Raw genomic sequence first — 57671 nt, forward strand, 5'->3', positions numbered from 1 at the left:
GCGGAAGAGCTGCGGCGCCTCGGTGCCGCGGCCGCCTTCGCCAAGATCAGCGGGGAACTGCCGGAGGACGCGCGCAGCCACACGCTCTTCGCCCTCGAAGGTGCCATCCGCGGCACCCGGTGGACCTCCATCCCGCAGGACGAACGCGCCACGCTCGCGTCACGGGTCTTCGACCGCGGGGAGATCTGAGGGTCACTCGCGGGGACGGCGGGTTGGCCCGGGCGGTGTGACCGCGTCGGGTCCGGCTCGCGGACGCCGCCCCGCGGCCTCTGCCGTTACCGTCGGTAGTGGCAATCCGCCCCACCCGCGCCGACCACTCGGCCCATACGGACCACCCCGGTGCGGCGGACCGCGTGACCTGGCGGGATCATGACCCCATGGCAGTACTGGTCGCGGTCGGCGCGTTCCTCATGACGGTGGTGGGCGGCGTGGTCGCCCACCGGATCGGCGACCGGCGCCACCTGGTCCTCGGCCTCGCCGCGGGGCTGATGCTCGGCGTGGTCGGCTTCGACCTGCTGCCGGAGTCGCTGGACGCGCAGCCGCGCGAGGTCTTCGGCGTGCCCGCCGCGCTGCTGATGTTCGTCGTGGGATTCCTCGGCATCCACGTGGTCGAGCGCTCGGTCGCCATCCACCGCGCCCACGAGGGCGAGTACGCGGCGCATTCCCACGGCCACGCGCAGGCCCACGGCCACCAGCACGGCGGCGGGTCCCAGGGCCTGGGCCTGGCCGCCGCGTCCGCGCTGGTCGGGCACAGCGTGATGGACGGCTTCGCCATCGGCGCCGCCTTCCAGGCCGGATCGACGGTCGGCACGGTGGTGGCCATCGCCGTGATCGCGCACGACTTCGCCGACGGCTTCAACACGTACACGATCACCCGGCTGTACGGGAACGCCCGCCGCCGGGCCTTCGCTCTGCTGGCCTGCGACGCGGTGGCGCCGGTCGCGGGCGCGGCGATCACGCTGGCGTTCACCATCCCGCAGGGCGTGCTCGGCCTCTACCTGGGCTTCTTCGCGGGATTCCTGTTCTACCTGGCGACCTCCGACATCCTGCCCGAGGCGCACAGCCCGCACCCGTCGCTGTCGACCCTGCTGTGCACGGTGGCCGGGACCGGCTTCATGTGGCTGGTCATCGGCCTGGCGGCCTGAGCCCGCCGGTACCCGGCCGCCGTGCCGCGCGCCTGCGGTCGTACGAGACATTCGTCGCATTTTCCGGTCGGGGCTGTCCGGGACGCGGGTCGTTTTGCTACCACGGAAGGAGCAATCACTCCCGCGCCCACCCGGAAGCACCGCCATGACCGAGCAGCTGCACGCCTTCGACATCGACCTGACCCGCGAGGAAGCGCGCCGCCAGGCCGAGGTCGTCGCCGCACTCGGCGACACCTGGGACCCGGCCGCCGTCCTCGACGGCGAGCGCGAGGCGTACCGGATGCTCTACTCCTCGCTGGACGAGGAGCAGCTCGCCGTCTACCGGCAGCTGGAGGCGGCCGGTGTACTGCCCCCGCTGGAGGAGTACGGGCATGCTGCCGATTGACCCCAGCGCCGACCTGGGCCGCCGCGCCTGGGTGCCCTGCCCGGGCTGCGCCGACCACCAGGACTGCGGGACCTGCGACGCGGGCCGCACCTGCGCCGAGCACTGGCGCTACCTGCTGTCCAACAAGGGCCGCACCCTGCACCTCCAGTGCCCGAACTGCGCCCACCTGTGGAGCCACGACTCAGGCTTCGGCGCGACCGCGTAGACCCGCGCCCCTGGGTGAGCACGCAGGGGCGCGGGGAACTGCGCGACCAGCCGGCCACCGGCCCGCGGCCGACGAGACCACCGACGAAGGCCGTCGCCCGACCTCGGGCCCGCTGTGGCTGGTCGCGAAGTTCCCCGCGGTTCTGGTCTAACGGTCCACCCCGAGTGAGTCCTTCCACTCACTAGTGTTCTGAGTCGTTAATTCGTGTGCAGTATGCGGCTAGGGTGTCGAGGACTTCGTCGGCGGTCTTCGTCCAGACGAACGGCTTGGGGTTCCTGTTCCACTCGTTGATCCAGTCGCGGATGTCCCGTTCCAGTTCGATGACGCTGCGGTGGGCCGAGCGGCGGAGTTTGCGGCAGGTCAGCTCCGCGAACCAGCGCTCGACGAGGTTGAGCCAGGACGTCGAGGTGGGAGTGAAGTGCAGATGGAAGCGGGAGTGCCGAAGCAGCCACTTGGTTTTGTGGGTGGCGTAGTTGTCCAGGACCAGGTGGAGTTCGAGGTGCTTCGGAACGGCTGCGTCGATGACCTTCAGGAAGCGGAGGAACTCCTGGTGGCGGTGGCGGCGGTAGTGCTGGGCTATGACCGAGCCAGAGGTGATGTCCAGAGCGGCGAACAGGCTGGTCGTGCCGTGCCGGACGTAGTCGTGCGTCATCTTCGCCGGCGTGGTCGGCGCCATCGGCAGCACCGGCTGGGTACGGTCCAGGGCCTGTATCTGCGACTTCTCGTCCACCGCCAGGACCAGGGCGTTCTCCGGCGGGGACAGGTAAATACCCACCACGTCGCGGACCTTGGTCACGAACTGCGGGTCAGTCGACAGCTTCCAGGTCTCCACGATGTGCGGCTTGAGGCCGAACGCCCGTCAGATCCGCGAGACCGCCGACTGCGACATGGCCGCCGCCTCGGCCATCGAACGCGTCGACCAGTGCGAATCGCCCGTCGGCGGCGCCTGGCCGAGCGTCCTGGCGACCAGTGCTTCGACCTGCTCGTCCGTGATCTTCCGCGGTGCCCCCGAACGCGGCCGGTCCACCAGGCCCTCCAGCCGGTCCGCGGCGAACCGGGACCAGTTAGAGACTTTGCGCGGAATGGGAGATCGATCCGCTACCCCCTGAAGCTGCGCCGCGAACCGTCGTCGTCCAACGCTAGCTGTGCAGCATCCATGAATGAAGATAGACATGCGCGGATTTCTGTGCGGGCATCGAATACCCATGTCCTAGGAGTTTCAAATTCCGCCTCTGCCCTCTCTCGCACTGCTATTCGAAAGTCCACGCATGCGCTCATTAGGCGGTCGGCTGGTAATTTCACGGGCAATGGGCCAGCGAAAACCACTTCAGTCCAGGAAGACCTAATGTCTATGAGCAGCAAATGCAGTTCGTCGTCCTGACCGGCTTCGTCGTCAAGGTATTCCCAGTCAAGTAGAGCGCCCACAGAAGAGACGTACTTCTTATACTTGGCTTCTCGCGGCTCACGCCGAGACCTTCGATGTTCCGCACGTGCAGCAATTTTGGCACCGGTCCTTTGTGCGCGCCCAGATGCTAATGCAGCACCAATTGTTCCCAGAGAGCCCGCCAGTGCGCCGCACACGGCTGCTAATCCTGCGTCCATGGTGCGTGATTATACAGCCCCGTACCCGCCACCTTCCCGGTGGCCGGTGCGGGGCTTTCTGCGTTTGAGCCCACGGCATCAATGGCTGCTGTGATGAGCGAGCGGGCTCCCGCTCCGTAGGCGGCAACTTCCTTCAAGTTCCCAAACGCCTTGAGGTACAGCGCAACGTCACTGGGCTGAGTTTCCTTAATGGCCGCTGACAGGGTTTCCACGTGGACTCGCTGACGGTCAAAGATGGTGAATGTTTCCAGCGGCCACGCGTCCCGGGGTGCCGTGAACGGAATGATGCCCAGCGAGATTGACGGAAGCGCCATGACCGACAGCAGATGACCTAGCTGAGCGGCCATGACTTCGGCGCTGCCAATCTGGTACCGCAACACCGATTCTTCAACCAGCACCGCGAATCGGTGGTCACCTTCGCGGATGACGTGCGATCGGGCCATGCGTGCTGCCACAGCGTCCGACACATCGTCTGGCGTACCGCGAAACTGTGCAATGGAAGTCAGCAATGCGGTTGCATAGCCAGGAGTCTGGAAGAAGCCGGGCACCACGTTGGAACAGTAGACGTGAAATTGCCGGGTCTGTTCGTAGAGAGGGGCGCCGGATTCCTGTAGCCGCCTCAGCCCTGTCCGCTGTAGCCGCTTCCACTGGACGTACATGGAATCTGCCTGCCGGTTGGCGGCAATCAAGTCATCAGCTTGTTCCGACGCGCCGCACGCTGTGCACCAAGCCCTTATGTCTGCGTCGCTCGGTGGAGTTTTGGCGTGCTCAATGCGCGATGACTTGGACTCGCTCCACCCGCACCGGACAGCCAACTCACGCCCCGTGATTCCTGCGTCAAGCCTCATTTCCCGCAACCGACCGGCTACGGCTTCCCTGGCTTCTTGGGCTTTGGACGAAGGAGATGACATAAGTTGGCTGTCCGGTTGCGCTCAGATGGTGTATTTGCTGTGTGGGGTGGCTCGCTGCCAGATGGTCTCAAATGCCGAAGCGCAGAGTTTTAGCGTCTCGGCATCAGTGTTGAGTTCGTCTATGACATGACTTCCATCCCCCGCGAAGTGATGCACGCGGAGTAGGTTGCCATCGAAGAGCCAGAAGTCACTTGCGGGCACCAGGAATCCCGTTGCCTGACTCCGTGGAAGCCATCGGACTTCTTCCCCGGCGGCAACGTTGCCTTGTGTCGCGTCGTACTCCCAGCGGATGTATTCGCTGACAGGCTCCGACACCACACGCGCCCGCCGAATGACCACGCCCCGGGCAACAGCGTCCGCAATGGTTTGGTGGAACGGGTGCCACCACGATTCGCGGTCATTCCAGTCAACGCGCTCACCGCGCTGCCATGCTTCTAGCCGGGGATTGGTGCCGTAGTCATCCCGCATCTCCAAATGAACGGCAGATTCGCGGGTGTTGGCCAGTAGCTCACTGAACGGCGGAACGCTCGACTGCATCGCACGCTTTCCGGATCATCGGCACCATGCGCGCCGGAATCCTGATGACTTCTTCGCTGTCCGGGATCGATCCGTTGGCCGGAGTATTCGCCTCACAGGCCGTGCGGAGTTCAGGACTGGCCTTCCAGCCCTGCAATACCAGTTCTCCCACCTCTTCGTCGGCCCAGACGGTGGGGCAGTGGTCGTGATCGGTGTTCGGGTCAATCCCGACGAACCGTAGCGCCATGTCAGCCTCATTCCGTGCGTGGTTTGCCTGAACTTGCACAGCCATCCTCCCGCTACAGCGTGGACAGTCAAGACCGCCTGCCATGGATCGGCGTGCAAGTTCGTGCAAACCTGTGGAGCGTGGCCCGTTCCCGGTCGTTGACTGCTCATCCGACGACGGATGACAGGGAAGCGATGTAGGGGGTTGGACGTGAGCGGGACGAAGACCTACCCGGGCGATCCGGTTGAACTGCCGTTGCGGCAGGACCAGTTGGAGCCGACGCCCGTTGAGGGCTGCCTCGGGTGTACGGAACTTGCCAACGTGCGTGACCGTGCCCGCGCTGGTGGTGACATGACCACCGTGACCGACTGCAACGTCTACATGCGGCGGCACCCGGAAGGCCACCAGTGAGCACGCGCGCTGTCTATCGGTTCGTGAACCACACCATCGGACACGAACCAGCGGGCGGGGTTACCGCTGAGCTGTTCTGCATGACTGCCGACTGTGGAGCGTCTTCCGGTCTCCAGGGTGAGCCTGTAGCAGCGCAGACGTGGGCGCTGAACCACACCGGCCGGACCGGGCATGACCTCTTCCGCCGAGAGTTCACCGACCATGCGCGGGTGACCCGGGACGGGTAGGCCGTCCCGGAAGCGTCCACCGACTAGTTTTTCGTCCCCGGCGGATGAGCTTGAACCACTGGGATTCCCGCCGGGGACGGGAAGGCAAGTAACCACCACAGAGTTGGGAGTCTGAGGGTGAATGCTGCCCAAAACGCTTTGAAATTCGCGTGGTTAGAGGTCACGGGACTGTGTAACGAGTTCTGCGATCACTGCTACGCGGACTCGTCACCGAAGGGAACGCACGGCACCATGACCGTGCAGGACTGGGCGCGGGTGATCGACCAGCTTTCGGGCATGGGCGCGCTTGATGTCCAGTTCATCGGCGGAGAGCCGACGCTGTACCTGCACCTTCCGGAGCTGATCCGGTACGCGCACGGTTCCGGGTTGTCCGTAGAGGTCTTCTCGAACATGACCCACATTCGCCCGGAGCTGTGGGAGACGTTCACTGAATGCGGAGTCAAACTCGCCACGTCGTACTACTCGGACACGGCCGAGGAACACGACAGCGTGACCAGGCTCCGGGGTTCGCACAAGAAGACTCGGGCGAACGTTGAGAAGGCGCTCAGCCTCAATATCCCGCTTCGCGGCGGGGTGGTGGCCGTGCAGGAAGGTCAGCGGGTACAAGAGGCTGCACGGGACCTTTCCGCGCTGGGAGTCGGCACCGTTGGCGGAGACCGGACCCGGGCATTCGGCCGTGCGAGCAAGGGCGCTGCCCCGACCATCGGTGACCTGTGCGGGCACTGCGCACACGAGAAATGCGCCATCGGGCCGACCGGTGACGTGTGGCCGTGCGTGCTGGGCCGGTTCCTCACCATCGGTAACGTGGTGGACGCGCCCCTTTCCGAAATCTGGGGAGGAGCGGCCATGGCCGAAGTGCTGGCCGACATCACGGCCGTGCACGGGGAAGGGGCGCAGTCCTGCACGCCCCCGCAATTCCTTCCCATGTGCGGACCGTGCGGGCCCTGCGTCCCGTCCGTGGGGCACTGCGACCCGAGAGAGGCGGACGCCGGGACGGGTCCGGCTACGATCGGTGCACCCGCTTAACCGCTGAGATCACCAGGAGTTCACCAATGGAAGATCACGGGGACGACTTCGGCCGGTGGGACGCAGACGGGAACGCCAACGCCATACAGCGGACCGAAGAGGACTGGGCCAGGACCGCGGGCTATATCCGGCACGCCGCGAACAAGGTCGGGCCGACGCTGCCCCTGTGCCTTCCTGGTGAACCTGACGAGTGCGGCCGGAGTGCGCAACAGCACGTCTTGGCGTGGTCGGCTCACCTCAAGGCCGTGGCCCATCACCTGATCGAACAGTCAGCGCCCAGTGAGGCACGGGCGGCACACGTGGCCGGACCGCTCTACCAGCGCCGCCTAACTGAGCTTCGGTCCCAAAGCGCTCCCGTGCACGCTCAGCGCTGACCAGCACACCACCAGCGGCCCCGTCCGTGCGTCGTACCCCCGTGGCGCATGGGCGGGGCCTCTCGCTGCCTGACCAGGGGTTTCCTCAGGGGTCAGACGGAACCGGTGGCGGTCAGCTAGTCTGTGGACCCTTAAGCCGCACACTCGCCCGCGGCCGACGAGACCACCGACGAAGCGGCGAAGCCCGCCCTCAGCCCGCCGCGTACACGTCCTCGACGTAACGGCCTTGCGCGACAAGGGAGTCGAGCCACGCGGCGGGGTCCCCGCCGTCCGTCGCGCACTCCGCGTGCACCTGGGTGAACGCCTTCCGCACGCCGGGCGCCAGCCGGGTCGCGTCGCCGCAGACGTAGACCACCGCGCCCGCCTCCAGCAACTCCCACACCTCGCGCGCCTCCGCGGCGACGCGGTGCTGGACGTAGCGCCGCCCGTCGCGCGGCGCGTGCGAGAACGCCGGGCGCAGGCCGACCGCGCCGGTCTCCTCGGCCGCCCGCAGCTCGTCGCCGTGCAGCAGGTCGACGTCCGGGTGGTCGCAGCCGAAGTACAGCAGCGCGGGCGGCAGTTGGCTTCCGGCGGCGCGCAGCGCGACCCGGTCGGCGACGGCACCGCGGAACGGCGCGAGACCGGTCCCCGCCGCCACCATGATCGCCGGGACGTCGGTCCTGACGCGGAACGCCTCGCGGCACGGCGCCACCCTCGCGAACACCGTGTCGCCCGCGCGCACCCGGTTCAGCCACGCGGACCCGGCGCCCTCGTACGTCCCTTCGCCCGACCGGTGCGGTGCCCGCAGCAGCGACACCATGAGGTCGACGTGGCGGGGCGAGCCGGCGGGGGAGGAGGAGACCGAGTAGTGACGCGGCCGCAGCGCGGGCAGCAGTTCCAGCACCGTCGGCCAGTCCAGGGCGCCGACGAGCGCCGGGTGCCGCTCGATCAGGTCCAGCACGCTGTCCGGCCCCGGCTGACGCTCCTTCAGGGCGAGCCGCTCCGGCGGGCACGGGTTGTGGTCGGCCAGTACGGCGATCTGCTCGGCGGTCGCCGGTGCCGTCAACTCCAGGTGATGCGTGAGGAGTTCGCGTACCGACAGCGGACGGTCCACCGGCAGCGCGCCGCGTGACGGGCGGTGCGCGTGGACGGAGAGCACCGCGTCCGGGTCGGCGCCGAGCAGGCGCGCGGCCCGCTCCACGCCGTCCGGGTCGTTGACCGGCAGGACGGCCAGGTGGTCGCCGGTGCGATACGTGACACCCTCGGGCAGCGCGAGCCGGACGAACCGCTTCGAGCGGCCCAACGGGTGTGCCATGTCGACCAGTTCACGACTCTCGACGACCGTCATCGGAACGACCTCGTGCCGTCGCGCCAGCGCGTCGAGCGGTCCGCCGGACAGGACGGCGACCGTGTGCGGGGGACCGGAGACCGACTCGCCCGTGGTCCCCGCGTTGTCGCGGTCCCCGTACCGGGCCAGCAGCGCGTGCCGCAGGGCCGTGGCGAACCGCCGCACCCCGCCCGCCAGGTCGCCGCCCGCGTCCGCCTCGCCCCTGGGCAGTAGCCGTTCGCCGCCGAGGGCCGCCAGGCGGTCGTCGACGAGCGTGGGCACGCGCTGGTAGGTGGCGGCCCAGTTGCGGTCGCCGACGCCCAGCACCGCGTACCGCACGCCGTCCGCCGCTGCGTGCTCGCCCTCCAGCCAGGAGACGAACGCTGCCGCGTCGTCCGTGGGCCGCCCGTTGTAGGAGGCGGCGACGATGACGACGGGGGAGGTGCGCGGCAGCGTGCCGTCCGCGTACGCGTCGAGCGGTGCCACGCTCACCTCGCACCCCAACTCCGTTCCCAGGTCGGCGAGTTGTCCGGCGAGCTCCCGGCAGGAGCCGAGGTTGGAGCCGTGCAGGACGGTCAGCTCGGTCCCCGGCACGACGCGCGTCGCCAGGGCTGTGGCCTCGTCGGGCACGGATACGGAATCAGCAGGCCCCGAAGCGGTCGCGCGCTCGGTGCGGCGGGCGAGCTCCAGGGTGAAGCCCTCCGGCTTGAAGGTGAGCGTCTCGCGGATGAGCAGCTGGTAGCCGGTGTGGTCGAGGAAGCGGTAGCGGTGGATCAGCAGCCCCAGCAGCATCACCGCCTCGTGCAGCGCGAACTGCCGCCCGATGCAGGCCCGTTCACCCGTGCCGAACGGCTTGAAGGCGTGCGGGGGCAGCGCCGCCTCCCGCTCCGGCGCGAAGCGGTCCGGGTCGAACAGCTCGACGTTGTCGCCCCACACCGGGTCGCGGTGCAGCATCGGCGTCAGCACGAACGCGGTGTCCCCGGCGCGCATCGTCAGCCTGCCGCCGCCCAGTTCGGTGTCCGCCCTGGCCGTGCGCCCGAAGACGGCCGCCGTCGGCCACAGCCGCAGCGCCTCGCACAGCACCTGCCGTACGTACGTCAGCCGCCCCACGTCCTCGAACGCGGGCTCCGGGTCGGCCGCGTCGCCCCACAGCGCGTCCACCTCGTCCCGTGCCCGGCGCAGCACCGCCGGGTTCTTCAGCAGGTGGTACAGCGCGAAGGACAGCGCGCCCGACGTCGTCTCGTGGCCCGCGATGAGGAAGGTGATGACCTGGTTGCGGATGTTGGCCGGATCCAGCGTCTCGCCGGAGACCCGGTGCGGTGCCTGGAGCATCAGCCCCAGCAGGTCGTCGGTGCCCGTCTCGCCGCTCGCCCGCCGGGCGTCGATCACCTCGTCCACCACCCCGGCCAGGTAGTCGGCGTCCGCGCGGAACGCCGCGTCCTGCGCCGGGTGGTCCAGTCCGTCGTCCGGGCGGCGGGCCAGCAGACCCTGGGTGTGCGCGAGGCAGCGCACCATCGCCGCGACGAACGGGTGCTCCTCGTCGCGCCCGAACGAGCCGAAGTCGTAGCCGAATCCGGCCAGCCCGATGGTGTCCAGCGTCATCCGCGTCATGTCCTCGGCCACCTCGACCGGGCGGCCGTCCGCCAGTGCCGCGTCCCACGAGGCGATCAGGCGCCGGGCGACCCGTAGCATCGTCGGGTGGTAGGTGCGCAGGGAACCCATCGCGAAGGCGGGCAGCAGGATGTCGTGCGCCTTCGCCCAGTTCGGTTCGTCGTTGTACGCGGTGAACAGCCCGTCCCCGGCGAACTCCCTGACGTGTTCGAGCGCCGGGCCGACCGCCTTGGCGAACCGCTCCTCGTCGGCGAGTTCGGTCACCAGGTCCAGCGAGCAGGCGAAGAGCGCGTCGCGTTCGCCGTACCGCCGCACGAACAGCGGCCCGTGCTCCCTGGCCAGGTCCATCGTGCGCTGGAGCGGACGTGTCCCCAGGCCGTCACGGGTCATGTCGGCCACCGGGATCGCGGTCCGGTCGGCACTGCGCGTCATGGGGGCTCCCTCCCTGGGACGGCGTGCTGATGGGTGACCAGCGATCCGCCGTCCCTTCCACGATGGCGAACACCGGAAGCGGCCAGGACCCGGCGACTGCACGTTCGTGTAGTGGGCGGACGCCGCCGGGGGCTGGACAGGACCCGTGCGATGTGGCGGGCGGGCCGGTGACCGGGGCGGCGGGCCCGACGGGGGACGACGCGGGCGGGTCGGCGGCGCACTGGCGGCGGGAGGCGGCCGCCTGGCACAACCGCTTCATCATGCTGCTCGACCGCTCGCCGGTGCCGATCGCGATCGCCGACACCGAGGGCGTGATCTCGGGCGTCAATCCGCCGTTCGCCGCCTTGTGGGGACTGCGGCCGGGGCAGTTGCGCGAGCGCAGGCTGCTGGACCTGTTCGACCCGCAGGACCACGACCGGCTGCGACGGCTGGCCGAGGCGCTGCGCACCGGCCGCCGTTCCCGCTACCACCTGCCGGTGCGCTGGCAGGGCACCGGCGGCACGCCCGGCACCGGTCAGCTCACCGTCGAGCCGGTCGGCGGTGACACGCAGAACGCCCCGGCGCTGCTGGTGACGCTGCGCGAGGAGGAGCCGCCCCGCGCGTTACCCGGTCCGCCGCCCGGCATGGACCTGGGTGAACGGGAGGCGGAGGTGGTGGCGCTGGTGGCCTCCGGTGCCACGACGGCCGCGATCGCCCGCGAACTGGACCTCACCGTGGACGGCGTCAACTACCACCTGGGCAGGCTCTCGCGCAGACTCCAGGCGCCCAACCGGGCCGCCCTGGTCGCCCGCGCCTACGTCCTCGGCCTGCTGGACCCGGCCAGCTGGCCACCCCGCGCGCGGGCGCACGAGCCGGAACGGGACTGAGGGGGCGCGGGGGGAAGGGGGCGGCCCCCCGAAAGACGGCGGACGCGTTCCCCACGCGCCCGCCGCCTCCGACACGCGGTCGGCCCGTCCGCTCAGCCCAGCAGCGCGATGATCGCGTCCGTGGTGTCCGTCTCGCCGAGGCGGGGGAGGATCTTCTCGACGCTGACCCGGTGGGTCTCCGGGTCGAGGTCGGTCACCGCGTCGGTCGCGACGGTGACGTTGTAGCCGTGCTCGTACGCGGAGCGCGCGGTGGACTCCACGCCGATGCTGGTCGCGATGCCCGCGACGACCACCTGGGTCACCTCGCGCCCGCGCAGCTCCTCGTCGAGGGCGGTGTGGTGGAACGCGCCCCAGGTCTGCTTGGTCACGGTGATGTCGTCCGGCTGCTGGTCCAGCTCCGGCACCAGCTCCGCCCAGTCGGCCGGGGGCTGACCGCCGGAGTGCGCGCGCTCGGTGCGGCCGGGGGCGCCCCCGGTCACGTTGACCAGCACGACCGGCAGCCCGGCCTTGCGGAACGCGGCGGCGAGCCGCGCGCCGTTGCCCACGACCTGCGCGGCGGGCAGCGGCTGGACCGGGGCGCCGGCGATGCCCTTCTGGAGGTCCACGAGGACGAGCGCGGTACGGGGGTCGAGTCGCGTAGCGGGCATGGGTGCCGCCTTCTTTCTTTCCTGGGTGGTTCGAGCCTGGGTGGTTCCGGCCCGGGGCGTCCGGGCCCGGGTGGTCCGGGGGTGTCAGGACTGGGCCAGTCGCCTCAGCAGGGCGACGGCGTCGGCCAGGGCGCGCTGCTGCGCCTCGGTCAGCTCGGTCTCGATGGCCTCGGTCAGCCAGCCGCGCTTGGCGTCCCGCACCGAGGCGACGCACCGGGCGCCCGCCTCGGTGAGCGACACGACGACCTGACGGCCGTCGCCGGGGTCGGGACGGCGCTCGACCAGCCCTTGTTCCTCCAGCGCGGCGACGGTCAGGCGCATCGACTGGGGCCGCACGTGCTCCGCCCGGGCCAGCGCGGCCGTGGTGGCGTCACCCTCCGCGAGGCGGCCCAGCACGATGCGCTGCGAGGGCGTGAGCCCGCCGTGCGGCGCGGCGGCCCGCATACGCCGGCTGAGCTGCGCGACGACGGTCGCGAGCTCGACGGCGGTGCGTGAGTGATCCGGTCCTGGCACCCCGGCACCGTAAGCGATCGACAGGTGGACTGCCAAGTCGGCCTTGCAAGCCAGCCTGCCGATCCGGCCGCCATCAGCGCCCTCCGGTGAGGGCGACCGGACGAAACGTGATCGTCTTCGTTGAGTAACGACCTACGTATTGCCACAGTGGGTGATGCGCTCTTACCGTCTTTCCCTCGGCGGGTTCTACGTGCGTAGACCCCGCTTGACGTCGCGTCAGAGGAGCTGGTCATGGCCACAGTCGTACGCGCCGCACTCGTCCAGGCCGCCTGGACCGGTGACACCGAATCGATGATCGCCAAGCACGAGGAACACGCCCGTGCGGCGGCCGCGCAGGGCGCGAAGATCATCGGATTCCAGGAGGTCTTCAACGCCCCGTACTTCTGCCAGGTGCAGGAGCCGGAGCACTACCGCTGGGCCGAGCCGGTCCCGGACGGCCCCACCGTCCAGCGCATGCGGGCGCTGGCCCGGGAGACCGGCATGGTGATCGTCGTCCCGGTCTTCGAGATCGAGCAGTCCGGCTTCTACTACAACACCGCCGCCGTCATCGACGCCGACGGCACCGTGCTCGGCACCTACCGCAAGCACCACATCCCGCAGGTCAAGGGCTTCTGGGAGAAGTACTACTTCAAGCCCGGCAACCTCGGCTGGCCGGTCTTCGACACGGCCGTCGGCAAGGTCGGCGTCTACATCTGCTACGACCGGCACTTCCCCGAGGGCTGGCGCGCGCTCGGCCTGGCCGGGGCGCAGATCGTCTACAACCCGTCCGCCACCTCGCGCGGCCTGTCCGCCTACCTGTGGCAGCTGGAGCAGCCCGCGGCGGCCGTCGCCAACGAGTACTTCGTCGCCGCCATCAACCGCGTCGGCCGGGAGGAGTACGGCGACAACGACTTCTACGGCACCTCCTACTTCGTCGACCCGCGCGGGCAGTTCGTCGGGGAGCCGGCCAGCGACACCAAGGAGGAGCTGGTCGTGCGCGACCTCGACCTCGGGCTGATCGACGAGGTCAGGCAGCAGTGGGCGTTCTACCGGGACCGCCGCCCCGACGCCTACGGCGACCTCGTGGAGCCCTGATCGTTATGGCAGCCATGACCGACCCCACGCACTCCGCGCTCCTCGCCCGCCATCGCGCCGTCATGCCGGACTGGCTGGCCACCTACTACCGGGAGCCCCTCGAGATCACCCACGGCGAGGGCCGCCGGGTCTGGGACGCCGAGGGACGCGAGTACCTCGACTTCTTCGGCGGCATCCTCACCACCATGACCGCGCACGCGCTGCCCGAGGTCACCAAGGCGGTCAGCGAGCAGGCGGGCCGCATCCTGCACAGCTCGACCCTCTACCTCAGCCGCACCGCCGTCGAACTCGCCGAGCGCATCGCCGCGTTGTCCGGCATCCCCGACGCCCGGGTCTTCTTCACCACCTCCGGCACCGAGGCCAACGACACGGCGCTGCTGCTCGCCACCACCTTCCGCCGCTCCAACCAGATCGTGGCGCTGCGCAACAGCTACCACGGCCGCTCCTTCACCTCGATCGGCATCACCGGCAACTCCTCCTGGTCGCCCACGAGCCTGTCGCCCCTCCAGACCCTGTACGTGCACGGCGGCATCCGCAGCCGGGGCCCGTTCGCCCACCTGACGGACGCCCAGTTCGTCGCGGCCTGCGTCGAGGACCTGCGCGACGTGCTCGGGCAGGCCAACGGCACCGTCGCCGCGCTGATCGCCGAACCGGTGCAGGGCGTCGGCGGGTTCACCTCGCCGCCGGACGGGCTGCTCGCCGCGTTCCGCGAGGTGCTGGCCGAACGCGGCATCCTGTGGATCACGGACGAGGTGCAGACCGGCTGGGGGCGCACCGGCGACCACTTCTGGGGCTGGCAGGCACACGCGCAGGCCGGCCCGCCGGACATCCTGACCTTCGCCAAGGGCATCGGCAACGGCCTGTCCATGGGCGGTGTCGTCGCCCGCGCCGAGGTGATGAACTGCCTGGACGCCAACTCCCTCTCCACCTTCGGCGGCAGCCCCGTCACCACCGCGGGCGCGCTCGCCAACCTCACCTACCTCGTCGACCACGACCTCCAGGGCAACGCCCGGCGCGTCGGCGGACTGCTGCTCGCCAGGCTCCAGTCGATCGCCGCGGCCAGCCCGGTCGTGCGCGAGGTGCGCGGGCGCGGGCTGATGATCGGCGTCGAGCTGGTCGAACCCGGCACCGACGAGCCGTCGCCCGCGATCGCCACCGCGGTCCTGGAAGCCGCCCGCGAAGGCGGCCTGCTCATCGGCAAGGGCGGCCGCGCGGGCAACGTCCTGCGGATCGCGCCGCCCCTGACGCTCACCGTCGCCGAGGCCGAACGCGGCGCCGCCGTCCTGCAGAGCGCGCTGAGCGAGGCCCACGCCGCCACCACGGAAGGACAGCGCGCATGACCAGCACCCTCATCCGCGGCGGCCTGGTCGTCACCGCCGCCGAGGAGACCCACGCCGACGTCCTGGTCGACCACGGCCGCGTCGTCGCCCTGTTCGCCCGCGACACCGGGACCGACCTCACGCCCAGCGCCGACCGGGTCATCGACGCCACCGGCAAGTACGTCATCCCGGGCGGCGTCGACGCCCACACCCACATGGAGATGCCGTTCGGCGGCACCTACGCCTCCGACACCTTCGAGACCGGCACCCGCGCCGCCGCCTGGGGCGGCACCACCACCATCGTGGACTTCGCCATCCAGGGCGTCGGCAAGTCGCTGCGCGAAGGACTCGACGCCTGGCACGCCAAGGCCGACGGACGCTGCGCCGTCGACTACGGCTTCCACATGATCCTCGCGGACGTCAACGACCGCACGCTCAAGGAGATGGACACCCTCGTGGAGGAGGGCGTCACCTCCTTCAAGCTCTTCATGGCCTACCCCGGCGTCTTCTACAGCGACGACGGCAAGATCCTGCGCGCCATGCAACGCGCCGCCGTCAACGGCGGGTTGATCATGATGCACGCGGAGAACGGCATCGCCATCGACGTCCTCGTCGAACAGGCGCTGGCCGCCGGAAAGACCGACCCCCGCTACCACGGCGAGGTCCGCAAGGCGCTGCTGGAGGCCGAGGCCACCCACCGCGCCATCCAGCTCTCCCGGGTCGCCGGTTCCCCGCTGTACGTCGTCCACGTCTCGGCCACCGAGGCGGTCGAGGAGCTGGCCCGCGCCCGCGACCTCGGCCTGAACGTCTTCGGCGAGACCTGCCCGCAGTACCTGTTCCTGTCCACCGACAACCTCGCCGAGCCCGACTTCGAGGGCGCCAAGTACGTCTGCTCCACGCCGCTGCGCCCGGTCGAGCACCAGGCGGCGCTGTGGCGGGGCCTGCGCACCAACGACCTGTCCGTGGTCTCCACCGACCACTGCCCGTTCTGCTTCACCGGGCAGAAGGACCTGGGCCGCGGCGACTTCTCCCGTATCCCCAACGGCCTGCCCGGCGTGGAGAACCGGATGGACCTGCTCCACCAGGCCGTGGTCGACGGCCACATCACCCGCCGCCGCTGGATCGAGCTGGCCTGCGCCACGCCCGCCCGGATGTTCGGGCTGCACCCGCGCAAGGGCACCATCGCGCCGGGCGCCGACGCCGACATCGTCGTCTACGACCCGCGCACCGAACAGGTCATCTCCGCCGAGACCCACCACATGAACGTCGACTACTCGGCGTACGAGGGCCGCCGGATCACCGGCCGGGTGGAGACCGTCCTGTCGCGCGGTGAACTCGTCATCGAGGGACGGGAGTTCGTCGGCCGCGCGGGCCACGGCCAGTACCAGCCGCGCGGCACCTGTCAGTACCTGCTCTGACCACCGGGTCGCCGCCGCCCCGCGTGATCACGGGGTGGCGGCGAACGGCCGAACCGCTTTCAGGAATCAGAAAGTAGGGCCGACAGATGGACTTCGGACTCGTCCTGCAGACCGATCCGCCCGCCTCCGCCGTCGTCGGACTCATGCGCCGCGCCGAACGCAACGGCTTCCGCTACGGCTGGACCTTCGACTCCGCCGTGCTGTGGCAGGAACCCTTCGTCATCTACAGCCGCATCCTGGAACACACCGACCACCTCGTCGTCGGCCCGATGGTCACCAACCCCGGCACCCGCACCTGGGAGGTGACCGCCTCCACCTTCGCCACCCTCAACGACATGTACGGCAACCGCACCGTCTGCGGCATCGGCCGCGGCGACTCCGCGATGCGCGTCGCGGGCCGCAAGCCCAACACCCTCGCACGGCTGGGCGAGGCGATCGGCGTCATCCGGGACCTGGCCGAGGGCCGCCAGGCGGAGGTCGACGGCAACCGGGTGCGCCTGCCGTGGGTCAGGGACGGCCGACTGCCGGTCTGGATGGCCGCGTACGGGCCCAAAGCCCTCGCGCTCGCCGGGCGCGAGGCGGACGGCTTCATCCTCCAGCTCGCCGACCCCTTCCTCACCGAGTGGATGGTCAAGGCGGTGCGCTCCGCGGCCGAGGAGGCCGGGCGCGACCCGGGCGAGGTGACGATCTGCGTGGCCGCGCCCGCGTACGTCACCGACGGGAGCGACGCGGGGCTGGCGCACGCCCGCGAGCAGTGCCGGTGGTTCGGCGGGATGGTCGGCAACCACGTCGCCGACCTGGTCGGCCGCTACGGCGAGCACTCCGGCATGGTCCCCGACGAGCTGACCGCGTACGTCAAGGACCGGCAGGGGTACGACTACGCGCACCACGGGCGGGCGGGCAACCCCGACACCGCGTTCGTGCCGGACGCCGTGGTCGACCGCTTCTGCCTGATCGGCCCGCCCGAGGCACACGTCGAGAAGTTGCGGGCGCTGCGGGAGCTGGGCGTCGACCAGTTCGCGGTGTACGCCATGCACGACGCCCGCGAGGCGGTCGTCGACGCCTACGGCGAACACGTCATCCCGGCGCTGGGGCAGGGCAGATGACCACGGGGGCGGCGCTCCCGCCCGCCGCCGCCGACGGGCCGCTGGAGCTGTCCGCGGGCGAGGTGCCCGACGACGGCCGCTTCGCCAACGCCGACCTGCGCCCGGTGCCGGTCGCTGAACGCCACTGGACGACCTACAACTTCACCGCGCTGTGGGTCGGCATGGCCCACAACATCCCGTCCTGGACGCTGGCTTCGGGCCTGGTCGCGCTCGGCATGGACTGGAAGCAGTCGGTGCTGACCATCGCGCTGGCCAACCTGATCGTGCTGGTGCCGATGCTGCTGACCGGGCACGCCGGGCCCAAGTACGGCATACCCTTCCCCGTGCTGGCCCGGGCGTCGTTCGGGCTGCGCGGGGCGAACCTGCCGGCGCTGGTGCGGGCCGCCGTGGCCTGCGCGTGGTTCGGCATCCAGACCTGGATCGGCGGCGAGGGCATCTTCTTCCTGGCCGGCAAGCTCTTCGGCCACGGCTGGGCGAACGCCTCCGCCGTCGGCGGCTACCCGTGGACGCAGTGGCTGTCGTTCGGTGTCTTCTGGCTGATCGAACTCGCCATCATCGCCCGGGGGATGGAGACGCTGCGGCGCTTCGAGAACTGGGCCGCGCCCTTCGTCCTCGTCGGCGCGATCGCGCTGCTGATCTGGATCACCGTCAAGGCGGGCGGCCTCGGCCCGCTGCTCGACCAGCCGTCGAAGCTCGGCTGGGGCCACCGCTTCTGGCCGGTCTTCTTCCCCTCCCTGATGGGCATGATCGGCTTCTGGTCCACGCTGTCGCTCAACATCCCCGACTTCACCCGCTTCGGCGCGGGCCAACGGGCCCAGGTGCGCGGGCAGTCGCTGGGCCTGCCGACCACGATGACCGCGTTCGCGCTGCTGTCGGTCCTGGTCACCTCCGGATCGCAGGCGGTCTACGGCAAGCCGGTGTGGGACCCGATCCAGCTCGCCTCCCACCTGTCGAACGCGATGGGCGTGCTGTTCGCGCTGCTGACCGTGCTGATCGCCACCATCAGCTGCAACCTCGCGGCCAACGTCGTCTCGCCCGCCTACGACCTGTCCAACCTCGCGCCGCGCGTCTTCACCTTCCGGGGCGGCGCGCTGCTGACCGGCGTGGTGGGCGTCGTCATCTTCCCCTGGAAGCTGATCTCCTCGCCGCAGGTCTACATCTACACCTGGCTCGGCGTGGTCGGCGGCCTGCTCGGCACGGTCGCGGGCGTCCTGATCGCCGACTACTGGATCGTCCGCCGCACCCGCCTCGACCTCGCGGGCCTCTACCGCCCGGACGGCCCCTACTGGTACCGGGCGGGCTGGAACTGGCGGGCGGTGACCGCGTTCGCCGTCGGCGGCCTGCTGGCGGTCGGCGGCTCGTACTCGGCCCCCGGCACCGGCCCGTTCCCGGCCCACGGCATGATCCCGTTCCTCAAGCCCCTGGCCGACTACGGCTGGGCGGTGGGTCTCGCCTCGGCGCTGCTGCTGTACGCGGGACTCATGCGGGCCCTCCCGCCCGGCCGCCGGGCCGACGTGATCCGGGCGCCGGGCCCGACCGGGTGACGCGGCGGGACACGGCGTCTGGCACCGTGGAGGCGTGGACAGGGATCTTGCGGACGTGATCGTGATCGGGGCCGGGCCCAACGGGCTGACCGCCGCGGTGGAGCTGGCCCGGGCGGGGCTCGGCGTCGAGGTGTACGAGGCGGCCGACGCGGTGGGCGGCGGAGCCCGCACCGAGGAGCTGACCCTGCCCGGCTTCCGGCACGACCCCTGCTCCACCGCGCACCCCTTCGGCGCCGGTTCTCCCGTCTTCAACAGCCTGCCGCTGCGCGAACACGGCCTGGAATGGGCGCACGCCGAGCTGCCGATGGCCCACCCGTTCCCGGACGGCACCGCCGCCGTACTGGCCCGCGACGTCGGTGAGACCGCCGCCTCGCTCGGACCGCGGGACGCGGGCGCGTACCGCAGGCTCGTGGAGCCGTTCACCGGGCGCTGGGACGCGCTGGCGGGCGACGTGCTGCGCCCGCAGTGGGCGGGGCTGCCGCGCCATCCGCTGCTGTTCGCCCGCTTCGGGGCGGTCGGCGGCCTGCCGGTCGCGCTCCTCGCGCGGCGCTTCCGTCACGAGCGGGCGCGCGGCCTGCTCGCCGGCGCCGCCGCCCACCTGGTCGGCCCGATGACCGGACCGGTCACCGCGGGCGGCGCGCTGACCTTCCTGCTCGCCGGGCACGACGGCGGCTGGCCGTTCGCCCGCGGCGGCTCGCAGGCCATCTCCGACGCGCTCGCGAGCCTGCTGCGCGTCCACGGCGGCGTCATCCGCACCGGCGTCACGGTCACCACGCTCGCCGACCTGCCGCCCGCCCGCGCCTACGTCTTCGACACCTCGCCCACCGCGCTCGCCCGGATCGCCGGCCTCGACCGCGCCTACCGGGGCTTCCGTTACGGGCCCGCCACGTTCAAGGTCGACTACGCGCTGGACGGTCCGGTGCCGTGGACCGCGCCGCAGGCCCGCCGCGCCGGGACCGTCCACCTCGGGCCGTCCTACGGCGAGATCGGCGCGGCGATGCGGGCGGTGACCCGGGGACGCGAGCCCGAGGTGCCGTTCGTGCTGACCGCGCAGCCCACGCTCGCCGACCCGAGCCGCGCACCGGAGGGCAAGCACGTCTTCTACGCCTACTGCCACGTGCCCAACGGCTGGCGCGGCGACGCCACCGCCGCGATCGAGGCACAGATCGAGCGCTTCGCCCCCGGCTTCACTGACCGTGTCCTGGCCCGCGCCGTCAGCGGCCCGGCCCGACTCGCCGCCCGCAACGCCAACTACGTGGGCGGCGACGCCCTGTGCGGCTCGACGGCCGGACTGCGCGCGGTGATCCGCCCCGCGCTGCGCAGGGTGCCGTACGCGACGAGCGACCCCGCGGTCTTCCTGTGCTCGCAGGCCACCCCGCCGGGGCCCGGAGTGCACGGGATGTGCGGGCACCACGCGGCGAGGGCGGTACTCAGGGCGCTGGAGCGGGCGCGCTGACGCCGTGGGACCCGCGCCCCGCGGCGCGACCGTATTGTCCTTCTTGGGGGCGTCTTGCGGTGCTCCTGGCGCGGTTCTAGCCATACCCGTGACCTACCCGTCAGTAGTGTCCTCGGGCGTCCGCGCCGTCAGACCTCAGAAAGGGTGCCCGCCATGGTGACCGGCGACCGTTCTGCCCACGTCCCCGGAACCGGCCTGGACACGCTCGACCTCGGGACGCTCGACCTGGGCTCCGTGGAGCCGGCCGAGTTCGCCCGCATCGTCAAGGCGACCCCGGCCCGGCAGACCGCCCGGATCATGGCGGGCCCCCACCGCAGGCGCGTGCTGGACGAGTTGTTCCGGCGGATGGAGACGCTCTTCCGGCCGGACGCGGCGGGCGACCGCGAGGCGCTGGTGCGCTGGCGGATCACCGGCGAGGGCGGCGCGGTCGACACGTACGAGACGCACATCGCGCACCGCCGTTGCGTCGTGACCGCGCACGCCACCGACCGCACGCCCCGGCTGACCCTGACCATGGCCGCGCCGGAACTGCTCCGGCTCGCCTCCGGCAACGCCTCCGGGCCCGCGCTGTACCTGGTGCGCAGGCTGAAGGCGCAGGGCGACCTACGGCTCGCGGGCGGGCTGATGCACTACTTCGACCTGCCGAGGCCGTGAACCGGTTCGCCCCGCGAAGGCCGTGAACCGGCGGCGCGCGTCCGGCACTCGAGACGCGCCGCCGCGGATCGTTTGCGGCGCGGACGGCCGGGACAGGTCCCTCCTGGCCCGACCGCGAGAGGACTGCCCGTGTTCACCACCCGTCCCACCCTCCAGGGCACGTTCGGCATGGTCTCCTCCACCCACTGGCTGGCCTCCCAGTCCGCCGTGGCCGTGCTGGAGGACGACGGCAACGCCTTCGACGCGGCGGTCGCGGCGGCCTTCACCCTGCACGTCGTCGAGCCGCACCTGAACGGGCCCGCGGGCGAGGTGCCGATCATCCTCGCCCCGGCGGGCGGCCCGGTGCGGGTGCTGTGCGGCCAGGGCCCGGCGCCTGCCGCCGCCACCATCGCGCACTACACCGGCCTCGGCCTCGAACTCGTCCCCGGCACCGGCCCGTTGGCGGCCACCGTGCCTGGCGCGTTCGACGCCTGGCTCCTCCTGCTGCGCGACCACGGCACCAAGTCGCTGGAAGACGTGCTGAAGTACGCCATCGGCTACGCCGACCACGGCCATCCGGCGGTCGAACGGATCGGCGCCACCGTCGAGGCGGTGCGCGAGCTGTTCACCACCGAGTGGACGACGTCGGCCGAGCTGTACCTGCCGGGCGGCCGGGCCCCGGCGCCGGGCGCCCTGCTGCGCAACCCCGCCCTCGCCCGCACCTGGCGCCGCGTCATCGCCGAGTCCGACGCCGCGGGCGGCAGCCGCGAGAACCGCCTCGACGCCGCCCGGGCGGTCTGGCGGGAGGGCTTCGTCGCCGAGGCGCTCGCCGCCTGGGTGGCCCGGCCCGCCATGGACACCTCCGGCGAACGCCACGCGGGCGTCCTGACCGGCGACGACCTGGCCGCCTGGTCCGCGCGGTACGAGGACCCGGTCACGTACGACTGGAACGGCTGGACCGTCGCCAAGGCGGGCCCGTGGAGTCAGGGCCCGGTCTTCCTCCAGCAACTCGCCCTGCTGCCCGAGGAGTTGGGGGCGGGCGAACTGCCCTACGGCAGCGGCGCCTTCGTGCACACCGTGGTCGAGGGTGCCAAGCTCGCGTTCGCCGACCGCGAGGCGTGGTACGGCGACGCGGCCGACGTCCCGCTCGCCGACCTGCTCTCGCCCGCCTACACCGCCCGCCGCCGCGCCCTGGTCGGCGGCACCGCCTCCCTCGAACTGCGGCCCGGCCGACCCGGCGGGCGCACACCCAGGCTGGCCAAGCTCAGGCTCGCGATGCCGGTCGGGCCCGACGCGACCGACACGGCGATGGCGGTGCCGGGGGCGGGCGAGCCGACCGTGGGCCCGGACGGCGCGACCCGCGGCGACACCTGCCACCTCGACGTGGTCGACCGGCACGGCAACATGGTCGCCGCGACCCCCAGCGGCGGCTGGCTCCAGTCCAGCCCCGTCGTACCGGAGCTCGGCTTCCCGCTCGGCACCCGCCTCCAGATGACCTGGCTTGAGCCCGGCCTGCCCAGCTCGCTCACCCCGGGCCGCCGCCCCCGCACCACGCTCACGCCCTCGCTGGCGCTGCGCGACGGGCAGCCGGTGCTGGCGTTCGGCACGCCGGGCGGCGACCAGCAGGACCAGTGGAGCCTGCACTTCTTCCTCGGCGTCGCGCTGCGCGAACGGGTCCGCGGCGGCCTCGACCTCCAGGGCGCGATCGACGCCCCGAACTGGCACACCAGCGCCTTCCCCGGCTCGTTCCACCCGCGCACCACGCTGCCCGGCAGCCTCACCGTCGAGTCCCGCCTCGGCGAGCGGGCCGTCGCCGAGCTGCGGGCCCGCGGCCACCGCGTCACCGTCGCCGGGCCGTGGACCGAGGGCAGGCTCTGCGCGGTCGCCCGCGACCCGGAGACCGGCGTGCTGTCGGCGGGAGCCAACCCGCGGGGTGCGCAGGGGTACGCGGTCGGGCGCTGACCCGGCGCGCCGCCCCCGGACCGCGCCCCCGGCCTCCCCTGACCGGTCTCCGTTCCCGGGCGGTCTCACCATCCGTCCGCCCATGGGCAGCGGGCGCCCCGGGCGGATAGGGTCCGCAGTGCGCGACATGTTCCAGGGGAGTTGCAAGGTGGGAGAGATTCACGAGGAGCAGGGCGAGCACCGGCAGGACACGGAGCACCGGGCGGACGGCGGCCGGGGCGCGCTCCCGCGCGTGCTGATCGCGGCCGACAAGTTCAAGGGCTCGCTCACCGCCGTCGAGGTCGCCGAACACGTCACCACCGGCCTGCGCCGGGCCGTGCCCGCCCTGCCGGTGGAGTCGCTGCCGGTCGCGGACGGCGGTGACGGCACCGTGGACGCCGCGGTCGCCGTGGGCTTCGAGCGCCGGGCGACGACCGTCACCGGACCGCTGGGCGAGCCCGTCACGGCCGCCTGGGCGCTGCGCGGGGACGTCGCCGTCGTCGAGATGGCCGAGGCCTCGGGCCTGCGCCACGTCACCCCGGACAGCCGTTCCGCGCTCGCCTCGTCCACGTACGGCACCGGAGAGCTGCTGCGGGCCGCGCTGGACGCGGGCGCGCGCACCGTCGTGCTGGGTGTCGGCGGCAGCGCCTCCACCGACGGCGGCGCGGGCATGCTGGCCGCGCTGGGAGCCGCCTTCACCGGTGCCGACGGCCGCCCGGTGGGCCCCGGCGGCGCGGCGCTGGCCGGGCTGGAGCGGGCCGACCTGTCCGGTCTCGACCCGAGGGTCGCCGGAACCGCGTTCGTGCTCGCCAGCGACGTCGACAACCCGCTGCGCGGCCCCAAGGGCGCCCCCGCGGTCTACGGCCCGCAGAAGGGCGCCTCGCCGCAGGACGTGGCCACGCTGGACGCCGCGCTCGGGCGGTACGCCGAGGTGCTGGGCGCCGCCCTGGGTTCGCGTGCCGCGGAGGCCGCCGAGGCGCCGGGCGCGGGCGCCGCCGGCGGGATCGGCTACGGAGCCCTGGTCGGGCTGGACGCGGTCTTCCGGCCCGGCGTCGAGGTCCTCTTCGAGCTGCTGGGGTTCGCCGAGGCGCTGGAACGGGCGGACTTCGTGATCACCGGCGAGGGCTCGCTGGACGCCCAGACGCTGCACGGCAAGGCCCCGGCGGGCGTGGCCCAGGCGGCCCGCGCCCGCGGCGTCGACGTGGTGGCCGTCTGCGGGCGCCTCGCGCTGCCCCCGGAGGCGCTGGGCGGCGCGGGCATCCGCCGTGCCTACGCCCTCACCGAGCTGGAGCCGGACCCGGCGCGCTGCATGGCCGAAGCGGGCGCCCTCCTGGAGCGCCAGGCGGAACGGCTCGCCCGCGACTTCCTGGCGCCGTAGAGCCTTCGGCGACCGGTCGCACGCATCGAACGCGAGGTGCCGCCCGTATCGAACGCGAGAGGGCCCCGGGCGGATCGCCCGGGGCCCTCTTCGTATTCGTACGGTGTCCGCGTCGCGGACGGTTACCGGAGCTGCGCGGCGCGTGCCTCGCGGCGGTTGCCGCGGATGGTGTTCACCCGGCGGATCGCGGCGAACAGCGGGATGCCCGCGGCCATCACCACCTGGAGCGCGGCACCGGCCTGGAGCAGGCGCTGCGCGCCGGGGGAGTCGGCGGCCCAGGCGGCCAGGCAGCCCATGCTGATGAAGATCCAGCACAGGGTGGCGATCGCCAGGCGGCCGCGCGGCTTGGGGTACTCGACCCGGCTGACCATCAGCCACGCCACACCCACGATGATCGCCAGCGTCGGCAGGAACGGCAGCTGGAGCAGGACCGCCGAGATGATCGTCAGCGCGCCCATCGGGGAGGGCATGCCCTGGAAGACGCCGTCCCGCACGGTCGTGCAGGAGAACCGGGCGAGCCGCAGCACCACCGCGAGCACCACCACGATCGCGGCCACCGCCGAGACGTGCTGGTGGCCGTCGTTGGCGACCATGCCCCACACGACCACGAAGTACGCCGGGGCGAGCCCGAAGCTGATCAGGTCGGAGAGGTTGTCCAGCTCCGCGCCCATCGCCGAGCTGCGCAGCTTGCGCGCCACCAGCCCGTCGAACAGGTCGAAGACCGAGGCCAGCAGCATCAGCATCACGGCGGTCGCCGCGCTGTGCCGGGTCATGCCGCCGTCGGTCCGGCCCATCAGGTGCGGGACCAGGACGCCGGTGGTGGTGAAGTACACCGCCATGAAACCGCAGGTGGCGTTGCCGAGGGTGAGGGTGTCCGCTATTGACAGCCGGGTGGACAGCGGCATGTCGTCCGCCGCGTCCTCCTCCAGCTCGCTGACCCAGGAGGTGGCTTGGGTGTCGGGATCAATCACGGTCAAGGCGAGTCACCCCTGCCTGTGTGGGCTGGCCGACCTCGACGGCGGCCTCGACGCCTTCCGGCAGGTAGACGTCGACGCGGGAGCCGAAACGGATCAGGCCGATCCGCTCGCCCCGCTCGACCTTGGTGCCGGCCGGCACGTAGGGCACGATGCGGCGGGCGACCGCACCGGCGATCTGGATCATCTCGATGTCGCCCAGCTCGGTGTCGAAGTGCCAGACGACCCGCTCGTTGTTCTCGCTCTCCTTGTTGAACGCCGGAACGTACCCGCCGGGGATGTGCTCGACGGACGTCACGGTGCCCGCCAGGGGCGCTCGGTTGACGTGGACGTTCAGCGGGCTCATGAAGATCGCGACGCGGGTGCGCCCGTCCTTCCACGGCATGATGCTCTGCACCACGCCGTCGGCGGGGGAGATGACCCGGCCGTGAGCGATCTCACGTTCCGGGTCGCGGAAGAACCACAGCATGCCCGCCGCGAGGGCGGTGGTGGGGACGGCCACAGCCGCCCACCGCGTGGACCGACGGGCGCGGGTCAGGCTGACCGCTGCGGCGGCGACGGTCGGGAGGAGCCACGGCGACGCTCCACGCGCGAGGCGGACCCGGCCGCGATGTGCAGAGGATGGGCTGTGGGGCATGGATGACCTTCGTAGCGGAGGGTGCCGCGATGAGACTTGGGGACGGCGGCTTTTCCCGATGGTATCGGTAGCGGCCAGCAACTCGGCAAGCTAGAGGGCGAGTCGATGGCCGCTCGACCGATGACAGGGTGTGACTTTCCTTGCGGATAAATCACCCCAAATACGGACATCCTGCTCGGTCTAGCCCTGAATCCGGTATTCCTCGAGCAGCCGCCGTCCGATGATCATCTTCTGGATCTCAGCGGTTCCTTCACCGATCAGGAGCATCGGCGCCTCCCGGTACAGGCGCTCGATCTCGTACTCCTTGGAGAACCCGTAGCCGCCGTGGATGCGGAAGGCGTCCTCCACGACCTCCTTGCAGTACTCCGAGGCCAGGTACTTGGCCATGCCCGCTTCCAGGTCGTTGCGCTGGCCGGAGTCCTTCTTGCGCGCCGCGTTGATCATCATCTGATGCGCGGCCTCCACCTTGGTGGCCATCTCCGCCAGCTTGAACTGGATCGCCTGGTGCTGGGCGATGGGCTTGCCGAAGGTGTGCCGCTGTTGTGCGTATTCGACGCCCAACTCGAAGGCGCGGCGCGCCACACCGCACCCGCGCGCGGCGACGTTCACGCGCCCCACCTCGACGCCGTCCATCATCTGGTAGAAACCGCGGCCGCTCTGCCCGCCCAGCACGCGATCGGCCGGCACCCGGACGTCCTCCAGCACCAACTCCGTGGTGTCGACGCCCTTGTAGCCCATCTTCTCGATCTTCCCCGGCACGGTCAGGCCCGCCACCTTGGCGTTGGGGCCGAAACCGGGTTCCTTCTCGATGAGGAAGGTGGTCATCGACTTGTGCGGCGCGGCGCCCTCCGGCTGCCCCTCGTCGGTACGGCACAACACCGCGACCAGCGTGGAGGAACCGCCGTTGGTCAGCCACATCTTCTGACCGTTGATCACGTAGTCGTCGCCGTCGCGCACGCCCTTGGTGCGGATCGCCGAGACGTCGGAACCGAGACCCGGCTCGGACATCGAGAAGGCGCCGCGCACGTCACCGGTGGCCATCCGGGGCAGGAAGTAGTCCCTCTGCTCCTGGGTGCCGTGCTGCTTGAGCATGTAGGCCACGATGAAATGCGTGTTGATGATGCCCGACACGCTCATCCAGCCGCGTGCGATCTCCTCCACGCACAGCGCGTAGGTGAGCAGCGACTCGCCGAGACCGCCGTACTCCTCGGGAATCATCAGGCCGAACACGCCGAGTTCCTTCAGGCCCTCGACGATCTGGGCGGGGTATTCGTCGCGGTGTTCCAGTTCGGTGGCGACCGGGATGATCTCCTTGTCCACGAAGTCGCGGACGGTCTTGAGGATCTCCTGCTGGATCTCGGTCAGACCCTCGGTCTGCTGGAGGCGGCTCATCGCTCTACTTCTCCTGGGGCTTCAGCTCGGGGCGGCCGGGCTGTTCGCCGCCGCGCTCCTTGGTGTACGTGGCGGTGGGGACCATGACCTTGCGGCGGAACACGCAGACCAGCGTGCCGTCCTGCTTGTAGCCCTTGGTCTCGACGTAGACGATGCCGCGGTCGTTCTTCGACCGTGACTCCCACTTGTCCAGCACGGTCGTCTCGCCGTAGACCGTGTCGCCGTGGAAAGTCGGCGCGACGTGCCGCAGCGACTCGATCTCCAGGTTGGCGATCGCCTTTCCGGAGACGTCCGGTACCGACATGCCCAGCAGCAGGGAGTAGATGTAGTTGCCCACCACGACGTTCTTGCCGAAATCCGTTGTCTTCTCGGCGTAGTTGGCGTCCATGTGCAGCGGGTGGTGGTTCATGGTGAGAAGGCAGAACAGATGGTCGTCGTATTCCGTGACCGTCTTTCCGGGCCAGTGCTTGTAGACCGCACCGACCTCGAACTCCTCGTACGTGCGCCCGAACTGCATCGTCAGACCTCCAGGTTGTGCGCGAGCCGGATCTCGTCCGCGATCCGCCCGATCATCTCGGTGATGCCGAAGTCCTTCGGCGTGAAGACGGCGGCGACGCCCTGCGCCTTGAGTTCCTCGGCGTCGGCGGTGGGAATGATCCCACCGACGATGACCGGAACGTCGCTCACTCCGGCGCGCCGCAGCCGGCGCAGTACGTCCGGCACGAGTTCACCGTGCGAACCGGACAGGATGGACAATCCGACGCAGTGCACGTCCTCGGCGACGGCCGCGGAGACGATCTGCTCGGGCGTGAGCCGGATGCCCTGGTACACGACCTCGAAACCGGCATCACGGGCGCGAACCGCGATCTGCTCGGCGCCGTTGGAGTGCCCGTCGAGCCCCGGCTTGCCCACCAGCAGCCGCAGTTTGCCGACGCCCAGCGCCTCGGCGGTGGCCGCGACCTTCGCCCGTACCCCGGCGAGCGGCGTGCCCTCCTCGGCGGCGACCGCGACCGGGGCGCTGCTGACTCCGGTGGGGGCGCGGAACTCGCCGAACACGTCCCGCAGCGCGAACGACCACTCGCCGGTGGTGACCCCGGCGCGGGCGCACTCCAAGGTGGCCTCCATCAGGTTGGCGTCGCCGGCCGCGGTGGCCTTCAGCGCCTCCAGAGCCGCCTTGGCCCGCGCGTCGTCCCGCTCGGCCCGCCAGGTCTCCAGCGCCTCGACCACCCGCGCCTCGTTGGCCGGGTCGACCGTCATGATGGCCGTGTCCAGGTCGGCCGTGAGCGGGCTGGGCTCGCTGGTCTCGTACGAGTTGACGCCCACCACCTTCTCCTCGCCCGACTCGATGCGCGCCCGCCGCAGCGCGTGCGAGGAGACCAGCTGCGACTTGAGGTAGCCCGACTCCACGGCCGGGATCGCGCCGCCCATCTCCTGGACCCGCTCGATCTCGGCCGACGCCTCGGCGACGAGCTCGTCGACCTTCGCCTCGATCACGTGGCTGCCGCGGAAGATGTCCTCGTACTCCAGCAGGTCGCTCTCGTGCGCCAGGACCTGCTGGATGCGCAGGCTCCACTGCTGGTCCCACGGCCTGGGCAGGCCCAGCGCCTCGTTCCAGGCGGGGAGCTGGACCGCGCGGGCGCGGGCGTCCTTGCCGAGGGTGACCGCCAGCATCTCCAGCACGATGCGCTGGACGTTGTTCTCCGGCTGCGCCTCGGTCAGGCCCAGGGAGTTGACCTGGACGCCGTAGCGGAAGCGGCGCTGCTTGGCGTCCTCGATCCCGTAGCGCTCCCGGGTGACGCGGTCCCAGATGCGGGTGAACGCCCGCATCTTGCACATCTCCTCGATGAACCGCACGCCCGCGTTGACGAAGAACGAGATGCGCGCGACCACGTCGCCCATCCGCTCCTGCGGCACCTGGCCGGAGTCGCGGACCGCGTCCAGCACCGCGATCGCCGTGGACATCGCGTACGCGATCTCCTGCACCGGCGTGGCCCCGGCCTCCTGGAGGTGGTACGAGCAGATGTTGATCGGGTTCCACTTGGGGATGCGGGCGACCGTGTACGCGATCATGTCCGTCGTCAGCCGCAGCGACGGCCCCGGCGGGAAGACGTGCGTCCCGCGCGAGAGGTACTCCTTGACGATGTCGTTCTGTGTCGTGCCCTGGAGCTTGGCGACGTCCGCCCCCTGCTCCTCGGCGACCACCTCGTACAGCGCCAGCAGCCACATGGCGGTGGCGTTGATGGTCATCGAGGTGTTCATCTGCTCCAGCGGGATGTCCTGGAACAGCCTGCGCATGTCGCCGAGATGGGCGACCGGGACCCCGACCCGGCCGACCTCGCCGCGGGCGAGGACGTGGTCGGGGTCGTAACCGGTCTGCGTCGGCAGGTCGAACGCGACCGACAAGCCGGTCTGGCCCTTGGCGAGATTACGCCGGTACAGCTCGTTGGACGCCTCGGCGGTGGAGTGCCCGGCGTAGGTCCGCATCAGCCACGGACGATCCTTTTGACGCTCAGTCATCGAAACAGCGCTTTCTTCGACGTGTCGTGACGTGTGCCTGCGTGTCGCGCCGGCGCTCAGATGTTCCTGAAGCGGTTGATCGCGTCGATGTGCTGGGCGCGGGTCTCCTCGTCGCGCACGCCCATGCCCTCGCCCGGGGCGAGCGCGAGCACGCCGACCTTGCCCTGGTGCAGGTTGCGGTGGACGTCGTAGGCGGCCTGGCCGGTCTCCTCCAGGCTGTAGGTCTTCGACAGCGTGGGGTGGATCTTGCCCTTGGCGATCAGGCGGTTGGCCTCCCACGCCTCGCGGTAGTTGGCGAAGTGGGAGCCGATGATGCGCTTGAGCGACATCCACAGGTAGCGGTTGTCGTACTCGTGCATGTAGCCCGAGGTCGAGGCGCAGGTGGTGATGGTGCCGCCCTTGCGGGTGACGTAGACACTGGCGCCGAAGGTCTCGCGGCCGGGGTGTTCGAAGACGATGTCGATGTCCTCGCCGCCGGTGAGCTCGCGGATGCGCTTGCCGAAGCGCTTCCACTCCTTGGGGTCCTGGGTGTGCTCGTCCTTCCAGAACCGGTAGTCCTCGGCGGTGCGGTCGATGATCGCCTCGGCGCCCATCGCCCGGCAGATCTCCGCCTTCTGGGGGCTGGAGACCACGCAGATCGGGTTGGCGCCGCCGGCCAGCGCGAACTGCGTGGCGTAGGAGCCCAGGCCGCCCGAGGCGCCCCAGATCAGCACGTTGTCGCCCTGCTTCATGCCGGCGCCGTTGCCCGAGACCAGCTGCCGGTAGGCGGTGGAGTTGACCAGGCCGGGGGCGGCGGCCTCCTCCCAGCTGAGGTGCTTCGGCTTGGGCATCAGCTGGTTGGACTTGACCAGCGCGATCTCGGCGAGGCCGCCGAAGTTGGTCTCGAAGCCCCAGATGCGCTGCTCGGGGTCGAGCATGGTGTCGTTGTGGCCGTCCGCCGACTCCAGCTCCACCGACAGGCAGTGCGCGACGACCTCGTCGCCCGGGTGCCAGGCGTTGACGCCGGGGCCGGTGCGCAGCACGACGCCCGCGAGGTCGGAGCCGATGACGTGGTACGGCAGGTCGTGGCGCTTGGTCAACGGCGACAGCTTCCCGTAGCGCTCCAGGAACGCGAACGTGGAGACCGGCTCGAAGATGGACGTCCAGACCGAGTTGTAGTTGACCGAGGAGGCCATCACGGCCACCAGGGCCTCGCCCGGGCCGAGTTCGGGGACGGGCACGTCGTCCAGGTGCAGCGACTTGCGGGGGTCCTTCTCGCGGGTGGTGAGCCCGTCGAACATCTCCGCCTCGTCCTTGTGGACGGTGACGGCGCGGTAGGACTCCGGCAGCGGCAGGGCCGCGAAGTCGGCGGAAGTGGTGTCGGGCGCGAGGATCGCGTCGAGGATCTCGTTCACTGGGGGCCTCCGGCGAAGCGCCATCGGGGACGCTTGAGGGAACGCTGGGGTCTCGGGTGTGCCGTCGGTTCGGCGGGTACTGCGGTCCGTGGCTGTCGCACGGACGGGGCCGCGGAACGTGGTGACGTACCGCGAACAAGAGCCTGTGACGCAGGCGTCCGGACGCTGGGGGACAGACGGTGTGCGAGGGATCGCCGCACGCCGCCCGTCCGGACTGGGACAACCGTATGGCACGCGGTGCCAGTCGTAAAGACACTGCGTGCCATTAATTTTCGCCGAACGCGGCGGGCACGCAACAGGTGGGGACGGCGGCGTGGGCTCCGTGGCGGGCGCGGGCGAGGGGGCCGACGGGGCGCGCAGGGTGAGGCCGGACGGGGTGCAGGGCGAGGCCGGGCGGCGCGCGGGGTGAGGCCGACGGGGGTGCAGGGCGAGGTCAGGCACTGTTCCAGGGCGGATCAGGCCCTGGAACAGGGCCGCGGGATCAGGCCCTGCTCGGGGCGGGGTCAGGCCCTGCCGAGGGCCTTCTCCACCGCGCGCAGGACCTCCGCCGGAGAGGCGTCCATCCGGGCTACCGCGACGACCACTTCGCCCTCGCTCTCGGGCTCCGCGGCGCCCTCAGCCGCTACCGGCGCGGGCGCCGGGATCGGGCTCCGCGTGGCCGCGCGGCCGATTCCCATCCCGGTGCCGAACGTCTTGCGGATCACGTCGAACGCCCTGTTCAGCTGGGCCTCGACGTCGCCCTTGCCGCCCGCCCGCAACCAGCGCCGCAGCACGTGGTTGTGCGCCGCGACCACCGCCGAGGCCGCGACCTCCGCCAGCAGCGGGTCGTCGTCGCCCGGCTGGTGCGCCGCCTCGTCGAAGTGGCCCAGCAGATAGCGCGTGAACAGCCGGTCGTACCGGGCCACCGACGCGATCTCGTGCTCCCGCAGCGCCGGCACGGAACGGGTCAGCCGGTAGCGCTCGACGGAGACCTCCGGGGACTCCGCGTACATCCGCAGCACCTCGGTGATGCCCCGGCACACGGTGTCCAGCGGGTGTTCGCGCGGCTCCGCGCTGTCCAGCACCGCCTGCACCCGTACCAGCGTGTCGTCGTGGTCGGGGAAGATCGCCTCTTCCTTGGAACGGAAGTGCCGGAAGAACGTCCGGCGGGCCACCCCGGCCGCCGCGGCGATCTCGTCCACCGTGGTCGCCTCGTACCCCTTGGTGGTGAACAGCCGCATCGCTGCGGTGGCGAGATCCTGCCGCACGCGGTGCCGCTGTGCGGTGGTACGGGTGCTGGTGCGCGGCGGGGACATGCTGGGAACGTAACGCATTTCCCGAGATGACGTCGGCGCCGTCCGATTTCCGGTCCGCGCCGCCCGCTTCGCCCCCGACCCGGCGGGCGGTGGTCCTCCCCGGCCGTGTGCCAGCCCGGGGAAGACCCCGTTCCACCCCGAACCGTCGTCAGGCCCTGGCATATTCGCGGAAGCCGCGACCGGTCTTGCGGCCTAGGCAGCCCGCCGAGACCAAGTGCTCCAGCAGCGGCGCCGGAGCCAGCCCCGGGTCGCGGAACTCCCGGTGCAGCACCCGCTCGATCGCCAGCGACACGTCCAGGCCGACCACGTCGAGGAGTTCGAACGGGCCCATCGGATAGCCGCCGCCGAGCTTCATCGCGGCGTCCACGTCGTCCACGCTCGCGTAGTGCTCCTGGACCATCTTCACCGCGTTGTTCAGGTACGGGAACAGCAGCGCGTTCACGATGAACCCGGCACGGTCGCCGCAGTCCACCGGGTGCTTGCGGACGCGGGCGCAGACCTCGTGCACCGTGGCACGCACGTCATCGGCGGTCAGGACGGTGCGGACCACCTCGACCAGCTTCATGGCGGGGGCCGGGTTGAAGAAGTGCATCCCGACGACGTCCTGCGGCCGCGAGGTGGCCGCCGCGATCTCCACCACGGGCAACGACGAGGTGGTGGTCGCCAGCACCGCGCCCGGCCTGCACACCTTGTCGAAGGTCGCGAACAGCTCCTGCTTGACGCGGAGTTCCTCCGCGATCGCCTCCACCGCGAGGTCCACGTCGGCGAACGCGTCCAGCGTGCCGGACGGGGTGATCCTGGCCAGCGTGGCGTCCCGGTCCTCGGGCGAGAGCCTGCCCTTGTCGACCGAGCGCTTCAGCGACTTGGCGATCCGGGCGACGGCCGCCTGCGCCTTCTCCTCACCGCGGGCCGCCAGCACCACGTGGAAGCCGGACTTGGCGAAGACCTCCGCGATCCCGGTCGCCATCGTGCCCGACCCGGCCACCCCGACGCTGCGCACCTCACGCCCGGCGGTCGCGCCCGAGGCGGCGTCCGGCGTGAGGGCGTCGGTCACCACGCTCTGGCCGCCCGGCCCGTCGTAGGTGTAGAAACCACGGCCCGCCTTGCGCCCGGTGAGCCCCGCGGCGGCGAGGTGGCCGAGGATCGGCGCGGGCGCGTGCAGGCGGTCGTGCGAGGCGGCGTACATCGCCTCCAGCACGGTGCGGGCCGTGTCGATGCCGATCAGGTCCAGCAGCGCCAGCGGTCCCATCGGCAGGCCGCAGCCGAGCCGCATCGCCGCGTCGATGTCCTCCCGGGTCGCGTAACGCGCCTCGTACATCGCTGCGGCCTGGTTGAGGTAGCCGAACAGCAGCCCGTCCGCGATGAAGCCGGGACGGTCGCCGACCGGGACCGCCTCCTTGCCCAGCGCGGTCACCAGTGCGGTCACCGCCTGCGTGGCCTCCGGGCCGGTCAGCACCGTGGAGACCACCTCGACCAGCTTCATGGCCTGCGCGGGCGCGAAGAAGTGCAGGCCGAGGACGCGTTCGGGGCGGGAGGTCTCGGCGGCCAGCCGGGTCACCGACAGCGCGTTGGTGCCGGTGGCGAGGATCGCCTCGGGGCGCACGATCGCGTCGAGCGCGGTGAAGACCTCGCGCTTGAGCTCGTAGTTCTCCGGCACGACCTCGATGACCAGGTCCGCGTCGGCGGCGGCCTGAAGATCGGAGAAGACGCGGAAGCGGGCGAGTGCCTCGGCCCGTTCGGCGGGGGTGATGCGCTCGCGCTCGACGGCGCGGGCGGTGGAGCGCTCCAGCGCGGCCACGGCGGCGGTCGCGGCGGGCTCGCTCGGGTCGACGCCGATCACCTCGTGGCCGGCGCGGACCAGGACCTCGGCGATGCCGGATCCCATCGTGCCCAGGCCGACGACGGCGACGACGTGCAACGGGGAGCGCGAGAGGGAGGAAGCGGACGGACGGTCCATCGCGGAACTCCAGGGAGTGTGCCCCGACGAGAAGGGGGCGTGACGACTGAGGGGTTGCCGAACGGGGGCGTCTCAACGCGCCCGTACAGCCAAGGAGTTGAATGACCGGCGATCGCGAGCACGTCGCTGTGCGCGCGAGCCGGTGAAAGTGGCGGGCCCTGTCCCGGGGCCGCGCCAGGCGATGCCGAACCGACGAAATACCGCGTGATGCTGTGGTTCTGTGCTGGGTGGTGCTTGATGGTGCTGGGTCGTGCTTCGGGTGGTGCTGTGCGTGCTGTGGTGGTGCGGGCGCACGGCGGCTGCGTCACCAGGCCGTCGTGCTCGGCGAGTCCGGTCACCGCGGTCGGCGGATCACGGACTCGTTGGCTTGAGAGTAACTCGTGAGTAACTTGATCGCCAGAGAAACGCGCATGTGATTTGGAACGCGTTCAGATGAGCGACATCAGATGAGCGACAGCTGTATGGGCTCGGCCGGAGCGGGAGCCGCGGGCGGTGGCGGCGCGGACGGTGGCGGTGGGCCGTCCTGCGGGATGCCGCGCGATCCGCCGCGCCGGGTCGGGCCCATGCCGAACTCGGCCGCGAACTCGTGCACCTGCCGCGTGATCCGCCGCTGGTACCACTTCGGCGCGTACGAACCGCCCGCGTACATCGCCTCGTAGCGCCGTACCAGCCCCGGGTGGCGCTCGGCGAGCCAGGCGAAGTACCACTCGCGTGCGCCGGGCCGCAGGTGCAGCACGAGCGGTGTCACGGAGGTCGCGCCCGCCTGTGCGACCGCCCGCACCGTCTCGCGCAACCGCTCCGGCGAGTCGGACAGGAACGGCAGCACCGGCGCCATCAGCACCGAGCACGGTATGCCGTGCTCGTTCAGCGTCCGGCACACCTCCAGGCGCTTGTGCGGCGAGGGCGTGCCCGGCTCCACGGTGCGCCACAGCTCCTGGTCGGTGAAGCCGACGGAGACGGCGGTGGAGACCGAGGTGACCGCGGCGGCCTCCTCCAGCAGCGGCAGGTCGCGCAGGATCAGCGACCCCTTGGTGAGGATCGAGAACGGGTTGGCGAAGTCGCGCAGCGCGGAGATGATGCCGGGCATCAACCGGTAGCGGCCTTCGGCGCGTTGGTAGCAGTCCACGTTGGTGCCCATCGCGACGTGTGCGCCCTGCCAGCGCGGCGCGGCGAGTTCGCGTCGCAGCAGCTCCGGCGCGTTGACCTTCACCACGATCTGCGAGTCGAAGTCGTGCCCGGTGTCGAGGTCCAGATAGCTGTGCGTCTTGCGGGCGAAGCAGTAGACGCAGGCGTGGCTGCATCCCCGGTAGGGGTTGACGGTCCACTCGAACGCCATCCGTGAGGTGCCGGGGACCCGGTTGAGTATCGAGCGTGCGCGCACCTCGTGGAAGGTGATGCCGCGGAACCCGGGTGTGTCGAACGTCCGGCTGACCAGGCCGGTCCCGAAGAGCGCCGGAGTGGCCGGGCCTGCGCCCGCCGCCGGGTCGTCGTCGCCGAGGTTGTCCCATCGCATGTCGCTGCCGCCCTCCACCGTGCTGGTCGCGTCCTGTCCGTTTCCCCCTCTTCGGTCCGCGTCCCGTCGGCGGCCCGTCCCTGCTATTAGAACATGCGAACGAATATTGTTCGAGTGATTTTCGATTATGGGTGGGTGGTGGCTTTCGGCCGGGGACCCGATTTTGGGCGGGCGTGGCCGCGGTGGTTGGCTTGCCGTCAACACAGGTGATCCCCGGGGAGTCGAACTCCGGGAGGCGATGCCTGGAAGAGACCGGAGGACGTACAGATGGCGCAGGTCGAGGCCACCACCCAGCGAGTCGTCGCCGCCACCCCCGAGGCGGCGTTCGGCACCCTCGCGGACTACGCGCACGCCCGGCGGGAACTGCTGCCCGAGCAGTTCAGCGAGTACGAGGTGCGGGAGGGCGGCGCCGGCGCGGGCACCGTCGTGCACTGGAAGCTCCAGGCCACGAGCAAGCGGGTGCGCGACTGCCTGTTCGAGGTCAGCGAGCCGCAGCCCGGCCGTCTCGTGGAGAAGGACCGCAACTCCACCATGGTGACCACCTGGACGGTCACCCCGGCGGGCGAGGGCAAGGCCAAGGTCGTCGTCGAGACCACCTGGACCGGCGCGGGCGGCATCGGCGGCTTTTTCGAGAAGACCTTCGCTCCCAAGGGGCTCAACCGCATCCAGGACGCGATCCTCGCCAACCTCGCGGCCCACGTGGAGAAGTAGCCGACGGCGTCCGCCCGCCTGCTGCTCCCCGGCAGCCCTCCGCGGCTGCCCGCCACCCGGTCCGCGCGGCGACCTGCTCCTCGTCGGCCGCTCGCGGCGGGCGCCCCCCCGCTCCCGGCAGCGTGTGCACGCTTTCCACCCGCCACCTGCCTCGGTTGGCGCATTCGTCGCTTCACCGGATCGAGTGGATCTGCGGACGGGTGGGGCGTGCGCCCGGCGCGCGCCCACCCTCCCGAAAGCCCCTGATGGGACGCCAGTTCCCTTGCCAGGCAAGGGAGTTGACGGACGTTCCCGCCTCCCCTCGCGGTGAAACGTCTCGCTTGCTCGCCGATGGTGCGTAATGCGAGAAAAGGGCGCGCGCACGGGCGGACGACTCGCGCGTCGGCGAACGGGCGGACGGCTCGCGCGTGGGTGGACGAGGGGAGCAGCAGGTGGGCGGCACCGCACTGGCCGGACTGGCGGCCGGGGAACCTCCGGCGAACGCAGGGTCGGGCGGCTCCCCTTCGCAGGGCGCCGTTCCGCCTTCGGGTGCCGTGTCCGGCGCCGTTGTCCCTCCGGGTTCCGCAATCGGCGCCGTATCCGGCGCATTCGGCTCGGCCGGGGTCTCCGGGCCCGCGGGCACGGTGACGGTCGAGATCGAGATCCCGGGCCCGTACGACGACCTCGCGGGCGTCGTGGCTCCGACTGGCCGCTCTGCTGAGGACTTTGACGGCGCTGGATCCGTGGGGGCGGGGGCGGTTTCCGGCGCGGGTGCGCCCGGTGACGGAGGCTTCGCGGACGGACGCGACCAGACGCGCCGCGAGGGCCACCCCTCGGCGGACCAGGGTGCCGGGCTCAGCCCGCGCCGGGTGCGCATGGTGTTCGTCGGGCTGCTGCTGGCCATGTTGCTGGCCGCTCTCGACCAGACCGTCGTGGCGACCGCGCTGCCGAAGATCGTGGGCGAACTGCACGGCCTGGACCGGATGTCGTGGGTGGTGACCTCCTATCTCCTGGCCTCGACCGTGGGACTGCCGATCTACGGCAAGCTGGGCGACCTGTTCGGACGCAAGCCCGTCTTCCAGTTCGCGATCGTCACCTTCGTCATCGGCTCCGCCCTCGCGGGCTGGTCGCACACCATGAACGAGCTGATCGTCTTCCGCGGCCTGCAGGGCGTCGGGGGCGGCGGCCTGATGATCGGCGTGCAGGCGATCATCGCGGACATCGTGCCCCCGGAGCGGCGCGGACGCTACCTGGGCGTGATCGGCGCCGCCTTCGGCGTGGCCTCCGTCGCCGGACCGCTCGTCGGCGGCTTCTTCACCGACCACGCCTCCTGGCGCTGGTGCTTCTACGTCAACGTGCCGTTCGGCGCGGTCACCCTCCTGGTGATCGCCGCGGTGCTGAGGCTGCCCGCGCCCGCCGTCCGGGCCCGCTTCGACGTGCTGGGCGCACTGCTGCTGACCTCGGCCTCCACCTGCCTGGTCCTGCTGACCAGTTGGGGCGGGACACGCTACGCCTGGCGCTCGCACGTGATCGTCGGCCTGGGCGTCGGCGCTCTGGTGTCGGCCCTGCTCTTCCTGCTGGTCGAGCGCTTCGCCGTGCAACCGGTCATCCCGCTGCGCCTGTTCCGTGACGGCGTCTTCAACGTCTCCAACGTCATCGGCGTGGTGACCGGCGTCGCCCTCTTCGGCGCGGCGGGCTACCTTCCCACTTTCCTGCAGATGGCCGACGGCGTCTCGGCCACCGAATCCGGCCTGCTGATGCTGCCGATGACCGGTGGAGTGGTGGTCGCCTCCGTCGTCTCCGGCAGGCTCATCGGGCGGACCGGCCACCAGAAGGTCTACCCGGTCCTCGGCTGCGCGCTGGCCGCCGTCGGCCTGTGGCTGCTGTCGGGCCTGACCGCGCACACCGGCCGCCCGGTCTACAGCGTCTGGATGGCCGTCCTGGGTCTGGGCGTCGGCCTCACCCTGCCCGTTCTCCTGCTCGCCGTGCAGAACTCCGCCGCCCCCGACGACCTGGGCGCCGCGACCTCCGCCAACAACTACTTCCGCCAGATCGGCGGTTCGGTCGGCGCGGCCGTCTTCGGCACGTTGTTCGCCCGCCGCCTGACCGAACGGCTGGCCGCCGGGCTCCCGCACTCGGTGCGGCTGCCCAGCCCCGACTCCATCACCCCGCAGCTGGTACGCGCCCTGCCCGCGCCGCTGCGCGACGCCTACGTACGGGCGTACGCGCAGGCGATGCCGCACATCTTCCTCTACTTCGTGCCGCCTCTCGCCCTCGGCTTCCTGACCGCCTTCCTGCTCAAGGAGAAACCCCTGGTGACGACCTACGACGGCACCCCCACGGACGCTTCCGCCGACGCCTACGTGCCTCCGCAGACCCGCCCGGGCGGCGGGTCGGGCGTCGGCGTACCGGTGTGCGGCACCGTCCAGCACGCGGACGGCACCCGCGTGGCCCGGGCCGCCCTCACCCTCATCGATGCCTCCGGACGCCAGATCGGCCGCGGCGCGACCGGTGACGACGGGCGCTACGCGCTGTCCACGCCGGGCAGCGGCAGCTACGTCCTGATCGCGGCGGCCGGGGGCCACCAGCCGCAGGCGGTGAGCCTCACCGTCGGCGAACGGCCCGTCGACCTGGACGTGGTGCTCGGCGGCGCTGGACGGCTGGCCGGGGCCGTGCTGACCGCCGACGGCACGCCCGTGCACGACGCCGTGGTCACCCTGACCGACGTGCGCGGCGAGGTCGTCGCCGGTGCCCGCAGCGATCGCGACGGCGCCTACGTGCTGACCGATCTCGTCGCGGGCGAGTACACGCTGGCCGCGAGCGCCCCCGCGTACCGGCCGGCCGCGCTTCCGGTGTCGGTGCAGGCGGCGCGCGAGACCCGGCAGGACGTCGAACTCGCGGGCGGCGCCGTCCTGCGCGGCACGGTGCGCGCGCCCGGCGGCCGTCCGGTCGAGGACGCCCGCGTGACCCTGCTGGACGCCGCCGGCAACGTCGTCGACTCCGTCACCACCGGCACGGACGGCGTGTTCCGCTTCGTGGATCTGGCCGCCGGGTCGTACACGGTGATCGCGGCGGGCTACCCGCCGGTCGCCACCGTCCTCCAAGTGGCGGGCGGCGGCCGCACGGAACGCGACCTGCGGCTCGGCCACGAGGACTGACCCGCACGCCCCCGGCCCCGGCGGGGCGGCGGCCGCCGTCCGCCCCGCTAGGACCCGGACCGCGTCGGGCAGGGAGTGCCCCGGGGCAGCTGGTAGCGGGCGCCGATCCGGAACAGGCCCGGTCCTGAGGCGTGCAACATCGTCCAGTCGCCGTCCTGTTCCAGGCACCCGTGCCCACCACCGAGCACCCCGAGCCACGGCGACCAAGTGATCCGCACCAGCACGGAACCGGCCGCGGGCACTCGCAACGACAACTCGCTCTCCCCGGCCTGCACCACCGTGGACGGCGCGGCGGCCAGCGGCACCGGATCGGTCACCCGGTACACCCGCCAGTGCGGGTCCTTCCACACCTGCCGCAGCCACGGCTGACCCTCGGAGACCAACCGCGCCTCGACGACGGCGGCGTTGTCCGGCGTCGCGTTCGGCAGCACCACGTAGTTGACCGCCCAGCGCCGCAACCAGTCGTGATACGACGCGGCGGTCAGCGTCCCGTTGTAGAACAGCGGATTGCGCTCCACGTCGACCTGACGGTTCCAGCCGCGTGCCAGGTCCACGTACGGCGACAGGCCCGCCGACTCGAAGTGGGTCTGCGCCGACACCACCTCCACGCGGCCCTGGTCCGCGTCCAGCCGCCGCAACTCGCTCTCCAGGGGCCGTGCGTACGACGCCCACCCGGCGGCCGGGGCGGTCGCCACCAGATCCTGCACGGGCTTGAAGATCTGCCACACCGCGGCCACCGCGAAGGCCAGGTAGAGCGCGAGCACCTTGCGCGGCTCCAGATGACGGCGCCCCGCGGCCGCCGCCAGCAACAGCGCCCCGGCGAACAGCAGCGCCAGCCGCACCACGTTGCTCCCGATCGGCGACGGCACCGCGAGCGTCAACGCCACCCCGAGGCTGTACACCCCCGCCGCGATCCGCACCGGACGCCACGACTCGGGCGCCCACAGCGCCAGCGGCAACGACACGCCGATCGGCAGCAGCGCCCCCGCCAGTGAGAACGGCTGGACCCCGTAGAACGGGAAGAAGATCGTGGTGGCCGCCACCACCAGCACCGGACCCGCGGCCATCGCGTAGGCGTCCTTGCGCCTGCCGGTGAAGAACAGCGCCGCCGCGACCACTTCGACGAACAGCCCCGCCACCGGACTCGACATGGTCGCCAGCGCCCCCAGCACGGCCGCCGCCGCGCCGCGCCACGCCCTGCTGCCCCACGACTCGTAGGCGACCCAGACCGCCGCCAGCCCGAAGAACACGCCGACGGCGAACGTCACCCGGCCCGACGCGCTGTCGCACCACAGGGCGAACGCCCCCCACAGCGCCGGGACCATCGGGCGCCGGACCCTGGTGTGCACCAGCATGCGGGCGAAGATCGCGGCGGAGGCGGTCCCCACGATCACCGCGGTCGTGCGCACCCCGAGCGCCGCCATCAGATACGGGGTGAGCACGCTGTAGGACACCGGATGCATGCCGCCGTACCACGACAGGTTGTACGCGGAACCGGGATTGCGGTCCGCGAACTCCGTCCACGCGTACTGCGCCGCCAGGTCGCCGCCCTCGGTGGCCAGGAAGACCGCCCACACCACGTGCAGCACCGCCGCCAGCAGTACGGACGCCACGACCGGGTCGCGCAGCCAGGCCGCCACCGCCTGCCGGCGCGGCGAGAATGCGGCGCGAGACGCCGGTTCGAGCGTGGTCATGGTGATTGCTCCCGGTCTTCCCCAGTTCTCGTACCGAGTACGGGACGCTAACACGCTGATCGTCCCCGGCCCGGCAACAGGTGCCGTGCGCGGGCGTACGCCGATTCGCGCTTTGTGCTCCGCCGATCGGCCGGCCACCTCTACCGTGGTAGTCGGCGCCACGGGTCTCGCGGCCGGGGCGAGGCGCCGACAGCGGCCGCGACCCCGACAAGGGGAAGGAGTCCCCGCGACCATGGAGCGCCGATCGTCGCCCGAGCAGCCCGCCCAGCCGGCCGGGCGCGTTCCGCTCGCCGTGGTCGTCGTCGACGGCGACGGGCTGGTCTCCCACTGGAGCAGCGGCGCACGCAGGCTGTTCGGCGTCCCCAGGGAAGAGGCCGTCGGCAGTGCCGCGGCCGACCTCCTGCCGGTCTCCGGCGCCCTGGCCGCCCGCGAGGACGTCGCGGCCCACCCGTGCGCCGACGACCTCGACGCCTCGCTGAGCCGCGGGCCGTCCTACCCCACGGCCGGTCGCGCCCATCTGTCCGACGCGCGCAACGGGCCGCTCGACGTGCTGTGGTGGGCCTACCCGCTCATCGGCCCCGGTGCCGAACGACTGGTGGTGCTCCTCGCCGACGCCTCGCGGGTCGTCGCGGCGCCAGGCGAGGACGGCACGTTCGAACGGGTCGCGCCCGGTTTCGCGCTGCACACCGACTTCCCCGGTGCCGAGCGGCTCTCGGAGCGCCTTCCCGACATCCTGCCCAACATGGGCCCGGCGGCGGGGAACCGGATCGTCTCCCAGATCCTCGAACTGGGCTACCCCGTCCTGGAGATCAGCAGGCACGACCGGGTGCCGGTGAAGCCGGACTGGGGCGTGCCCCGGTACCTCACCCGGCGGGCGCAACGGATCGACACCGACGGGCGGGCTGTCGGGATCGACACCGACGAGCGGGTTGTCAGGAGCGACACCGACGAGCGGGCCGGCCGCGCGGCGGGCGTGCCGTCCGGCCCGGCCGCCGCGCCGGACGGCCCCGATTTGGAGCACGCGGCCGTTCGCGAACGGCTTGAGTTCCTCAACGAGGTGTCCGGGCGCATCGGCAGTTCCCTCGATCTGGCGCTCACCATCCGCGAGGTGACCAGCGCCGCCGTCCCCCGCTTCGCCGACTTCGCCGGCACCCACTTGCGCGCCCAGGTGCCGGCGGGCGAGGGCTTTCCCGAGGGACCGCCGGACGTGACCACCGTGTGGCACCGGGTGTGGGTCGAGCACAACGACGAGCCGGGCCGCTGGGACGACACCGTGCCGACCGGTGAGGCCATCGCCTTCCCCGAGGACACCCCGTTCTTCCGGTGCATGGTCACCGGCGAGCCGGTGCTGATCCCCACGATCGACGACGCCCTGGGCGACCGGATCGCGACGCAGTTCGAGAAGCGGGACCTGCGCCCGCTCATCAACGGCCGTTCGCTGCTCGTCGTCCCACTGAAGGCCCGCAACGTGGTGCTCGGCTTCATGGTGTTGCTGCGGCGGGCGGACCGCGAACCGTTCGACGACATGGACCGCGCCACCGGCGCCGAACTGGCCGCCCGCGCGGGCCTGGTGCTCGACAACGCGCGCATGTACAACCACCAGGAGACGGTGGCCGAGACGCTCCAGGACCGGATGCTGCCGCGGATCGAGCGCCGGATGCCGGGCTGCGAGGTAGCCACCCGCTACCTGCCGGGCGAACGGCTGGGCAAGGTCGGTGGCGACTGGTTCGACGCGATCAGGCTCCCTGGTGCCAGGACGGCGCTGGTCGTGGGCGACGTGATGGGCCACGGCCTCAACTCGGCCGCGATGATGGGCCAGTTGCGCACCGCGGTGCAGACCATGGCGGGTCTCGACCTGCCGCCCGCCCAACTGCTGCGCGGCCTGGACGATCTGGCGCGCCGCCTCGGCGACCACTACCTCGCCACCTGCCTGTACGCGGTCTACGACCCGGTGGAGTCGGAACTGCTGGTCGCCAACGCGGGCCACGTCCCGCCGGTGCTGGTGTACGCGAAGGACGGACGCAGCGAACTGCTGGACCTTCCGACGGGCGCCCCGGTGGGTGTGGGCGGCGTGCCCTTCCAGACGGTCCGCGTCCCGGTGTCGCCCGGGGACCGGCTGTTGCTGTGCACGGACGGGCTGGTGGAGGTACGCGGCCAGGACATCGGGGCGGGCCTTGCGGCGCTGTGCGAGAGCGCGGCGCATCCGGCCGCCTCGATGGACGACGCCTGCGACGCCGTCGTGCGCGCCCTCAATCCACCCGGTGGCCGCAAGGACGACGTGGCCCTGTTGATGGCCCGGCTGGGCGGGATCCCGAGGTCCGACACCGCCACCTGGTACCTGGACCGGCGGCCGCAGGAGACGGCTCGGGCGCGGGCCCTGGTCCGGGGCGTCCTGGACCGCTGGGGACTGCCGGAGGCCGCTGACACGGCCGCGCTGCTGGTCGGCGAGGTGGTGACCAACGCGGTGCGGCACGCGACCGCGGGTCGGATCGAACTGCGACTGGTGCGGGCGGACGCCCTGTTGTGCGAGGTGTCCGACGGCGACCAGGCCGCGCCCGTCCTGCTGGAGACCGGGCCGGACGACGAGGGCGGGCGCGGCCTGCTGATCGTGGACCGACTGGCGCTGAGATGGGGTGTCGGCCGCCGGGACCAGGGCAAGACGGTGTGGTTCGAGCAGGCACTGCCGTCTCGCTCCCGTCACCGGTCGGCCGAGCGTTCCGCCGGGTAGCCGCGAGGCCGTGGGCGGCATGGAAGGCGTGAATGCCGTGGTTGCCATGGAAGACCTGGACACCGTAGATGTCGTGGTCGGCGTGGAAGACCTGGACGCCACGCCTGTTCGGTCGGCACGACCCGGATGCGCACACGGCGCCGACGCTCTCGAACAAGCCGTGAATGATTGAACGCGGTACTTGTCGCGGGCAACTGCCGCCGGTAGCAATGATCTTGACGAGGCGTCGATTCCCGGGGAGTTCGCATGGCTGTGTCGGACCGTTACAAGGAGGCCTGGGAGAGCTACTGGAGGGAGACCCCCGAAGAGCCGGGTGCCGCGGTCTGGGACTGCGACGCGTCGCTGAGCGTCAAGCCCCACCTGGCACTCTTCGAGCCGTTCGTCGACGGCTCGAAGCCCGTGGTGGACCTCGGGTGCGGAAGCGGCACCACGACGCGCTTCCTGGCGGAGCGGTTCGCGCGCGTGGTGGGGGTGGACATCTCCCACGCCGCCGTCGAACATGCCCGGCGGGCCGACGCGTCGGGCACGGCGGAGTTCCGGCAGCTGAACGCCGCCGAGCCCGGGGAGGTCGGCGCCCTGCACGGAGAGTTGGGGGACGCCGACGTCTACCTGCGCGCGGTGATCCACCAGAGCGAACCTGCGGCGCGTCCCGCGATCGCCGAAGCGGTAGCGGCGCTGGCCGGGCGGGGCGGCCGGGCCTTCGTCGTGGAGCCGCTCGCGGTCGCCAAATCGGTGATCGCGGACACGGCCCGGGGTGCGGGTGGGCCCCCGCCGAAGATCGCCAGGGTCTTCGCGCACGGGCTCACGCCCGCGGAGACGGAGGACGAGGCCGTGCCCGAACTGCTGCGGGCGACCGGCCTTTCGGTCCTCGCGAGCGGGCGGATCGACCTGGTGATGACGGAGTACCGCGCGGACGGGTCGAGGATCGACCTGCCGGCCCAGTGGCTTGTGGTTGGTCGCTGAGAGTGAGTTCATGAAGCCGAGTCTGTGAGCGAGCCGTCGATCGCGCCAGGCCTGTGGATAACTCTAGAGGTCTAGACCTCTAGAGTTATCCACAGGCCTGGCGCCCGTTCAGGCCGCCGCGTACCGTCCGAGCCATGAAGATTCTGATCTCCGCGGACATGGAGGGCGCCACCGGCGTCACCTGGCCCGCTGACGTGGTGCCCGGCACCGAGCAGTGGCAGCGGTGCAGGCGAATGTTCACCTCCGACGTGAACGCGGCCGTCGCCGGGTTCATCGACGGGGGCGCGGACGAGGTTCTCGTCAACGAGGCCCACTCGACGATGCGCAACCTCCTCCTCGAAGAGCTGGACGAGCGGGCCGTGATGCTCACGGGGCGTCACAAAGCCCTGTCGATGGTCGAGGGCGTCCAGCACGGGGACGTCGACGGCGTCGCCTTCCTCGGCTACCACACCGGCGCGGGCACCGAAGGCGTCCTCGCCCACACCTACCTTGCGAACTCCATCACCGGAGTCTGGGTCAACGGTGAGCCCGCCAGCGAGGGCAGACTCAACTCCCTGGTCGTCGCCGAGTACGGAGTCCCCGTCGTCCTGGTCACCGGCGACGACCGGACCGGACTCGACGCCAGGACCTACGCGCCGCAGGCACCGGCGGTCGCCGTCAAGGACTACGTCTCCCGTTACGCGGCGGTGTGCCGTCCGCCGGCCCGCACGGCGGCGGAGATCAGGGAAGCGGCGCAGCGCGGCGCCAAGCTCGCCATACGGCACGAGCCGGTCCAGGCCGGGCCGTTCACCGTCGAGGTGGAGTTCGACGCGTCCCACCTGGTCTGCGCGGCGACCGTCGTGCCCCTGGTGGAGCAGTGTGGCGAGCGGCGGGTCCGCTACACCACCGACACCATGTACGAAGGCATCCGCGCCTTCAAGGCCGTGACCACGCTGGTCTCTTCACACGTGGAGGAACACTATGGCTGAGTCGACACTGGACCGGCCCGCGGCGCCGCCGCCCGGGCAGCAGGCCCTGGACGAAGTGGTCCGATTCACCTCCGACCTCATCCGCATCGACACCACCAACCGGGGCGGCGGCGACTGCGTGGAGCGGCCCGCCGCCGAGTACGTCGCCGAACGCCTCGCCGACGCCGGGATCGAACCGCGTGTCCTGGAGTCCGCCCCCGGCCGGGCCAACGTGGTGGCCCGTATCGAGGGCACCGAACCGTCGGCGGGAGCCCTGCTGGTCCACGGGCACCTCGACGTGGTGCCCGCCGAGCCCGACGACTGGAGCGTGCACCCCTTCTCCGGCGAGGTCCGCGACGACGTGGTCTGGGGGCGCGGCGCCATCGACATGAAGGACATGGACGCGATGGTGCTTGCCACCGTGCGCGCCTGGGCCAGGGAAGGCCGTCGGCCGCGCCGGGAGATCGTGCTGGCGTTCACCGCGGACGAGGAGGACAGCGCCGCTTACGGCTCCGGGTTCCTCGCCGACCGGCACGCCGACCTCTTCGACGGCTGCGTCGAAGGCATCAGCGAGTCGGGCGCGTTCACCTTCCACACCGCCACCGGCCTGCGGCTCTACCCCGTGGCCGCGGGGGAGCGCGGCACCGCGTGGCTGAAGCTGACGGCCAAGGGCCGGGCCGGGCACGGCTCGAAGGTCAACCGGGAGAACGCCGTCAGCGCCCTGGCCTCCGCCGTCTCGCGGATCGGCGAACACCACTGGCCGATCCGGCTCAGCACGACCGTGCGGGCCGCGCTCGCCGAACTGGCCGCACTGCACCACCTCGACGCCGACCTGGACGCGGCCACGCCCGCCGCTCTGGAACGCGCCGTCGAAACGCTGCTGGAAGAACTCGGCCCGAGCGCCGCGCTGGTCGAGGCCACCGTCCGCAACAGCTCCAACCCCACAATGTTCTCCGCCGGTTACAAACTCAATGTGATCCCGGGCGAGGCGACCGCCTACGTGGACGGACGCATGGTGCCCGGCGGCGAGGAGGAGTTCACCGAGACGCTCGACCGCCACACCGGCCCCCGGGTGGACTGGGAGTTCCACCACCGCGAGCGGCCGCTGGAGGCGCCGGTCGACTCACCGACGTACGCCGCCATGCGTGAGGCGCTGGAGCACTTCGACCCCGGTGCCCACGTGGTGCCGTACTGCATGTCCGGAGGCACCGACGCCAAGCAGTTCGGGCGCCTGGGCATCACCGGATACGGATTCTCGCCGCTGAAGCTGCCACCGGGATTCGACTACCAGGCGCTCTTCCACGGAGTCGACGAACGTGTTCCGGTGGAGGCGCTGCACTTCGGAGTCCGGGTCCTCGACCGCTTCATGAGCCGGTAGCCCGGCCGCACCACCGGCGCCCCGCCGCACGACCGCCGCCCCGCCGCCCAAGACAAGGAGCCAACTGCCATGACCGCCCGAACCGCCCCCTACGGCACCTGGGAGTCACCGATCGACGCGGTGAGCGCGGCGTCCCACGACGGACGCCCGGAGCACCTCGGCACCGTCGGCGAGGACCTGTGGTGGACCGCGCCGCGCCCCGCGGAGGGCGGACGCCGCACCCTGATGCGCCGCAGGCCGCAGGACGGCACCGAGCGGTCCGTGCTGCCCGCGCCGTGGAACGTGCGCACCCGCGTCATCGAGTACGGCGGCGTGCCCTGGGCCGGAGCGCCTCAAGGCCCGGCCGGTCAGGGCCCGTTGATCGTCTTCGCCCACTTCGACGACCAGCGGCTCTACGCCTACGAACCCGACGTGCCCGGTGCCGAGCCCCGGCCGCTGACCCCGGTGTCGCGGGTCGGGGACGGACTGCGGTGGGCCGAGCCGCGGATCTCGCCGGGAGGCGACGAGGCGTGGTGCGTGCTGGAGGAGTTCACGGGTGAGGGGCCGGAGGACGTGCGGCGGGTCGTCGCCGCGGTGCCGCTGGACGGTTCGGCGGCCGAGGACCGCTCGCGGGTGCGTGAACTGAGCGGTGACGAGCACCGGTTCGTCACCTCACCCCGGATCTCGCCGGACGGCCGGTCGGCGGTGTGGATCGCCTGGGACCACCCGCGCATGCCGTGGGACGGCACGGAGCTGAAGATCGCCGAGGTGACGGACACCGGGTTCACCGGCGTCCGCACGCTCATCGGCGGGCCGAACGAGTCGGTCGCGCAGGCCGAGTGGGCCGAGGACGGCACGTTGCTGGCGGTCTCGGACCGCACCGGCTGGTGGAATCTGCACCGCGTCGACCCGGTCAGCGGCCGGGCGGTCGACCTCTGCCCGCGCGAGGAGGAGTTCGCGGGGCCCGCGTGGCGCATCGGGTCGCGCTGGTTCGCGCCGCTGGACGGGGGACTGGTCGCCGTCCTGCACGGACGTGGCGCGCTGCGGCTCGGCATCCTCGACCCCGCCGACGGGAAGGTGACCGACGCGCCCGGTCCGTGGAGCGAGTGGGACGCGACCCTCACCGCGGACGGGACCCGGGTCACCGGCATCGCGGCCACCGCTCGCACCGGCCACGAGATCGTGGAACTCGACACCCACACCGGGCACTCCCGCGTGGTGGCCGCCGCCCACCACGACACCGTAGATCCGGAGCAGTTGCCCGATCCGGTGGCGCGCGTCTTCAGCGGCCCCGGCGGCCGGGACGTCCACGCCCACGTCTATCCGCCGCACAACCCCCGGTTCACCGCGCCCGACGGCGAGTTGCCGCCCTACGTGATCTGGGTGCACGGTGGCCCCACCAGCCGCGCCCCGCTGGTGCTCGACCTGACCATCGCCTACTTCACGTCGCGGGGCATCGGCGTCGCCGAGGTCAACTACGGAGGCTCGACCGGCTACGGGCGCGCCTACCGCGACCGCCTGAAGGGGCAGTGGGGCGTGGTCGACGTCGAGGACTGCGTGGCCGTCGCCGACGCGCTCGTCAAGGAAGGCATGGCCGACCCGGACCGGCTCGCCATCAGGGGCGGCAGCGCGGGCGGCTGGACCACCGGCGCGGCGCTCACCGGTGTCTCCACCTTCGCCTGCGGCACGATCAGTTACCCGGTGCTCGACCTCGCCGCGTGGGCCCGGGGCGGTACCCACGACTTCGAGTCGCGCTACCTGGAGACGCTGATCGGCCCGATCGCCGAGGTTCCCGAGCGCTACGAGGACCGCTCGCCGGCCAACCGTGCCGACCGGATCCGCACGCCCTTCCTGCTGCTCCAAGGACTGGACGACGCGATCTGCCCGCCCGCCCAGTCGGAGGGATTTCTCGCCCGGGCCGCGGGCCGGGGCGTGCCGCACGCGTACCTGACCTTCGAGGGCGAGGGCCACGGGTTCCGGCGCCAGGAGACGGTGGTGACCTGCCTCGAAGCCGAACTCTCCCTCTACGGACAGACGTTCGGGTTCACTCCCCCCGCCGTGCCGACCTTGGAAATGACGACATGACCGCCCCACGTCCTCTGACCCGCCCCCCGCGCCTGCGGTCCGGGGACCGGGTGGCGGTCGTCGCCCCGAGCGGGCCGGTCGTCGCCGAACGGCTCGACGCCGGGGTCGACATCCTCGTCGGCTGGGACCTGGACCCGGTGGTGACGCCGCACGTCCGTGGCCGCGACCGGCGGTTCCGCTACCTCGCCGCCGACGACGCCGCCCGCGCCCGGGACTTCCAGGAGGCGTGGTGCGACCCGGAGGTGACCGCGGTGTTCTGCGCGCGCGGTGGCTACGGCGCCCAGCGCATGGTCGATCTGCTCGACTGGGACGCGCTGCGCGCCGCGGGACCCAAGGTGCTGTGCGGGTTCAGCGACATCACGGTGCTGCAGGAGGCGTTCGCGCTGCGGCTGGGGCTCGCCACGCTCTACGGGCCGGTGGCGTCGGGGGCGGCGTTCGTCAAGGACGGCCCGACCCGGGAGCACCTGCGGCGCACGCTGTTCGAGCCCGAGACGGTGCGCACGCTGACCTCGGCCACCGCGCGGGCCATGGTGCCGGGCACCGCGACCGGCGTCACCTTCGGCGGCTGCGCCAGCCTGCTCGCCGCCGAAGTCGGCACGCCGCACGCCAGACGCGGCGGGCACGGCGGCATCCTGGTGCTGGAGGACGTCGGCGAGTCCCCGTACCGGCTCGACCGTGTGCTGACCCAGCTCCTGCGCTGCGGAGCCATGGACGGCGTCGCGGGTATCGCGCTCGGGTCGTGGCGCGACTGCGGGCCCTACGAGGAGGTGCGCGACGTCCTGTTCGACCGGCTCGGCGGTCTCGGGGTCCCCGTGATCGAGGAGCTGGGCTTCGGGCACGGCGACACCAGCCTGACCGTGCCGCTCGGCATACCGGCCGACCTCGACGCCGACGCGGCCACGCTCACCTGCCGCATACCGGCGCTGAGTTGAGGCCACGGCGCTGAAAGCCTCCGGGCGGGGACCGACGACCTCGCCCGGAACAGCGCCCCGGGGTCGGCTCCGGTCGGTGCCTCCACGTTCTTACGGAACCGTGACGCGCCGTCCGCCAGGCACCCGGACGCGCCGCACGAGCCGTACGGTCGGCCCATGCTGGTACTGGTCACCGGAGGAATGGGCTTCATCGGCTCGCACGTCGTCACGGCGCTCACCGAGGCCGGGCACGGAGTACGGGTGCTGGACGCCCTGTCGCCCACCGCCCACGGAGCGGGCGCGCCCCCGCTCCCGCCCGTACCCGGCGTGGAGGTGATGCGGGCCGACGTCCGGGACCGGGCCGCCGTCGTGGCCGCGCTGCGCGGAGTGGACGCGGTGTGCCACCAGGCGGCGATGGTCGGCCTCGGCAAGGACTTCGCCGACGCGCCGGAGTACGTGAGCAGTAACGACCTCGGGACGGCCGTGCTGTTGGCGGCGATGGCGCAGGAGGGGGTGCGGAGGCTCGCGCTCGCCGGGTCGATGGTGGTCTACGGCGAGGGGCGTTACGACTGCGCGCGGCACGGCACCGTTCGGCCGGGGCCGCGGGGAGTCGCCGACCTGGACGCGGGACGGTACGAGCCGCCGTGCCCGCACTGCGGCGAACCGCTCTCGCCGGGGCAGGTCACCGAGGACGCGCCCCTCGACCCGCGCAACGTCTACGCGACGACCAAGCTCGCCCAGGAGCACCTGGCCGCCGCGTGGGCCCGCGCGACGCACGGCACGGCCGTCTCCCTGCGGTACCACAACGTCTACGGGCCCCGGATGCCGCGCGACACCCCGTACGCCGGAGTCGCCTCGCTGTTCCGGTCGGCGCTGGAACGCGGCGAGGCACCAAGGGTGTTCGAGGACGGCGGGCAGCGCCGGGACTTCGTCCACGTGCGGGACGTCGCCGACGCGAACGTCGCGGCGCTCCACGGACTCGGCACACGGATCGAGCCCGGCACGCTGCGCGCCTACAACGTCGGCAGCGGCACGCCGCACACCATCGGCGAGGCGGCCGGCGCGCTGGCCGAGGCGTTCGGCGGGCCGCAGCCGGTGGTGACGGGGGAGTACCGGCTCGGCGACGTGCGGCACGTCACCGCGTCCTCGCGGCGTATCCGTGACGAGTTGGGGTGGTCGGCGCGGATCGGGTTCGCCGACGGGATGGCGGAGTTCGCGCGCGCCCCGATGCGGGCGCCGACTCCGCCGACCCTGCCGACCGCCGAGGCCCCGGCGCCGGAGACCATTCCGGCCTCGGCGACCTAGGCGCCGTCGGGCCGTCAGAGGGTGACCCGGCCGCCCACCTCGATCGTGCCGTCGGGAAGCGGTCGGGTGAGGATCCGGGAGCCGGTGCCCTGGCGGATGTCGAGAGGGCGGCCGAGTTCGGCGGTGAGCAGGAGTGCCGCGGCGCCGGTCGCCTCGTCCTCGACAATGCTGTCGCCGCGGCGCGGGAAGGCGCGGGCGCGCACCAGGCCCGCGGCTTCGTCCTGCCACGCCCAGGCGTACAGCCAGCCCTCGCCCGGGGGCGGAGCGGGCAGCGCGTCGACGTCGGCGGCCGAGTCGAAGCGTTCGGTGCGGCGGCCCGTCGCCCAGGCGGCGCGGCCGGTGACCCACGTCCACTCGCCGTCGTGGCGTACGGCCACGTCGCCCGCCGGGGGGCGCAGGACGTCGACCGGTCGGCCCCGGTGTCGCAGGAGCCAGGCGAGGCCCACGAGGGGGTGCCCCGCGAACGGGAGCCGGGCGCTGGGTGTGTAGATGTCGACCGAGCCCGACGCGGGGTCGTCGAGGAACACGGTCTCGCTGTAGCCGAGTTCGGCGGCCAGTCGTTGCCGCGCGGGGCGGCCGGCGACGGAGGGGCCGTCGTACACGATGCCCAGCGCGTTGCCGCCGGTGCCCTCGGGACCGGTGAAGACCCGCACCACCACGAGATCGTCCATGGGGGGATTCAACCTCATCGGGGCGAGCGGCGGTGCGACCGCGGGAGACCTCGGGACCGGTCCGCGCGGGCTCAGTTGGGCGCCGTCGCCTCAGTTGGGCGCACCGGCTCAGTTGGGCGCCGCGGGCAGGACGACGTCGAAGCGGCAGCCGCCGGGGACGTTGGTGACGGACGCGCGGCCCCGGTGGGCCTCCACGATCCCGCGGACGATGGCCAGCCCGAGCCCGGCCCCGGCGGGGGGCGTGCGGGCTCCGGTGCCGCGCCAGCCGGTGTCGAAGACGCGCGGCAGGTCCTCCGGCGGGATGCCGCCGCAGCCGTCGGTGACCGACAGCACCACCGACTCCTCCCAGCGCCGCGCCGCGACCGCCACGGTGCCGTCGGCGGGAGTCCGGTGGATCGCGTTGACCAGGAGGTTCGCCAGGACGCGGGTCATCTCGCGGCCGTCGACCTCCACCGGTACCGGTTCGACCCCGGCGCCGACCAGCCGCACGCCGCGTTCGCTCGCCAGGGCGCCGACGCCGGAGATCGCGTCGCCGACCAGATCGTAGACCGACATCCGGGACGGGCTCAGGGGCAGCGCTCCGGCCTGGATGCGGGAGAGTTCGAACAGGTCGCCCACCATGGCGCTGAGCCGTTCGACCTCGGCGCGGATCTGCGCGTGGTAGCGCGGCGGGTCCGGCACCATGCCGTCCTCCAGCGCCTCGGCCATCGCGCGCAGTCCGGCCAGCGGGGTGCGCAGGTCGTGCGAGATCCAGGCGACCAGTTCGCGGCGGGACGCCTCCAGCGCGCGTTCGCGGTCCCTGGACGCGGCGAGCTTGGCGCTGGTGGCCGCCAACTCCCTCCCGAGTTCGGCGAGTTCGGCGGTCGGGGCGGCTTCCGGTGGGGCGAAGGGCGTGCTGCCCTCGCCGTCGCCCAGCGCCCGGGTCGCGGCCGTCAGCGCCTTGCTGCCCGCGACGACCTGGCGGCCGAGCACCAGCGTCACGGCGAACGACACGATCCCGGCCATCACGCAGACCAGGACGACGACCCGCAGGTCGTGCGAGGACAGGAACATCGCCCACGCCACCGAGAGCGTCCCGGCGAGGAACGCGGCCACCGTGACCGCGGCGACGACCACCAGCGACAGCGCCACCGAACGATGCCGCAGCAACCGCAGCGCCATGGCTCCGAGCAGCCCGGCCGCGGCGGCGCCCGCGGCGGCGTACAGAGCTATCTGCGCGAGGTCAGACACCGTGGGCCTCCGCCGCGTCCACGGCGCCGGCACCGGGCTCGGTGACAGCTCCGCGCTCGGCCCCGGTGACGGGCCCGGCGACGGCATCCGCCCCGGCCCCGGTGACGCCATCCGCCCCGGCCCCGGTGACGGGCTCGGCACCCGCCCCGGTGACGGGCCCGGCAACGGTTCCAAGCGCGGCCTCGGCGCCCGGCTCCGCCCCCTCGCCGTCCGTCCCCGGCGGATCGAAGCGGTAGCCGACGCCCCAGACCGTGCTGATCAGGCGGGGGCGGGCCGGGTCCGCCTCGACCTTCTCGCGCAGTCGCCGTACGTGCACCGTCACCGTCGACAGGTCGCCGAACTCCCAGCCCCACACGCGGTGCATCAGCTCCTCGCGGCCCAGCACCCGCCCCGGGTGCCGGAGGAAGAACGCCAGCAGGTCGAACTCCCGGATGGTCAGGGCGAGTTCCTCGCCGTCGCGGGTGGCGCGGCGGGCCGCGGGGTCGAGGGCGAGCGGACCCGAGCGCAGCCATGGCCCCGGCGCGGGCGACGTGCCCGCCCTGCGCAACACGGATTCCACGCGCAACACCAGTTCGCGCGGGCTGAACGGCTTGGTCACGTAGTCGTCCGCGCCGACCTCCAGACCCAGGATGCGGTCGTCCTCCTCGCCCCGCGCGGTCAGCATCACCACCGGAACCGGTCCGCGCTCGCGTATCCGGCGGCAGACCTCCAGGCCGTCGAGCCCGGGCAGCATCAGGTCCAGCACGACCAGGTCGGGGGCGAGCCGGGCCGTGCGGGCCAGCGCGGTCGGCCCGTCGGCGGCGCGGTCCACCGCGAACCCGGCGCGTTGCAGATAGCCGGTCACCACCTCGGCGACCGTCGGGTCGTCGTCCACGACCAGCACCCGTCGCGGCGCACCTGCGCCATCCGCGTCCCCACCGGTCTCCCCTGAAGGCGAGCCTGAGAGCGAGGCTGAAGGCGAGCCGCCCGACCGCACGCCGGAATCCGGGGCGGCGGCGACGTCCGTCGCGTCGTGCGTCGTCGCGCCGTCCGCGTCGTCCGGGCGGTCGGCGGGGCTGGGCAGGGGGTTTCCGGTCACGCTTCGAGTCTCGCACCGGGGCCGCCCGGCCGGTCCGCGTGCGGCGGCAGCGCGGCCTCACGTCCGTGTTTCGTAAGGATCGGATGTCCGGTTCGCGTATTTCGTCTCCGTAGGGTGAAGCGCGTGACCGATACCCCTCACTCACCCGGCGGAAGCCGGGTTCCCGCGCCCGTCGACGTCGTCCTGCCGTGTCTGGACGAGGCCGAGGCCCTGCCCTGGGTGCTGGACAGGATCCCGAGCGGCTGGCGGGCGATCGTCGTCGACAACGGTTCGACCGACGACTCCGCCCGGCTGGCCGCGTCGCTCGGCGCGTACGTCGTGCACGAGCCGGTACGCGGATTCGGCGCCGCCTGCCACGCCGGGCTGCGCGCCGCCACCGCCGAGGTCGTGTGCTTCCTCGACTGCGACGCCTCGCTCGACCCGGCGCAGCTGCCCCGGGTCGCGGGTCCGGTGCTCGACGGCGACGCCGACCTCGTACTCGGCCGCCGCAGGCCCACCGCGCGTGGCGCCTGGCCGCTGCACGCGCGGCTGGCCAACCGCGAACTGGCCCGCCTCATCCACCGCCGCACCGGTCTGCGGTTGCACGACCTGGGCCCGATGCGGGCCGTCCGCCGCGAACCGATGCTGGCGCTCGGGCTGACGGACCGGCGCTCCGGCTACCCGCTGGAGACCGTGGTCGCCGCCGCCGACGCGGGCTGGCGGGTGCGCGAGCTGGACGTGTCGTACGCGCCGCGCGCGGGCCGTTCCAAGGTCACCGGGACGTGGCGCGGCACCTGGAACGCGGTGCGCGACATGCGCGCGGTCCTCAACCGTCCACCGGCGGCCGGCCCGGCGACGACGCCGGAACGCGACGCGCTGCCGCGTACGGCGACGGGGACGGTGATCCGATGAGCGTTCCGTACGATCGCGGCACCGTGGCCGTGTCACCGAGGCCGACCGCAGCCCCGACCGCAGCCCCGATCCCGGACCCGATCCCGGACCCGACCGGCCCGACGACGCTGCTCGTCATCGCCAAGGAACCGGTCCCGGGGCGGGTGAAGACCCGGTTGACGCCGCCGTACTCGCCCGGTCAGGCCGCCGCGCTGGCGGAGGCGGCGTTGCGCGACACGCTGGACGTCGTGTCGCGAGCGCCGGCCCGGCGCAGGGTGCTGGTGCTCGACGGGCGGCCCGGACCGTGGGTGCCCGCCGGGTTCGAGGTGCTGCCGCAGGCCGGTGGCGGGCTGGACGAACGGCTCGCCGCCGCCTTCGCCGCGCACGCGGACGGACCCACGCTGCTGATCGGCATGGACACCCCGCAGGTCACCGCCGACCTCCTCGCGCCCGCGCTCGCGCCGGACGCCTGGCGGGAGTGCGACGCGTGGTTCGGGCCCGCGCGGGACGGCGGCTTCTGGGCGCTGGGGCTGGCCGCGCCCGACCCGGCCCTGCTGCGCGGCGTCCCGATGTCCACCGCTCACACCGGCGCCGTCCAGCGCGCCCGGCTGACGGCGGCGGGGCTGCGGGTACGGGACCTGCCGCGACTGCGGGACGTGGACACCGCCGCCGACGCGATCTCGGTGGCGCGACAGGCTCCGGGATCGCGCTTCGCCGCCCGGCTGGCGGGGTTCGCCGCCTCATGAGCACCAGCACGACAACAGAGTTGACGCCACGTCAGCACCGGACGCCCTGGGTGGACGACCCCTATTCCCACGCGTTGCGCACCGGTCGCGGTCCGCTCTTCCTGCGGCGCAGCGACGGCTGGATGCTGCCGCTTGAGGTCGAACGGTGGTGTGCCGAACCGGATGCCGCCGACACGGAGTTGCTGCGCCGGTGCCGCGGCCCGGTGCTCGACATCGGCTGCGGTCCCGGCCGGTTGGTCACCGCGCTCACCGCGTACGGGCTGCCCGCGCTGGGGCTCGACGTCAGCCCGGCGGCGGTGGCCCGGACGCGGGGGATGGGCGGGGCGGTGCTGCGGCGTTCGGTCTTCGAGCCAGTGCCGGGGGAGGGCCGCTGGGTCACCGCGCTGCTCGCCGACGGCAACGTGGGGATCGGTGGCGACCCGGCCGCGCTGCTGCGGCGTGTACGTCAACTCGTCGCTGTGAGCGGGGTGTTGCTGGTCGAGGCGGACGCGTACGACGTGGACGAGCGGTTCACGGTACGGGTGGAGGACGCCTTCGGGCGGTACGGCGAGGAGTTCCCGTGGGCGCGGGTGGGCAGCGCGGGAGTGGTGGAGGCGGCGGAGGCCGTGGGGTGGGCGCCGCTGGAGCACTGGACGTGCGACGGCCGCCGATTCGTCACCCTGCGACCGGCCGCCTGAGCCGCGCGACCCGGGGGCGGTCGGCCGAGCCGACCGCCCCCGCCGCGACCTACCGGCTGAGTCGACCGCCCGCCGCGACCTACCGCCGCCGCCCCAGCAGGACCCGTACGACCCCCGTCACCCCCGCCACCACGCCCACCGCGACCAGCCAGTCGCGCACGTAATCCAGCGGCAGCACCGTCGGGTTGGCCGCCGGGCGCGGGGTGAGGATCGCCGGGAGGGCGACCACCGTCAGGCACGCCGCCGTGAACAGGCCCGCGCGCAGCGGCCCGCGCCACGGTCCGTCACGCGGCACGAGCAGCGCGCCCACCGCAAGCGTGATCGGCACCAGCACCCCGTCGTGCAGCAGCACCGCGCCCACCAGCCACCGCACGACGTCCCACGGGTCCCGGATGTAGGGATCGGTCAGCAGGATCGACAGTCCCACGCCCATCCCCGCCAGCCCGAGCGCGCCGCACGCCGCTCGGGCCGCTCGCGCCGCCCGCGTCACTCGTGTCGCCCGTGTCGCCCGTGTCCTCACGTCAGCACCTCGATCCTGGTGACCCACTTGGTCTGGAGCACCCCGGGCCGGTTCGGGGCGATGATGCGCGCGGGGTAGCCGTGGTCGTGG

Annotated in this window: 50 protein-coding genes and 2 pseudogenes (2 of these 52 running past the window's edge); 30 read left to right on the plus strand and 22 right to left on the minus strand. The window is 72.1% G+C overall.

Annotated elements, in window-relative coordinates; translation table 11 throughout:
• The 4 genes from K7472_RS13580 to K7472_RS13595 form a co-directional block, all read left to right on the plus strand.
• On the plus strand, nucleotides 1-189 hold the 3' portion of the coding sequence (locus K7472_RS13580) for a TfoX/Sxy family DNA transformation protein (RefSeq protein WP_109453540.1). The gene continues 75 nt to the left of window position 1, outside the view; 189 of the gene's 264 nt are visible here — the last part of the coding sequence; its start codon lies off the left edge, out of view; its stop codon occupies nucleotides 187-189.
• A gap of 188 nt (nucleotides 190-377) precedes the next feature.
• Nucleotides 378-1145 carry a ZIP family metal transporter gene (locus tag K7472_RS13585; RefSeq protein ID WP_222977540.1) on the plus strand — a complete coding sequence of 256 codons (768 nt, stop codon included), beginning with the start codon at nucleotides 378-380 and terminating at the stop codon, nucleotides 1143-1145.
• A gap of 145 nt (nucleotides 1146-1290) precedes the next feature.
• Complete coding sequence (locus K7472_RS13590) at nucleotides 1291-1530, plus strand: DUF6400 family protein (protein ID WP_222977542.1); 240 nt, start codon at nucleotides 1291-1293, stop codon at nucleotides 1528-1530.
• On the plus strand, nucleotides 1517-1735 hold the full coding sequence (locus K7472_RS13595) for a hypothetical protein (protein WP_222977544.1): 219 nt from the start codon (nucleotides 1517-1519) through the stop codon (nucleotides 1733-1735). Before K7472_RS13590 ends, K7472_RS13595 begins: the two co-directional genes overlap by 14 nt.
• A 181-nt stretch (nucleotides 1736-1916) precedes the next feature.
• On the opposite strand, the pseudogene K7472_RS13600 reads toward K7472_RS13595, so the two are convergent.
• The 4 genes and pseudogenes from K7472_RS13600 to K7472_RS13615 all read right to left on the minus strand — a co-directional run.
• Nucleotides 1917-2807: pseudogene (locus K7472_RS13600) on the minus strand (IS630 family transposase); the annotation flags it as partial.
• Nucleotides 2808-3408: 601 nt separating this feature from the next.
• Nucleotides 3409-4248 (minus strand): annotated as a pseudogene (locus K7472_RS13605) (helix-turn-helix domain-containing protein); the annotation flags it as partial.
• Nucleotides 4249-4269: 21 nt separating this feature from the next.
• Complete coding sequence (locus tag K7472_RS13610) at nucleotides 4270-4785, minus strand: DUF6879 family protein (RefSeq protein ID WP_222977548.1); 516 nt, start codon at nucleotides 4783-4785, stop codon at nucleotides 4270-4272.
• Entirely contained in the window at nucleotides 4757-5011 is a 255-nt protein-coding gene (locus tag K7472_RS13615) for a hypothetical protein (protein WP_222977550.1), read from the minus strand. The genes K7472_RS13610 and K7472_RS13615 overlap by 29 nt, the downstream gene beginning before the upstream one ends.
• Nucleotides 5012-5200: 189 nt before the next feature.
• Here K7472_RS13615 and K7472_RS13620 point away from each other — a divergent pair, with 189 nt between their 5' ends.
• The 3 genes from K7472_RS13620 to K7472_RS13625 all read left to right on the plus strand — a co-directional run bounded on the left by K7472_RS13620 (nucleotide 5201) and on the right by K7472_RS13625 (nucleotide 6654).
• Nucleotides 5201-5401 (plus strand): hypothetical protein, encoded by a 201-nt coding sequence (locus K7472_RS13620; RefSeq protein WP_252395584.1) that lies wholly within the window; start codon nucleotides 5201-5203, stop codon nucleotides 5399-5401.
• Complete coding sequence (locus K7472_RS33825; RefSeq protein ID WP_443729196.1) at nucleotides 5398-5628, plus strand: DUF7848 domain-containing protein; 231 nt, start codon at nucleotides 5398-5400, stop codon at nucleotides 5626-5628. The genes K7472_RS13620 and K7472_RS33825 overlap by 4 nt, the downstream gene beginning before the upstream one ends.
• Before the next feature lie 117 nt (nucleotides 5629-5745).
• On the plus strand, nucleotides 5746-6654 hold the full coding sequence (locus K7472_RS13625; protein WP_308013896.1) for a radical SAM/SPASM domain-containing protein: 909 nt from the start codon (nucleotides 5746-5748) through the stop codon (nucleotides 6652-6654).
• A 564-nt stretch (nucleotides 6655-7218) separates the two neighbouring features.
• On the opposite strand, the gene K7472_RS13630 is transcribed toward K7472_RS13625, so the two are convergent.
• Complete coding sequence (locus tag K7472_RS13630; protein ID WP_222977556.1) at nucleotides 7219-10377, minus strand: bifunctional cytochrome P450/NADPH--P450 reductase; 3159 nt, start codon at nucleotides 10375-10377, stop codon at nucleotides 7219-7221.
• 152 nt (nucleotides 10378-10529) lie between these two features.
• Here K7472_RS13630 and K7472_RS13635 point away from each other — a divergent pair, with 152 nt between their 5' ends.
• Entirely contained in the window at nucleotides 10530-11243 is a 714-nt protein-coding gene (locus tag K7472_RS13635) for a helix-turn-helix transcriptional regulator (protein ID WP_308013897.1), read from the plus strand.
• Nucleotides 11244-11335: 92 nt separating this feature from the next.
• Here K7472_RS13635 and K7472_RS13640 read toward each other — a convergent pair whose 3' ends face one another.
• Nucleotides 11336-11890: an isochorismatase family protein gene (locus K7472_RS13640; RefSeq protein WP_222977565.1), complete on the minus strand. Its 555-nt coding sequence runs from the start codon at nucleotides 11888-11890 to the stop codon at nucleotides 11336-11338.
• Between the two features lie 84 nt (nucleotides 11891-11974).
• Complete coding sequence (locus tag K7472_RS13645) at nucleotides 11975-12403, minus strand: MarR family winged helix-turn-helix transcriptional regulator (protein WP_372457960.1); 429 nt, start codon at nucleotides 12401-12403, stop codon at nucleotides 11975-11977.
• A gap of 231 nt (nucleotides 12404-12634) precedes the next feature.
• Here K7472_RS13645 and K7472_RS13650 point away from each other — a divergent pair, with 231 nt between their 5' ends.
• From K7472_RS13650 to K7472_RS13690, 9 genes are all read left to right on the plus strand, one after another.
• Nucleotides 12635-13477: a nitrilase-related carbon-nitrogen hydrolase gene (locus K7472_RS13650; protein WP_222977567.1), complete on the plus strand. Its 843-nt coding sequence runs from the start codon at nucleotides 12635-12637 to the stop codon at nucleotides 13475-13477.
• 5 nt (nucleotides 13478-13482) lie between these two features.
• The gene (locus tag K7472_RS13655; protein ID WP_222977569.1) at nucleotides 13483-14817 is read left to right on the plus strand and encodes an aspartate aminotransferase family protein; all 1335 of its coding nucleotides are present in this window, start codon (nucleotides 13483-13485) and stop codon (nucleotides 14815-14817) included.
• Complete coding sequence (gene hydA / locus K7472_RS13660) at nucleotides 14814-16214, plus strand: dihydropyrimidinase (protein ID WP_222977571.1); 1401 nt, start codon at nucleotides 14814-14816, stop codon at nucleotides 16212-16214. Before K7472_RS13655 ends, hydA begins: the two co-directional genes overlap by 4 nt.
• Nucleotides 16215-16300: 86 nt before the next feature.
• Complete coding sequence (locus K7472_RS13665) at nucleotides 16301-17320, plus strand: TIGR03842 family LLM class F420-dependent oxidoreductase (RefSeq protein ID WP_222977572.1); 1020 nt, start codon at nucleotides 16301-16303, stop codon at nucleotides 17318-17320.
• Nucleotides 17317-18864, plus strand: coding sequence for an NCS1 family nucleobase:cation symporter-1 (locus K7472_RS13670; protein WP_222977575.1), 1548 nt, complete (start codon nucleotides 17317-17319; stop codon nucleotides 18862-18864). The genes K7472_RS13665 and K7472_RS13670 overlap by 4 nt, the downstream gene beginning before the upstream one ends.
• 34 nt (nucleotides 18865-18898) lie before the next feature.
• A complete protein-coding gene (locus K7472_RS13675) occupies nucleotides 18899-20320 on the plus strand; it encodes a phytoene desaturase family protein (RefSeq protein WP_222977577.1) in 1422 nt (473 codons plus the stop codon).
• Nucleotides 20321-20473: 153 nt separating this feature from the next.
• Nucleotides 20474-20974: an SCP2 sterol-binding domain-containing protein gene (locus K7472_RS13680; RefSeq protein WP_222977579.1), complete on the plus strand. Its 501-nt coding sequence runs from the start codon at nucleotides 20474-20476 to the stop codon at nucleotides 20972-20974.
• A gap of 129 nt (nucleotides 20975-21103) precedes the next feature.
• Nucleotides 21104-22915: a gamma-glutamyltransferase family protein gene (locus K7472_RS13685; RefSeq protein ID WP_222977580.1), complete on the plus strand. Its 1812-nt coding sequence runs from the start codon at nucleotides 21104-21106 to the stop codon at nucleotides 22913-22915.
• Nucleotides 22916-23147: 232 nt separating this feature from the next.
• Nucleotides 23148-24272, plus strand: coding sequence for a glycerate kinase (locus tag K7472_RS13690; RefSeq protein ID WP_308013904.1), 1125 nt, complete (start codon nucleotides 23148-23150; stop codon nucleotides 24270-24272).
• 122 nt (nucleotides 24273-24394) lie between these two features.
• Here the strand turns inward: K7472_RS13690 and pssA are convergent, their stop codons facing one another.
• From pssA to K7472_RS13735, 9 genes are all read right to left on the minus strand, one after another.
• Nucleotides 24395-25249: a CDP-diacylglycerol--serine O-phosphatidyltransferase gene (pssA, locus tag K7472_RS13695; protein ID WP_222977584.1), complete on the minus strand. Its 855-nt coding sequence runs from the start codon at nucleotides 25247-25249 to the stop codon at nucleotides 24395-24397.
• Complete coding sequence (locus K7472_RS13700; RefSeq protein ID WP_222977586.1) at nucleotides 25236-25883, minus strand: phosphatidylserine decarboxylase; 648 nt, start codon at nucleotides 25881-25883, stop codon at nucleotides 25236-25238. Before K7472_RS13700 ends, pssA begins: the two co-directional genes overlap by 14 nt.
• 180 nt (nucleotides 25884-26063) lie before the next feature.
• Nucleotides 26064-27275, minus strand: coding sequence for an acyl-CoA dehydrogenase family protein (locus tag K7472_RS13705; RefSeq protein WP_222977588.1), 1212 nt, complete (start codon nucleotides 27273-27275; stop codon nucleotides 26064-26066).
• Nucleotides 27276-27279: 4 nt separating this feature from the next.
• The gene (locus K7472_RS13710; RefSeq protein ID WP_222977590.1) at nucleotides 27280-27792 is read right to left on the minus strand and encodes a MaoC family dehydratase; all 513 of its coding nucleotides are present in this window, start codon (nucleotides 27790-27792) and stop codon (nucleotides 27280-27282) included.
• A 2-nt stretch (nucleotides 27793-27794) separates the two neighbouring features.
• Complete coding sequence (locus K7472_RS13715) at nucleotides 27795-29792, minus strand: ethylmalonyl-CoA mutase (RefSeq protein ID WP_222977592.1); 1998 nt, start codon at nucleotides 29790-29792, stop codon at nucleotides 27795-27797.
• A 56-nt stretch (nucleotides 29793-29848) separates the two neighbouring features.
• Entirely contained in the window at nucleotides 29849-31186 is a 1338-nt protein-coding gene (gene ccrA, locus K7472_RS13720) for a crotonyl-CoA carboxylase/reductase (protein WP_222977594.1), read from the minus strand.
• 503 nt (nucleotides 31187-31689) lie between these two features.
• Entirely contained in the window at nucleotides 31690-32499 is an 810-nt protein-coding gene (locus tag K7472_RS13725; RefSeq protein WP_222977596.1) for a TetR family transcriptional regulator, read from the minus strand.
• A gap of 130 nt (nucleotides 32500-32629) precedes the next feature.
• Nucleotides 32630-34438 (minus strand): 3-hydroxyacyl-CoA dehydrogenase family protein, encoded by a 1809-nt coding sequence (locus tag K7472_RS13730; RefSeq protein ID WP_222977598.1) that lies wholly within the window; start codon nucleotides 34436-34438, stop codon nucleotides 32630-32632.
• 442 nt (nucleotides 34439-34880) lie between these two features.
• Nucleotides 34881-35951, minus strand: coding sequence for an Rv2578c family radical SAM protein (locus K7472_RS13735; protein WP_222977600.1), 1071 nt, complete (start codon nucleotides 35949-35951; stop codon nucleotides 34881-34883).
• A gap of 267 nt (nucleotides 35952-36218) precedes the next feature.
• Between K7472_RS13735 and K7472_RS13740 the strand changes: the two genes are divergently transcribed.
• Nucleotides 36219-36662: an SRPBCC family protein gene (locus K7472_RS13740; RefSeq protein ID WP_222977602.1), complete on the plus strand. Its 444-nt coding sequence runs from the start codon at nucleotides 36219-36221 to the stop codon at nucleotides 36660-36662.
• Nucleotides 36663-37285: 623 nt separating this feature from the next.
• Nucleotides 37286-39799, plus strand: coding sequence for an MFS transporter (locus K7472_RS13745; RefSeq protein ID WP_308013898.1), 2514 nt, complete (start codon nucleotides 37286-37288; stop codon nucleotides 39797-39799).
• Nucleotides 39800-39846: 47 nt separating this feature from the next.
• Here K7472_RS13745 and K7472_RS13750 read toward each other — a convergent pair whose 3' ends face one another.
• Nucleotides 39847-41493, minus strand: coding sequence for a DUF8823 domain-containing protein (locus K7472_RS13750; RefSeq protein ID WP_222977604.1), 1647 nt, complete (start codon nucleotides 41491-41493; stop codon nucleotides 39847-39849).
• Between the two features lie 232 nt (nucleotides 41494-41725).
• On the opposite strand from K7472_RS13750, the gene K7472_RS13755 reads away from it, so the two are divergent.
• The 8 genes from K7472_RS13755 to K7472_RS13790 all read left to right on the plus strand — a co-directional run bounded on the left by K7472_RS13755 (nucleotide 41726) and on the right by K7472_RS13790 (nucleotide 51789).
• A complete protein-coding gene (locus K7472_RS13755; protein WP_222977606.1) occupies nucleotides 41726-44221 on the plus strand; it encodes an ATP-binding SpoIIE family protein phosphatase in 2496 nt (831 codons plus the stop codon).
• Between the two features lie 10 nt (nucleotides 44222-44231).
• A complete protein-coding gene (locus K7472_RS13760; RefSeq protein ID WP_222977608.1) occupies nucleotides 44232-44393 on the plus strand; it encodes a hypothetical protein in 162 nt (53 codons plus the stop codon).
• Nucleotides 44394-44467: 74 nt separating this feature from the next.
• Nucleotides 44468-45184 carry a class I SAM-dependent methyltransferase gene (locus K7472_RS13765; RefSeq protein ID WP_222977610.1) on the plus strand — a complete coding sequence of 239 codons (717 nt, stop codon included), beginning with the start codon at nucleotides 44468-44470 and terminating at the stop codon, nucleotides 45182-45184.
• 134 nt (nucleotides 45185-45318) lie between these two features.
• Nucleotides 45319-46152 (plus strand): M55 family metallopeptidase, encoded by an 834-nt coding sequence (locus K7472_RS13770; protein WP_222977612.1) that lies wholly within the window; start codon nucleotides 45319-45321, stop codon nucleotides 46150-46152.
• Nucleotides 46145-47509: a M20/M25/M40 family metallo-hydrolase gene (locus K7472_RS13775; protein ID WP_222977613.1), complete on the plus strand. Its 1365-nt coding sequence runs from the start codon at nucleotides 46145-46147 to the stop codon at nucleotides 47507-47509. The genes K7472_RS13770 and K7472_RS13775 overlap by 8 nt, the downstream gene beginning before the upstream one ends.
• Before the next feature lie 69 nt (nucleotides 47510-47578).
• A complete protein-coding gene (locus K7472_RS13780) occupies nucleotides 47579-49573 on the plus strand; it encodes a S9 family peptidase (protein ID WP_222977615.1) in 1995 nt (664 codons plus the stop codon).
• A complete protein-coding gene (locus tag K7472_RS13785) occupies nucleotides 49570-50505 on the plus strand; it encodes a S66 peptidase family protein (protein ID WP_222977617.1) in 936 nt (311 codons plus the stop codon). The genes K7472_RS13780 and K7472_RS13785 overlap by 4 nt, the downstream gene beginning before the upstream one ends.
• Before the next feature lie 156 nt (nucleotides 50506-50661).
• Nucleotides 50662-51789: an NAD-dependent epimerase/dehydratase family protein gene (locus K7472_RS13790; protein ID WP_222977619.1), complete on the plus strand. Its 1128-nt coding sequence runs from the start codon at nucleotides 50662-50664 to the stop codon at nucleotides 51787-51789.
• A 14-nt stretch (nucleotides 51790-51803) separates the two neighbouring features.
• On the opposite strand, the gene K7472_RS13795 is transcribed toward K7472_RS13790, so the two are convergent.
• From K7472_RS13795 to K7472_RS13805, 3 genes are all read right to left on the minus strand, one after another.
• A complete protein-coding gene (locus K7472_RS13795) occupies nucleotides 51804-52460 on the minus strand; it encodes a PhzF family phenazine biosynthesis protein (RefSeq protein ID WP_222977621.1) in 657 nt (218 codons plus the stop codon).
• Nucleotides 52461-52568: 108 nt separating this feature from the next.
• On the minus strand, nucleotides 52569-53690 hold the full coding sequence (locus K7472_RS13800) for an ATP-binding protein (RefSeq protein WP_308013899.1): 1122 nt from the start codon (nucleotides 53688-53690) through the stop codon (nucleotides 52569-52571).
• The gene (locus K7472_RS13805; RefSeq protein WP_222977671.1) at nucleotides 53683-54573 is read right to left on the minus strand and encodes a response regulator transcription factor; all 891 of its coding nucleotides are present in this window, start codon (nucleotides 54571-54573) and stop codon (nucleotides 53683-53685) included. Before K7472_RS13805 ends, K7472_RS13800 begins: the two co-directional genes overlap by 8 nt.
• A 318-nt stretch (nucleotides 54574-54891) precedes the next feature.
• Here K7472_RS13805 and K7472_RS13810 point away from each other — a divergent pair, with 318 nt between their 5' ends.
• From K7472_RS13810 to K7472_RS13820, 3 genes are read left to right on the plus strand one after another with little or no spacing between them, the layout of a single operon-like run.
• Entirely contained in the window at nucleotides 54892-55659 is a 768-nt protein-coding gene (locus K7472_RS13810) for a glycosyltransferase family 2 protein (protein WP_222977625.1), read from the plus strand.
• Nucleotides 55656-56384 (plus strand): TIGR04282 family arsenosugar biosynthesis glycosyltransferase, encoded by a 729-nt coding sequence (locus K7472_RS13815; protein WP_222977627.1) that lies wholly within the window; start codon nucleotides 55656-55658, stop codon nucleotides 56382-56384. Before K7472_RS13810 ends, K7472_RS13815 begins: the two co-directional genes overlap by 4 nt.
• Complete coding sequence (locus tag K7472_RS13820) at nucleotides 56381-57061, plus strand: methyltransferase domain-containing protein (RefSeq protein WP_222977629.1); 681 nt, start codon at nucleotides 56381-56383, stop codon at nucleotides 57059-57061. The genes K7472_RS13815 and K7472_RS13820 overlap by 4 nt, the downstream gene beginning before the upstream one ends.
• Nucleotides 57062-57140: 79 nt before the next feature.
• Here K7472_RS13820 and K7472_RS13825 read toward each other — a convergent pair whose 3' ends face one another.
• Together K7472_RS13825 and K7472_RS13830 are read right to left on the minus strand one after the other, a co-directional pair.
• Complete coding sequence (locus K7472_RS13825) at nucleotides 57141-57494, minus strand: hypothetical protein (protein ID WP_222977631.1); 354 nt, start codon at nucleotides 57492-57494, stop codon at nucleotides 57141-57143.
• Between the two features lie 83 nt (nucleotides 57495-57577).
• Nucleotides 57578-57671: part of a molybdopterin-dependent oxidoreductase coding region (locus K7472_RS13830; RefSeq protein ID WP_222977633.1), annotated on the minus strand (this coding region is incomplete at its 5' end). Its footprint extends 539 nt past the window's final position; the window shows 94 of its 633 annotated nt.

The sequence above is a fragment of the Streptantibioticus parmotrematis genome (genome assembly GCF_019890615.1).
GTDB lineage: Bacteria > Actinomycetota > Actinomycetes > Streptomycetales > Streptomycetaceae > Streptantibioticus_D > Streptantibioticus_D parmotrematis.

Excerpts from the sequence above, each read along its gene's own strand:
- K7472_RS13795 (WP_222977621.1), bottom strand. The coding sequence starts at position 52,460 with ATGGACGATCTCGTGGTGGTGCGGGTCTTCACCGGTCCCGAGGGCACC.
- K7472_RS13590 (WP_222977542.1), top strand. The coding sequence starts at position 1,291 with ATGACCGAGCAGCTGCACGCCTTCGACATCGACCTGACCCGCGAGGAA.
- K7472_RS13700 (WP_222977586.1), bottom strand. The coding sequence starts at position 25,883 with ATGCCCCACAGCCCATCCTCTGCACATCGCGGCCGGGTCCGCCTCGCG.
- K7472_RS13670 (WP_222977575.1), top strand. The coding sequence starts at position 17,317 with ATGACCACGGGGGCGGCGCTCCCGCCCGCCGCCGCCGACGGGCCGCTG.
- K7472_RS13715 (WP_222977592.1), bottom strand. The coding sequence starts at position 29,792 with ATGACTGAGCGTCAAAAGGATCGTCCGTGGCTGATGCGGACCTACGCC.
- K7472_RS13820 (WP_222977629.1), top strand. The coding sequence starts at position 56,381 with ATGAGCACCAGCACGACAACAGAGTTGACGCCACGTCAGCACCGGACG.
- K7472_RS13730 (WP_222977598.1), bottom strand. The coding sequence starts at position 34,438 with ATGGACCGTCCGTCCGCTTCCTCCCTCTCGCGCTCCCCGTTGCACGTC.
- K7472_RS13615 (WP_222977550.1), bottom strand. The coding sequence starts at position 5,011 with ATGGCGCTACGGTTCGTCGGGATTGACCCGAACACCGATCACGACCAC.
- K7472_RS13595 (WP_222977544.1), top strand. The coding sequence starts at position 1,517 with ATGCTGCCGATTGACCCCAGCGCCGACCTGGGCCGCCGCGCCTGGGTG.
- K7472_RS13710 (WP_222977590.1), bottom strand. The coding sequence starts at position 27,792 with ATGCAGTTCGGGCGCACGTACGAGGAGTTCGAGGTCGGTGCGGTCTAC.
- K7472_RS13815 (WP_222977627.1), top strand. The coding sequence starts at position 55,656 with ATGAGCGTTCCGTACGATCGCGGCACCGTGGCCGTGTCACCGAGGCCG.
- K7472_RS13655 (WP_222977569.1), top strand. The coding sequence starts at position 13,483 with ATGGCAGCCATGACCGACCCCACGCACTCCGCGCTCCTCGCCCGCCAT.
- K7472_RS13825 (WP_222977631.1), bottom strand. The coding sequence starts at position 57,494 with ATGGGCGTGGGACTGTCGATCCTGCTGACCGATCCCTACATCCGGGAC.
- K7472_RS13680 (WP_222977579.1), top strand. The coding sequence starts at position 20,474 with ATGGTGACCGGCGACCGTTCTGCCCACGTCCCCGGAACCGGCCTGGAC.
- hydA (WP_222977571.1), top strand. The coding sequence starts at position 14,814 with ATGACCAGCACCCTCATCCGCGGCGGCCTGGTCGTCACCGCCGCCGAG.
- K7472_RS13755 (WP_222977606.1), top strand. The coding sequence starts at position 41,726 with ATGGAGCGCCGATCGTCGCCCGAGCAGCCCGCCCAGCCGGCCGGGCGC.
- K7472_RS13740 (WP_222977602.1), top strand. The coding sequence starts at position 36,219 with ATGGCGCAGGTCGAGGCCACCACCCAGCGAGTCGTCGCCGCCACCCCC.
- K7472_RS13610 (WP_222977548.1), bottom strand. The coding sequence starts at position 4,785 with ATGCAGTCGAGCGTTCCGCCGTTCAGTGAGCTACTGGCCAACACCCGC.
- K7472_RS13705 (WP_222977588.1), bottom strand. The coding sequence starts at position 27,275 with ATGAGCCGCCTCCAGCAGACCGAGGGTCTGACCGAGATCCAGCAGGAG.
- K7472_RS13750 (WP_222977604.1), bottom strand. The coding sequence starts at position 41,493 with ATGACCACGCTCGAACCGGCGTCTCGCGCCGCATTCTCGCCGCGCCGG.
- K7472_RS13765 (WP_222977610.1), top strand. The coding sequence starts at position 44,468 with ATGGCTGTGTCGGACCGTTACAAGGAGGCCTGGGAGAGCTACTGGAGG.
- K7472_RS13790 (WP_222977619.1), top strand. The coding sequence starts at position 50,662 with ATGCTGGTACTGGTCACCGGAGGAATGGGCTTCATCGGCTCGCACGTC.
- K7472_RS13640 (WP_222977565.1), bottom strand. The coding sequence starts at position 11,890 with ATGCCCGCTACGCGACTCGACCCCCGTACCGCGCTCGTCCTCGTGGAC.
- K7472_RS13585 (WP_222977540.1), top strand. The coding sequence starts at position 378 with ATGGCAGTACTGGTCGCGGTCGGCGCGTTCCTCATGACGGTGGTGGGC.
- K7472_RS13735 (WP_222977600.1), bottom strand. The coding sequence starts at position 35,951 with ATGCGATGGGACAACCTCGGCGACGACGACCCGGCGGCGGGCGCAGGC.
- K7472_RS13650 (WP_222977567.1), top strand. The coding sequence starts at position 12,635 with ATGGCCACAGTCGTACGCGCCGCACTCGTCCAGGCCGCCTGGACCGGT.
- K7472_RS13785 (WP_222977617.1), top strand. The coding sequence starts at position 49,570 with ATGACCGCCCCACGTCCTCTGACCCGCCCCCCGCGCCTGCGGTCCGGG.
- K7472_RS13780 (WP_222977615.1), top strand. The coding sequence starts at position 47,579 with ATGACCGCCCGAACCGCCCCCTACGGCACCTGGGAGTCACCGATCGAC.
- K7472_RS13725 (WP_222977596.1), bottom strand. The coding sequence starts at position 32,499 with ATGCGTTACGTTCCCAGCATGTCCCCGCCGCGCACCAGCACCCGTACC.
- K7472_RS13775 (WP_222977613.1), top strand. The coding sequence starts at position 46,145 with ATGGCTGAGTCGACACTGGACCGGCCCGCGGCGCCGCCGCCCGGGCAG.
- K7472_RS13665 (WP_222977572.1), top strand. The coding sequence starts at position 16,301 with ATGGACTTCGGACTCGTCCTGCAGACCGATCCGCCCGCCTCCGCCGTC.
- K7472_RS13630 (WP_222977556.1), bottom strand. The coding sequence starts at position 10,377 with ATGACGCGCAGTGCCGACCGGACCGCGATCCCGGTGGCCGACATGACC.
- K7472_RS13770 (WP_222977612.1), top strand. The coding sequence starts at position 45,319 with ATGAAGATTCTGATCTCCGCGGACATGGAGGGCGCCACCGGCGTCACC.